The organism is Streptomyces sp. NPDC014995, from assembly GCF_043080745.1.
Lineage (GTDB): Bacteria > Actinomycetota > Actinomycetes > Streptomycetales > Streptomycetaceae > Streptomyces.
The window spans coordinates 111,781-166,297 of the sequence record NZ_JBIBVX010000013.1; the positions used below are offsets into that span (position 1 = coordinate 111,781).

Annotated in this window: 57 protein-coding genes, 3 pseudogenes and 1 riboswitch (2 of these 61 running past the window's edge); of the genes and pseudogenes, 27 read left to right on the forward strand and 33 right to left on the reverse strand. The window is 73.2% G+C overall.

Annotated features, from left to right (window positions below; genetic code table 11):
* Positions 1-389: the 3' end of an RNA polymerase sigma-70 factor gene (locus ACF1A1_RS25595; RefSeq protein ID WP_392003051.1), read on the forward strand. Its footprint begins 493 nt before the window's first position; only the last 389 of its 882 coding nucleotides appear in the window; its start codon lies off the left edge, out of view; its stop codon occupies positions 387-389.
* Positions 390-558: 169 nt separating this feature from the next.
* On the forward strand, positions 559-1,320 hold the full coding sequence (locus tag ACF1A1_RS25600; protein WP_392003052.1) for a GntR family transcriptional regulator: 762 nt from the start codon (positions 559-561) through the stop codon (positions 1,318-1,320).
* A 156-nt stretch (positions 1,321-1,476) separates the two neighbouring features.
* On the opposite strand, the gene ACF1A1_RS25605 is transcribed toward ACF1A1_RS25600, so the two are convergent.
* The 3 genes from ACF1A1_RS25605 to ACF1A1_RS25615 form a co-directional block, all read right to left on the reverse strand.
* Positions 1,477-2,649 carry an ROK family transcriptional regulator gene (locus ACF1A1_RS25605; protein WP_392003054.1) on the reverse strand — a complete coding sequence of 391 codons (1,173 nt, stop codon included), beginning with the start codon at positions 2,647-2,649 and terminating at the stop codon, positions 1,477-1,479.
* Positions 2,650-2,742: 93 nt separating this feature from the next.
* Positions 2,743-3,405, reverse strand: a complete 663-nt coding sequence (locus tag ACF1A1_RS25610) for a response regulator (protein ID WP_392003055.1) — start codon at positions 3,403-3,405, stop codon at positions 2,743-2,745.
* Between the two features lie 14 nt (positions 3,406-3,419).
* A complete protein-coding gene (locus ACF1A1_RS25615) occupies positions 3,420-4,574 on the reverse strand; it encodes a sensor histidine kinase (protein WP_392003056.1) in 1,155 nt (384 codons plus the stop codon).
* A 108-nt stretch (positions 4,575-4,682) separates the two neighbouring features.
* Between ACF1A1_RS25615 and ACF1A1_RS25620 the strand changes: the two genes are divergently transcribed.
* The 3 genes from ACF1A1_RS25620 (at position 4,683) to ACF1A1_RS25630 (ending at position 6,855) form a co-directional block, all read left to right on the forward strand.
* A complete protein-coding gene (locus ACF1A1_RS25620; RefSeq protein WP_392003058.1) occupies positions 4,683-5,603 on the forward strand; it encodes an ABC transporter ATP-binding protein in 921 nt (306 codons plus the stop codon).
* Positions 5,604-5,605: 2 nt separating this feature from the next.
* Positions 5,606-6,328: an ABC transporter permease gene (locus tag ACF1A1_RS25625; protein WP_392003060.1), complete on the forward strand. Its 723-nt coding sequence runs from the start codon at positions 5,606-5,608 to the stop codon at positions 6,326-6,328.
* Positions 6,329-6,411: 83 nt separating this feature from the next.
* On the forward strand, positions 6,412-6,855 hold the full coding sequence (locus ACF1A1_RS25630) for a hypothetical protein (RefSeq protein WP_392003061.1): 444 nt from the start codon (positions 6,412-6,414) through the stop codon (positions 6,853-6,855).
* Here ACF1A1_RS25630 and mug read toward each other — a convergent pair.
* The 8 genes from mug to ACF1A1_RS25670 form a co-directional block, all read right to left on the reverse strand.
* Positions 6,833-7,408 carry a G/U mismatch-specific DNA glycosylase gene (mug, locus tag ACF1A1_RS25635; RefSeq protein WP_392003353.1) on the reverse strand — a complete coding sequence of 192 codons (576 nt, stop codon included), beginning with the start codon at positions 7,406-7,408 and terminating at the stop codon, positions 6,833-6,835. The genes ACF1A1_RS25630 and mug overlap by 23 nt on opposite strands.
* On the reverse strand, positions 7,405-8,847 hold the full coding sequence (purB, locus tag ACF1A1_RS25640) for an adenylosuccinate lyase (RefSeq protein ID WP_392003063.1): 1,443 nt from the start codon (positions 8,845-8,847) through the stop codon (positions 7,405-7,407). The genes mug and purB overlap by 4 nt, the downstream gene beginning before the upstream one ends.
* A 73-nt stretch (positions 8,848-8,920) precedes the next feature.
* Positions 8,921-9,262, reverse strand: coding sequence for a DUF4326 domain-containing protein (locus ACF1A1_RS25645; protein WP_392003065.1), 342 nt, complete (start codon positions 9,260-9,262; stop codon positions 8,921-8,923).
* Between the two features lie 48 nt (positions 9,263-9,310).
* Positions 9,311-10,096: an SGNH/GDSL hydrolase family protein gene (locus ACF1A1_RS25650; RefSeq protein ID WP_392003067.1), complete on the reverse strand. Its 786-nt coding sequence runs from the start codon at positions 10,094-10,096 to the stop codon at positions 9,311-9,313.
* 66 nt (positions 10,097-10,162) lie between these two features.
* Positions 10,163-11,176: a hemolysin family protein gene (locus tag ACF1A1_RS25655; protein ID WP_392003068.1), complete on the reverse strand. Its 1,014-nt coding sequence runs from the start codon at positions 11,174-11,176 to the stop codon at positions 10,163-10,165.
* A complete protein-coding gene (locus tag ACF1A1_RS25660; RefSeq protein WP_392003069.1) occupies positions 11,173-12,504 on the reverse strand; it encodes a hemolysin family protein in 1,332 nt (443 codons plus the stop codon). Before ACF1A1_RS25660 ends, ACF1A1_RS25655 begins: the two co-directional genes overlap by 4 nt.
* 178 nt (positions 12,505-12,682) lie before the next feature.
* Positions 12,683-13,003: a GNAT family N-acetyltransferase gene (locus tag ACF1A1_RS25665; protein ID WP_392003071.1), complete on the reverse strand. Its 321-nt coding sequence runs from the start codon at positions 13,001-13,003 to the stop codon at positions 12,683-12,685.
* On the reverse strand, positions 12,943-13,362 hold the full coding sequence (locus ACF1A1_RS25670; RefSeq protein WP_392003072.1) for a GNAT family N-acetyltransferase: 420 nt from the start codon (positions 13,360-13,362) through the stop codon (positions 12,943-12,945). The genes ACF1A1_RS25665 and ACF1A1_RS25670 overlap by 61 nt, the downstream gene beginning before the upstream one ends.
* A gap of 156 nt (positions 13,363-13,518) precedes the next feature.
* Between ACF1A1_RS25670 and ACF1A1_RS25675 the strand changes: the two are divergent.
* From ACF1A1_RS25675 to ACF1A1_RS25690, 4 genes and pseudogenes are all read left to right on the forward strand, one after another.
* Positions 13,519-13,769, forward strand: a pseudogene (locus ACF1A1_RS25675) (transposase family protein); the annotation flags it as partial.
* An 80-nt stretch (positions 13,770-13,849) separates the two neighbouring features.
* Complete coding sequence (locus ACF1A1_RS25680) at positions 13,850-14,863, forward strand: RNA polymerase subunit sigma-70 (RefSeq protein WP_392003073.1); 1,014 nt, start codon at positions 13,850-13,852, stop codon at positions 14,861-14,863.
* A 5-nt stretch (positions 14,864-14,868) separates the two neighbouring features.
* Positions 14,869-15,114 (forward strand): hypothetical protein, encoded by a 246-nt coding sequence (locus ACF1A1_RS25685; protein WP_392003075.1) that lies wholly within the window; start codon positions 14,869-14,871, stop codon positions 15,112-15,114.
* 45 nt (positions 15,115-15,159) lie between these two features.
* Entirely contained in the window at positions 15,160-15,615 is a 456-nt protein-coding gene (locus tag ACF1A1_RS25690) for a DUF6069 family protein (RefSeq protein ID WP_392003077.1), read from the forward strand.
* A gap of 222 nt (positions 15,616-15,837) precedes the next feature.
* Here the strand turns inward: ACF1A1_RS25690 and ACF1A1_RS25695 are convergent.
* The 3 genes and pseudogenes from ACF1A1_RS25695 to ACF1A1_RS25705 form a co-directional block, all read right to left on the reverse strand.
* Positions 15,838-16,011, reverse strand: a pseudogene (locus ACF1A1_RS25695) (TerD family protein); the annotation flags it as partial.
* 154 nt (positions 16,012-16,165) lie between these two features.
* Positions 16,166-18,733: an ABC transporter permease gene (locus ACF1A1_RS25700; RefSeq protein ID WP_392003078.1), complete on the reverse strand. Its 2,568-nt coding sequence runs from the start codon at positions 18,731-18,733 to the stop codon at positions 16,166-16,168.
* Between the two features lie 3 nt (positions 18,734-18,736).
* A complete protein-coding gene (locus ACF1A1_RS25705; protein ID WP_392003079.1) occupies positions 18,737-19,543 on the reverse strand; it encodes an ABC transporter ATP-binding protein in 807 nt (268 codons plus the stop codon).
* A 138-nt stretch (positions 19,544-19,681) separates the two neighbouring features.
* Between ACF1A1_RS25705 and ACF1A1_RS25710 the strand changes: the two genes are divergently transcribed.
* On the forward strand, positions 19,682-19,924 hold the full coding sequence (locus tag ACF1A1_RS25710; RefSeq protein ID WP_392003080.1) for a toxin-antitoxin system HicB family antitoxin: 243 nt from the start codon (positions 19,682-19,684) through the stop codon (positions 19,922-19,924).
* Between the two features lie 4 nt (positions 19,925-19,928).
* On the forward strand, positions 19,929-20,303 hold the full coding sequence (locus ACF1A1_RS25715; protein ID WP_392003081.1) for a fic family toxin-antitoxin system, toxin component: 375 nt from the start codon (positions 19,929-19,931) through the stop codon (positions 20,301-20,303).
* A gap of 35 nt (positions 20,304-20,338) precedes the next feature.
* On the opposite strand, the gene ACF1A1_RS25720 is transcribed toward ACF1A1_RS25715, so the two are convergent.
* Positions 20,339-21,046, reverse strand: a complete 708-nt coding sequence (locus tag ACF1A1_RS25720; RefSeq protein WP_392003083.1) for a class I SAM-dependent methyltransferase — start codon at positions 21,044-21,046, stop codon at positions 20,339-20,341.
* Between the two features lie 68 nt (positions 21,047-21,114).
* The gene (locus ACF1A1_RS25725; protein ID WP_392003084.1) at positions 21,115-21,801 is read right to left on the reverse strand and encodes an esterase/lipase family protein; all 687 of its coding nucleotides are present in this window, start codon (positions 21,799-21,801) and stop codon (positions 21,115-21,117) included.
* Between the two features lie 114 nt (positions 21,802-21,915).
* Between ACF1A1_RS25725 and ACF1A1_RS25730 the strand changes: the two genes are divergently transcribed.
* Positions 21,916-24,126, forward strand: a complete 2,211-nt coding sequence (locus ACF1A1_RS25730) for a LuxR C-terminal-related transcriptional regulator (RefSeq protein WP_392003086.1) — start codon at positions 21,916-21,918, stop codon at positions 24,124-24,126.
* Here the strand turns inward: ACF1A1_RS25730 and bioD are convergent.
* From bioD to bioB, 3 genes are read right to left on the reverse strand one after another with little or no spacing between them, the layout of a single operon-like run.
* Positions 24,123-24,842 (reverse strand): dethiobiotin synthase, encoded by a 720-nt coding sequence (gene bioD / locus ACF1A1_RS25735; RefSeq protein ID WP_392003354.1) that lies wholly within the window; start codon positions 24,840-24,842, stop codon positions 24,123-24,125. The two genes, ACF1A1_RS25730 and bioD, sit on opposite strands and share 4 nt — an antisense overlap.
* A gap of 2 nt (positions 24,843-24,844) precedes the next feature.
* On the reverse strand, positions 24,845-26,125 hold the full coding sequence (locus ACF1A1_RS25740; protein ID WP_392003087.1) for an adenosylmethionine--8-amino-7-oxononanoate transaminase: 1,281 nt from the start codon (positions 26,123-26,125) through the stop codon (positions 24,845-24,847).
* Positions 26,118-27,311, reverse strand: a complete 1,194-nt coding sequence (bioB, locus tag ACF1A1_RS25745; protein ID WP_392003088.1) for a biotin synthase BioB — start codon at positions 27,309-27,311, stop codon at positions 26,118-26,120. The genes ACF1A1_RS25740 and bioB overlap by 8 nt, the downstream gene beginning before the upstream one ends.
* 148 nt (positions 27,312-27,459) lie before the next feature.
* Here bioB and ACF1A1_RS25750 point away from each other — a divergent pair, with 148 nt between their 5' ends.
* Positions 27,460-28,587 (forward strand): 8-amino-7-oxononanoate synthase, encoded by a 1,128-nt coding sequence (locus ACF1A1_RS25750; protein ID WP_392003090.1) that lies wholly within the window; start codon positions 27,460-27,462, stop codon positions 28,585-28,587.
* A 94-nt stretch (positions 28,588-28,681) separates the two neighbouring features.
* Here ACF1A1_RS25750 and ACF1A1_RS25755 read toward each other — a convergent pair whose 3' ends face one another.
* A complete protein-coding gene (locus tag ACF1A1_RS25755; RefSeq protein WP_392003092.1) occupies positions 28,682-28,924 on the reverse strand; it encodes a DUF397 domain-containing protein in 243 nt (80 codons plus the stop codon).
* A complete protein-coding gene (locus ACF1A1_RS25760; protein WP_392003093.1) occupies positions 28,921-29,796 on the reverse strand; it encodes a helix-turn-helix domain-containing protein in 876 nt (291 codons plus the stop codon). Before ACF1A1_RS25760 ends, ACF1A1_RS25755 begins: the two co-directional genes overlap by 4 nt.
* A 213-nt stretch (positions 29,797-30,009) precedes the next feature.
* Here ACF1A1_RS25760 and ACF1A1_RS25765 point away from each other — a divergent pair, with 213 nt between their 5' ends.
* Entirely contained in the window at positions 30,010-30,477 is a 468-nt protein-coding gene (locus ACF1A1_RS25765) for an ATP-binding protein (protein WP_392003095.1), read from the forward strand.
* 576 nt (positions 30,478-31,053) lie between these two features.
* On the opposite strand, the gene ACF1A1_RS25770 is transcribed toward ACF1A1_RS25765, so the two are convergent.
* From ACF1A1_RS25770 to ACF1A1_RS25780, 3 genes are all read right to left on the reverse strand, one after another.
* Positions 31,054-31,527, reverse strand: coding sequence for a C40 family peptidase (locus tag ACF1A1_RS25770; RefSeq protein ID WP_392003097.1), 474 nt, complete (start codon positions 31,525-31,527; stop codon positions 31,054-31,056).
* A gap of 3 nt (positions 31,528-31,530) precedes the next feature.
* Positions 31,531-31,710: riboswitch (cyclic di-AMP (ydaO/yuaA leader) on the reverse strand.
* Between the two features lie 371 nt (positions 31,711-32,081).
* Complete coding sequence (locus ACF1A1_RS25775; RefSeq protein ID WP_392003099.1) at positions 32,082-32,390, reverse strand: hypothetical protein; 309 nt, start codon at positions 32,388-32,390, stop codon at positions 32,082-32,084.
* A gap of 7 nt (positions 32,391-32,397) precedes the next feature.
* On the reverse strand, positions 32,398-33,033 hold the full coding sequence (locus ACF1A1_RS25780) for an ATP-dependent Clp protease proteolytic subunit (protein ID WP_392003100.1): 636 nt from the start codon (positions 33,031-33,033) through the stop codon (positions 32,398-32,400).
* 64 nt (positions 33,034-33,097) lie between these two features.
* Here ACF1A1_RS25780 and ACF1A1_RS25785 point away from each other — a divergent pair, with 64 nt between their 5' ends.
* Positions 33,098-33,376 (forward strand): type II toxin-antitoxin system Phd/YefM family antitoxin, encoded by a 279-nt coding sequence (locus tag ACF1A1_RS25785; protein ID WP_392003102.1) that lies wholly within the window; start codon positions 33,098-33,100, stop codon positions 33,374-33,376.
* A 122-nt stretch (positions 33,377-33,498) separates the two neighbouring features.
* Here ACF1A1_RS25785 and ACF1A1_RS25790 read toward each other — a convergent pair whose 3' ends face one another.
* Positions 33,499-34,512: an ABC transporter permease gene (locus tag ACF1A1_RS25790; RefSeq protein ID WP_392003104.1), complete on the reverse strand. Its 1,014-nt coding sequence runs from the start codon at positions 34,510-34,512 to the stop codon at positions 33,499-33,501.
* Positions 34,513-34,790: 278 nt separating this feature from the next.
* Between ACF1A1_RS25790 and ACF1A1_RS25795 the strand changes: the two genes are divergently transcribed.
* From ACF1A1_RS25795 to ACF1A1_RS25830, 8 genes are all read left to right on the forward strand, one after another.
* Entirely contained in the window at positions 34,791-35,438 is a 648-nt protein-coding gene (locus ACF1A1_RS25795) for a TetR/AcrR family transcriptional regulator (RefSeq protein WP_392003106.1), read from the forward strand.
* A gap of 116 nt (positions 35,439-35,554) precedes the next feature.
* Positions 35,555-35,857 (forward strand): urease subunit gamma, encoded by a 303-nt coding sequence (locus tag ACF1A1_RS25800; protein WP_356577191.1) that lies wholly within the window; start codon positions 35,555-35,557, stop codon positions 35,855-35,857.
* An 11-nt stretch (positions 35,858-35,868) separates the two neighbouring features.
* Positions 35,869-36,180: an urease subunit beta gene (locus ACF1A1_RS25805; protein WP_392003108.1), complete on the forward strand. Its 312-nt coding sequence runs from the start codon at positions 35,869-35,871 to the stop codon at positions 36,178-36,180.
* Complete coding sequence (locus tag ACF1A1_RS25810) at positions 36,173-37,894, forward strand: urease subunit alpha (RefSeq protein ID WP_392003110.1); 1,722 nt, start codon at positions 36,173-36,175, stop codon at positions 37,892-37,894. The genes ACF1A1_RS25805 and ACF1A1_RS25810 overlap by 8 nt, the downstream gene beginning before the upstream one ends.
* Positions 37,894-38,568 carry an urease accessory protein UreF gene (locus tag ACF1A1_RS25815; RefSeq protein WP_392003112.1) on the forward strand — a complete coding sequence of 225 codons (675 nt, stop codon included), beginning with the start codon at positions 37,894-37,896 and terminating at the stop codon, positions 38,566-38,568. The genes ACF1A1_RS25810 and ACF1A1_RS25815 overlap by 1 nt, the downstream gene beginning before the upstream one ends.
* Positions 38,569-38,715: 147 nt before the next feature.
* Positions 38,716-39,393 (forward strand): urease accessory protein UreG, encoded by a 678-nt coding sequence (gene ureG, locus ACF1A1_RS25820; RefSeq protein ID WP_392003113.1) that lies wholly within the window; start codon positions 38,716-38,718, stop codon positions 39,391-39,393.
* A gap of 1 nt (position 39,394) precedes the next feature.
* Complete coding sequence (locus tag ACF1A1_RS25825; protein ID WP_392003115.1) at positions 39,395-40,150, forward strand: urease accessory protein UreD; 756 nt, start codon at positions 39,395-39,397, stop codon at positions 40,148-40,150.
* 140 nt (positions 40,151-40,290) lie between these two features.
* On the forward strand, positions 40,291-41,889 hold the full coding sequence (locus tag ACF1A1_RS25830; protein WP_392003117.1) for an alpha/beta hydrolase: 1,599 nt from the start codon (positions 40,291-40,293) through the stop codon (positions 41,887-41,889).
* 82 nt (positions 41,890-41,971) lie between these two features.
* On the opposite strand, the gene ACF1A1_RS25835 is transcribed toward ACF1A1_RS25830, so the two are convergent.
* The 6 genes and pseudogenes from ACF1A1_RS25835 to ACF1A1_RS25860 all read right to left on the reverse strand — a co-directional run bounded on the left by ACF1A1_RS25835 (position 41,972) and on the right by ACF1A1_RS25860 (position 49,486).
* Positions 41,972-42,706, reverse strand: a complete 735-nt coding sequence (locus ACF1A1_RS25835; protein ID WP_392003119.1) for a lysophospholipid acyltransferase family protein — start codon at positions 42,704-42,706, stop codon at positions 41,972-41,974.
* A 147-nt stretch (positions 42,707-42,853) separates the two neighbouring features.
* Positions 42,854-43,649 (reverse strand): annotated as a pseudogene (locus ACF1A1_RS25840) (SpoIIE family protein phosphatase).
* A gap of 82 nt (positions 43,650-43,731) precedes the next feature.
* On the reverse strand, positions 43,732-46,194 hold the full coding sequence (locus tag ACF1A1_RS25845) for a SpoIIE family protein phosphatase (protein WP_392003120.1): 2,463 nt from the start codon (positions 46,192-46,194) through the stop codon (positions 43,732-43,734).
* A 626-nt stretch (positions 46,195-46,820) separates the two neighbouring features.
* The gene (gene rocD, locus ACF1A1_RS25850; RefSeq protein WP_392003121.1) at positions 46,821-48,047 is read right to left on the reverse strand and encodes an ornithine--oxo-acid transaminase; all 1,227 of its coding nucleotides are present in this window, start codon (positions 48,045-48,047) and stop codon (positions 46,821-46,823) included.
* Positions 48,044-48,856 carry a dimethylargininase gene (ddaH, locus tag ACF1A1_RS25855; protein WP_392003122.1) on the reverse strand — a complete coding sequence of 271 codons (813 nt, stop codon included), beginning with the start codon at positions 48,854-48,856 and terminating at the stop codon, positions 48,044-48,046. The genes rocD and ddaH overlap by 4 nt, the downstream gene beginning before the upstream one ends.
* 126 nt (positions 48,857-48,982) lie before the next feature.
* Positions 48,983-49,486 (reverse strand): Lrp/AsnC family transcriptional regulator, encoded by a 504-nt coding sequence (locus tag ACF1A1_RS25860; RefSeq protein WP_392003124.1) that lies wholly within the window; start codon positions 49,484-49,486, stop codon positions 48,983-48,985.
* 76 nt (positions 49,487-49,562) lie between these two features.
* On the opposite strand from ACF1A1_RS25860, the gene ACF1A1_RS25865 reads away from it, so the two are divergent.
* Genes ACF1A1_RS25865 through ACF1A1_RS25880 form a run of 4 tightly spaced genes read left to right on the forward strand, consistent with a single transcriptional unit; the run spans position 49,563 to position 53,600 of the window.
* A complete protein-coding gene (locus ACF1A1_RS25865) occupies positions 49,563-50,312 on the forward strand; it encodes a LytR/AlgR family response regulator transcription factor (protein ID WP_392003126.1) in 750 nt (249 codons plus the stop codon).
* Positions 50,309-50,677, forward strand: coding sequence for a hypothetical protein (locus ACF1A1_RS25870; protein ID WP_392003128.1), 369 nt, complete (start codon positions 50,309-50,311; stop codon positions 50,675-50,677). The genes ACF1A1_RS25865 and ACF1A1_RS25870 overlap by 4 nt, the downstream gene beginning before the upstream one ends.
* Positions 50,674-52,398, forward strand: coding sequence for a cation acetate symporter (locus ACF1A1_RS25875; RefSeq protein WP_392003129.1), 1,725 nt, complete (start codon positions 50,674-50,676; stop codon positions 52,396-52,398). Before ACF1A1_RS25870 ends, ACF1A1_RS25875 begins: the two co-directional genes overlap by 4 nt.
* Entirely contained in the window at positions 52,395-53,600 is a 1,206-nt protein-coding gene (locus tag ACF1A1_RS25880; RefSeq protein ID WP_392003131.1) for a sensor histidine kinase, read from the forward strand. The genes ACF1A1_RS25875 and ACF1A1_RS25880 overlap by 4 nt, the downstream gene beginning before the upstream one ends.
* A 132-nt stretch (positions 53,601-53,732) precedes the next feature.
* Here ACF1A1_RS25880 and ACF1A1_RS25885 read toward each other — a convergent pair whose 3' ends face one another.
* Together ACF1A1_RS25885 and ACF1A1_RS25890 are read right to left on the reverse strand one after the other, a co-directional pair.
* On the reverse strand, positions 53,733-53,903 hold the full coding sequence (locus tag ACF1A1_RS25885; protein WP_392003133.1) for a hypothetical protein: 171 nt from the start codon (positions 53,901-53,903) through the stop codon (positions 53,733-53,735).
* Positions 53,904-54,076: 173 nt separating this feature from the next.
* Positions 54,077-54,517 carry the 3' portion of a cytochrome c oxidase assembly protein gene (locus ACF1A1_RS25890; protein ID WP_392003134.1) on the reverse strand. The gene runs 510 nt beyond the window's last position, so the window shows 441 of its 951 coding nt (coding positions 511-951); its start codon lies beyond the right edge, outside the window — the gene reads right to left on this strand; it ends in the stop codon at positions 54,077-54,079.

Here is a 54,517-nt window from a genome sequence, read left to right on the forward strand (position 1 = left end):
AACGGCGGCCCCGCTACGAGGTCGACCCCGTGCAGCGCCGCGAGCTCACCGAGCGGTTCCTCGCCGCCGCCGCGGACGGAGACCTGGAGGGCCTGATGGCGCTGCTCGCGCCGGACGCGCGTCTCGTCGGCGACAGCGGCGGCAAGGCGAAGGCGCCGCTGCGGGTGGTGGAGAGCGCCGACCGCGTCGGCCGGTTCCTCATCGGCGCGGCCCGCAAGGGCATCCCGGACCTGTCCTTCCGCTTCCTGGAGATCAACGGCGGCCTCGCCGCGCTGGCCCTGTCCGGGGACAAGCCGGACACCGTCTTCCAGCTCGACGTCGCCGAGGGCCGCATCCAGGCCGTGTACGTCATCCGCAACCCCGACAAGCTGCGCGCACTGGCCGCCTGACGGCGCGTCCGGCCGCCCCGGCCCCCGTCCCCACGACGGGGGCTTTGCCCTGGCGGATTGGTCTTGACCAAGGATGGGGGCCGCCCTATGGTCGGCAGACAAGTGCAACAACCTTTAATAAACAAGGGCGCGAAAACGCCGCAGTACCACGGCGATTGCGGAGGACAGGGTGGGGACCACGCAACTGGAATCGGTACCGGAACCGAAGTACTGGCATCTCAAGACCGTGCTCAGCGAGGCACTCGACTCGGAGTTCACGGTCGGCGAGATCCTGCCGAACGAGCGCGAGCTCGCCGCCCGCTTCGGCGTCGCGCGCGCCACGCTCCGGCAGGCGCTGGAGCAGCTCGAGCTGGAGGGCCGACTCCAGCGCCGCCGCGGCGTCGGCACCACCGTCGCGCCGCCCCGCGTGGGCGTCGACGTGGGCAGCGAACGACAGACCTGGCCCGGCGCGGCCGGTGACACGTGGCAACCCGTCGACTGCACGGTCGCGGCCCCGCCGGCGGGAGTCGCCGACACCCTGGGCGCCGACCGCGACCGACCCGTGCACATCGTGCGCCGCTCGCGGGTGTCCCACGGCCGGCCCGTCGCCGCGGAACTCCTCTACGTGCCGCAGTCGTCGGTGCCCGATCTCACCGCGATCGACGCCCCGTCCGGGCCGGCACGGGCGCGTGCGGTGCTGCGCGAACTCCAGCGCCTGACGCTGGAGGGTCAGGACCGTGCCGTGGAGCTCGGCTCGGCCCGCGCGGACGACGCGAAGGAACTCGACCGGCTGCCCGGCGCCCCGGTCCTCGTCGTCACCACCCGCTTCTTCGCCGGGCGACGCACCGTGGCGCTCTCCGTCGCCACCTACCGCGCGGACACCTGCCGGCTGACGTTCGGCGCGTCCGGCGGCGTGGAGATCCACCACGGCCCGGAACGGCAGGCGTCCTGAGGCGGACACAGCAGGCGTCCTGACGCCGGAACAACGGGCGTCCTGACGGCCGACACCCTCGTCCGGCCCGTACGGCAGACTCCCTGAACGGTCTGCACCGGGCCACCGAGCGCACCGCCCGTCGCGCCCCGGAACTCCTCCGGGGCGCGACGCGTCTCACGGACGACCCGCCGCGGCGCGGCCCGTCACCGTCCCCTCCACGGCGAAGAGCTGCTCCTCGACATGGTCGAGGGCGAGCCGCAGGGCCCCCGTCGCCACAGCCGCCTCCCCGAGCAGCGACAGAACCACCCTCGGCGGCCGCAGACAGTACCGCGCCAACTCCCGCCGCAGCGGCTCCAGTACGCCGTCCAGTCCGGCCGCCCAGCCACCGACGACAACCAGCTCGGGGTCGAGGGCGAGGACCAGCGCAGCCACATCGTGGACGAGCCGCTGGAGGAAGCGGTCCACGGCCGCCCGGGCCCGCTGGTCGCCCTCGCGGGCCTGCGCGAAGACCTCGGCGACCGCCTGCTCGTCCAGCGGGTGCAGCGGCTCGTCCGTCGTGGACAGCAGCGTCTCCGGGGTCACCTCCCGCCCCAGCAGATGCAGCGCGCCGATCTCACCGGCCGCCCCGCCGTACCCCCGGTGCAGCCGCCCCCCGATCAGCGAACCGGCGCCCGGGCTCAGTCCCGCCAGCACGAACACCACATCGTCGGACTCGATGGCGGAGCCCTTCCAGTGCTCGGCCACGGCCGCCGCGTTGGCGTCGTTCTCCACCAGCACCGGGCACCTGAAGGAGCGGCTCAGCCGCTCGCCCAGCCGCAGCCCCGTCCACTGGGGCAGCGCGGTGCCCAGCCGTACCGTCCCGTCGGCCTCGACGATCCCGGGCGTGCCGACGCCCACGGCCCGCAGGGAACCGCGCGGGACGCCCGCCCGGCGCAGCAACTCGGCGACCGCGGTGCGCAGTCGCTCCAGCCGCTCGTCGGCGGGTGCCTTCTCGTCGACCTCCCTGGCCTGCGCGCCCAGCACCCGCCCGTCCAGGTCGGACAGGAGCGCGGCCACCCGGTGCGCCCCGATCTCCAGCCCCAGCAGATGGCCGGCCTCCGCGCGGAACCGGAACCGCCGCGCCGGCCGCCCCTGCCGCCGCGCGGCGCCCTCCTCGGCCGCCTTCTCGACGACGAGACCGGCGCCGATGAGATCCTCGACGACCCCCTCGACGGTCGGCCGGGACAGACCGGTCACCCGGGTGATCTCCGTCAGCGTCGCGCAGTCGGCGGCACGCAGCGCGTGCAGCACCACCGCGGAGTTGATCCTTCGCAGCAGCGAGGGATCCCCGCCGGTCAGCCGCCCCAACGTCCGTCCTCCCAGCTCGTGCGCGTGTTGGGCGGATCGTACTCGGCGCGGCGGACCCCGGCGAGTGCGGAATCCCCACTGGGGCGCGCCGGCTCAGTCCGTCCCCGCGAACCCCGACTCGTACGCCGTGATCACCGCCTGTGTGCGGTCCCGGGCCCCGAGCTTCGACAGCACCGCGCTCACATGCGACTTGACCGTCTCCGCCCCGACGACCAGCCGCGCGGCGATCTCCGCGTTGGACAGTCCCCGGGCCATCAGCCGCAGCACCTCGGACTCCCGCTCGGTCAGCCGGGCCCGCTCCAGCACGTCCCTGGCCGCCAGGTTGCCGCGCCCGTCGCCGTACTCGGCGGCGAGCCGCCGCACCGACGCCGGGAACAGCAGCGACTCGCCCTCGGCGACCAGCCGCACCGCGTGCACGATCTCGGCCGGCCGGGCCCGCTTCAGCAGAAACCCGTCCGCCCCGGCCCGCAGCGCCTCGTACACGTACTCGTCGTTCTCGAAGGTCGTCACCACGAGGATCTTCGGCGGCTCCGGCACCGTCCGCAGCACCGCCCGCGTGGCCTCGATGCCGTCCATGAGCGGCATGCGTACGTCCATGGCCACCACGTCGGGCCGCAACCGCCGCACCAGCGGGATCACCGCCGCGCCGTCGGCCGCCTCCCCGACCACCTCGATGTCGGGCTGCGCCTCCAGCACGGCCCGCAGACCCGCGCGGACCAGGGATTCGTCGTCGACGAGGAGTACGGTCACCGGCATCAGGCCAGCGTAGATCAGCGCAGCGGCAGCTCCGCCCGCACCTGCCAGTCGCCCTCGTGCGGACCGGTGTGCGCGTGACCGCCGAGGAGGGCCGCGCGCTCGCGTATCCCGCGCAGGCCGCTTCCGCGGCCGGGCCCGCGTATGCCGGCGGTGAGCGGATTGCGGACCTCGAGGGCGAGGGTGTCGCCGGCGACCTCGATGCGGACCCGGACCGGAACGGCCCCCGCGTGCCGCAGCACGTTGGTCAGCGACTCCTGGAGGATGCGGTAGCCCTCGCGGGAGACCGGGCCGGGCACGGTGGCCACGGGCCCGGTGAGCTCGGCCTCGACCTTCGCCCCGGAGGCGCGGGCGGACTCCAGCAGCCGGTCGGCGTTCGTGAGCGTCGGCCGACTGCCGACCGGACGCTCCGACTCGCGCAGGATGCCGAGGACGCGCTCCAGGTCCTCCAGGGCCGCCCTGCCCGTCTCCTCGATCGCGTCCAGGGCCCGATCGGTGAACGCGGGATCGCCCGCGGCCCGTGCGGCGCCCGCCTGGACGACGGCGACCGTCAGCGCGTGACCGATCGAGTCGTGCAGCTCCCGCGCGATGCGGTTGCGCTCCAAAAGCTGCTCGGTGCGCTCCTCCAGGGCGGCGAGCCGCTCCGTGGCGGACGGGCCCAGCAGCCGCCGGGCGACGGCCGTGACCAGCTCGCCCAGGCCGACGACGAGTCCGTACAGCGCGAGCAGCGGCAGCGGCACCAGGAGAGCCGACCACCCAGGCTGTGCCACCTCGGCGAGGCCGGGAATGTCGTCGGTCACGCGCCCGCACGCGATCTCGGCCAGTTCGAACGCGAGGATCGGCAGCCAGACGGAGCCGACCGCGGCCACCGCCCCCAGAGCCATGCGCACTTCCAGCCACAGCACCACGCGCAGCCGGTCCCGCCAGGCCGTCGCCGGAGCCACGGAGAACCCCGGATCCCGCTCGTCGGGCGTCAGCAGCAGCTGCGCCTGCACCCCCTCGCCCCTGCGCACCGCCGGAATCAGCCCGACCGGGATCATCATGAGCAGGGGCACCCACGGGCGCGTCGGGGCGATGAACATCCACACGCTCACGACCAGCACCGGCACCCACAGGTGCAGCAGTCGTGTGTACGTCGTCCCCCGCAGCAGCGGGCGCAGCAAGCGGCCCATGCGGACATCGTGGCAGGCGCCACTGACAACCGGCCTCCCCCGGGCGGGGGAGACGAACTCCTCCGGCGGGGGAGGACCGGATCCCGGCCGGCCGCCAGAGTGGTCGCCATGACCAGCATCGACATCCACCACCTCACCAAGGAGTACGGCACCCGGCGGGCCGTGGACCGGCTCACCTTCCGCGTCCTGCCCGGCCGCGTCACCGGCTTCCTCGGCCCGAACGGCGCCGGCAAGTCCACCACCCTGCGCCTCGTCCTCGGCCTCGACCGGCCGACCTCGGGAACCGCCACGATCGGCGGCCGTCCCTACGCCACGCTGCCCGACCCCCTGCGCCACGTCGGCGCCCTGCTCGACGCCCAGGCCCCGCACGGCTCCCGCACCGGCCGCGACCACCTGCGCGTCCTCGCCGCGAGCAACCGCGTCCCCGTCCGCCGGGTCGACGAGGTGCTGGAGGAGACCGGGCTCGCCCCTGCCGCGCGCCGCCGGGTGACGACGTACTCCCTGGGCATGCGCCAGCGGCTGGGCATCGCGGCGGCGCTGCTCGGCGACCCCGAGGTGGTGCTGCTCGACGAGCCGTCCAACGGCCTGGACCCCGAAGGCATCGTCTGGATCCGCGCGTTGCTGCGCCGGCTCGCCGCGCAGGGACGCACCGTGCTGGTCTCCAGCCACCTCATGAACGAGACCGCCTCCTTCGCCGACCACCTCGTCGTCCTCGGCCGGGGCCGCCTGCTGGCCGACACCCCGATGCGGGAGTTCATCGACGCGCGCGTACGGCCCCGCGTACGGATCCGCACCAGCGACCCCACCGCGCTCGGAACCGCCCTCGCCCGCCACGGCCACGACGCCGTCGCCCACGCCGACGGGCACTGGAGCGTGGACCACGCGCGCGTGGACGACATCGGCCGCCTCGCGTCCGAGGCCGGTGTCCCGCTGCTCGAACTGACCGCCGAGGAAGGCACGCTGGAGCAGGCCTACCTCGATCTGACCGCCACCGAGGCCGAGTTCACGGCTCAGCCGCAGGAGGCCTGACCATGGCGTTCCAGCCCGCTCTCCACGCCGAGTGGCTCAAGATCCGTACGCTGCGGTCGCAGGTCGGCGGCCTGGCGGCGGTCCTGCTCGCCACCGTCGCCTTCTCCGCGCCGGTCGCCGCCGGCACGGGTGGCGACGACTCCGACCCGCTCTTCTCCGTCTTCTTCGGCGTCACCTTCGGCCAGATCGCGGCGATCGCGTTCGGGACGACGGCCGTGGCGGCCGAGTTCCAGGGCGGCGCGCTGCGGGTGTCACTGGCCGCGGTGCCGCGCCGCGGCCTCTGGTTCGCCGCCAAGCTGACGGCGATCGCGCTGCCCGTCCTCGCCGTCGGTCTGGCCACGGGCTTCGTGACCCTGGCGGTGGGCGGTGCGGTGCTGGGCGACAGGGCCGACGGGTTCACCACGGCCGAGGGCGTACGGGCCGCCGTCGGCTGCGGCATCCACCTCACGCTGATGGCCCTGCTCGCCGCCGGTCTGACGGCCGTCCTGCGCAGCGGAGTGGCCGCGCTCGGCCTGCTCATCCCGTTCCTGCTGATCGTGTCCTTCGTGGTCGGCGACCTGTCCGGCAGCCTCGCCGACTTCCTGCCCGACCGGGCCGGCCAAGTGGTGCTCCACGGACGGTGGGAGGGCGCCCTGGGACCGTGGACCGGCCTCGCGGTGACCGCCGTGTGGACGGCGGCGGCGCTCACGGCGGGGACGTGGCGGGTGCGGCGCGGGGACGCCTGAGCCCGCCGGTGCGCTGACGCCCCGCCACTTGCCCGTGGCCGTGGCCTCACTGATTGTCAGTGGCGGCCGCTTTACTGGATCGCATGGACATCGCGCGCTGTCTCGCCACCATCGACCTGCTGTGCGCCCGGGACTTCCCCGCAGAGCACGGCAGGACCGACGTGGGCACGGGAGGACCCGGCTATCTCGTCGCCGAGTTACAGACCAGCGGCGACTTCTGGGAGGACGACGGGACGGAGCGGGAGAGGACGGAGGAGCAGTACGAGGCCGACCGGGACGGACTGACGGAGCGGCTGACCGACCGCTGGGGCCCACCGCACCACATCAGCCTGGCGAGCGCGCTGGAGCGCTCCATGGACGGCGAGGACATACCCGAGCCCTGGGCCTCCCTCAGCGCGCACGTGCCCGACGTCCACCTGTGGCAGTCACCGGACAGCGCACGCTGGATAGCCCTCGGAGTCTCCCAGTGGGGCGCGGAGCTGCCGTTCCAGCTCCTCGCCGTCGTCACCGAGACGGATCCGCCGTAGCGGGCGGCGGCATCTCCGCCGCGACCCGCAGCCGCGCGTACTCCTCCGCCATGGTCGCCGCCGTCCAATGGGCGTTCAGCCCACTGGGATTGGGCAGCACCCACACGCGCGTGTCCCCGATGACCCGCTCCTGCGGACCCACCCGCGCGGTGCGGTCGTCGAAGGCGGCCCGGTAGGCGGTGACGCCCACCACCGCCAGCCAGCGCGGCTTCAGCCGGACCACCTTCTCGGCCAGCAGGCGCCCGCCCTCGCGGTACTCCCGCGCCGTCAGTTCGTCGGCCCGGGCGGTCGCCCGCGCGACCACGTTCGTGATGCCGAGCCCGTACGCCAGCAGCTCCCGCTGCTCCGCCGGCTTCATCAGCCTCGGTGTGAAACCGGACAGGTGCAGGACCGGCCAGAAGCGGTTGCCCGGGCGGGCGAAGTGGTGGCCGGTCGCCGCCGTCATCAACCCCGGGTTGATGCCGCAGAACAGCACACGCAGACCGCCCGCGACCACGTCCGGGACGAGACGGTCGCGGGCGGCCTCCAGTTGCGCCTGGGTGAAGCGGGTCAGAGGATCGCTCCCGGGGTGTAGCCCGCGGCCTCCGGGCGCTGCTTCACGATCTCCTCGATCCGGCCGACGACGATGGCCACCTGGTCGGCGGCGGCGCCGGTGAAGGACAGCTTGTCGGCCATCAGCGCGTCGAGCCGCGCCCGGTCCAGGGGGATGCGCTCGTCGGCGGCGAGCTTGTCCAGCAGCTCGTTGCGCTCGGCGCCCTGCTCGCGCATCGCCAGCGCTGAGGCGACGGCGTTCTCCTTGATCGCCTCGTGCGCGACCTCGCGGCCGACGCCCGCGCGCACCGCGCCCATCAGCACCTTGGTGGTGGCGAGGAACGGCAGGTAGCGGTCCAGCTCACGCGAGACGACCGCGGGGAAGGCGCCGAACTCGTCGAGCACCGTCAGGAACGTCTCCAGCAGGCCGTCCAGGGCGAAGAACGCGTCGGGGAGGGCGACCCGGCGCACCACCGAGCAGGACACGTCGCCCTCGTTCCACTGGTCGCCCGCCAGCTCGCCGGTCATCGACGCGTAGCCGCGCAGGACGACCATCAGACCGTTGACGCGCTCGCAGGAGCGGGTGTTCATCTTGTGCGGCATCGCCGAGGAGCCGACCTGACCCGGCTTGAACCCCTCGGTGACCAGCTCGTGCCCGGCCATCAGCCGGATCGTCTTCGCCAGCGACGACGGCGCCGCCGCCACCTGCACCAGCGCGGTGACGACCTCGTAGTCCAGCGAGCGCGGGTAGACCTGGCCGACCGAGGTGAACGCCTGGGAGAAGCCGAGGTGGTCGGCGATCCGCTGCTCCAGGTCGGCCAGCTTCGCGGCGTCCCCGCCGAGCAGGTCGAGCATGTCCTGCGCGGTGCCGACCGGGCCCTTGATGCCCCGCAGCGGGTAGCGGTCGAGCAGCTCCTCGACCCGGCCGTACGCCACGAGCAGCTCGTCGGCCGCGGTCGCGAAACGCTTGCCGAGGGTGGTGGCCTGGGCGGCCACGTTGTGCGAACGGCCGGCCATGACCAGCTCGGCGTACTCGGCGGCCAGCTTGCCCAGCCGGGCCAGGACGGCCACCGTGCGGTCGCGCATCAGCTCCAGGGAGAGGCGGATCTGGAGCTGCTCGACGTTCTCCGTGAGGTCGCGGGAGGTCATGCCCTTGTGCACGTGCTCGTGCCCGGCGAGGTCGTTGAACTCCTCGATCCGGGCCTTCACGTCGTGCCGCGTGACCTTTTCGCGCTCGGCGATCGAGGCCAGGTCGACCTGGTCGAGGACACGCTCGTAGTCGGCGATCGCCGCGTCCGGCACCTCGATCCCGAGGTCCTTCTGCGCCCGCAGCACGGCGAGCCAGAGCTGACGCTCCAGCTTCACCTTCTGCTCGGGCGACCAGAGCGTGGCGAGCTCGGCGGAGGCGTAGCGTCCGGCGAGGACGTTCGGGATGCGGGGCTTGGCGGGAGCGGAAGTCACGTGTACGGATTCTACTGGCGGTTCGTGCAGGCCAGCGCCATGACCCCGTTCGGCGGAACGTACGAGACCTGCGTCACGGCCCGGCTTCGGCGAGCTCGGCCAGGACGTCCGCGTGGCACAGCTCGGGCGCGCACCAGCAGGCCAGGGTCTTCCCCCGCAGCCCGGGCACCAGCTCCAGCAGTTCCGGCCGCTCCAGCAGACGGGCCCGGTACCTCGCCATCACCTCGGCGCGGGTGCCGTCCCGCTTCTTCGCCGGGGTGTCGGGGGCGAAGGGGTTGGAGAGCGGGTGCCCCGGGAGGTCCCAGCCTCCCAGGGTCCACCGGCGGCCGACGTACACGACGTCCTCGGGGGCGTCCCGCAGCCGGGGACCGAACTCGTGGATCCGGCCCCGGAGGCTGATCACCCGCGTGGTCATCGCGCACCCGCTCCGTAACACCTGCGTAGAGCGCCTGCTCGAGAGCGCCTACTCCAGGTTCTCGTACCGCAGCAGCTCGGGCCGCTTGGGGGGCAGGCCGTCGCCGGACGAGCGGCCGGTCAGCCGTCGTGCGATCCACGGCAGCAGGTGCTGCCGGGCGAACCGGGCGTCCGCCACGCGCCGGGTGAGCCAGCCGGGCGGCGGCGTCGCCGGCATCGGTGTGTGCCACTCGGTGTCCTCGGGGTCGTAGCCGAGGCCCTGCCAGACCGCCTCGGCGACCCGGCGGTGGCCCTCGGCCGTCAGGTGCAGCCGGTCCACGTCCCACAGCCGCGGGTCGCCCAGGGACGGGGCGCCGTACAGGTCGACGACCAGGGCGCCGTGCCGGGCGGCGAGGTCGTCGACGCAGGCGAACAGCTCCTCCATGCGCGGCCGGAACCGCTCCAGGACCGGGCCCCGGCGGCCGGGACTGCGCATCAGCACCAGCTGCTTGCAGGACGGGGCGAGCCGCTCCACGGCCTCGGTCAGCAGGCCCCGCACGCGCCCCATGTCGCACTTGGGGCGCAGCGTGTCGTTGAGTCCGCCGACCAGGGTGATCACATCGGCGCCCATCGCGGCCGCCACGTCCACCTGTTCCTCGACGATCTGCGCGATCAGCTTGCCCCGCACCGCGAGGTTGGCGTACCGGAAGCCGGGCGTGTGGGCGGCCATCCGGCCCGCCAGGAGGTCCGCCCAGCCCCGGTAGGTGCCGTCGGGCATCAGGTCCGACATGCCCTCGGTGAAGGAGTCGCCGACCGCGACCAGGCTGGAGTACGGGGGTGTGGTGTTCGTCTGCATGGCGTCAGCGATGGTAACCCGTTCACATACCCGCCGGTCGGTCGACCTCCCTGCCCCCGCCTCGGGTCAGGCCCGCTGCCCGAACAGCTCCCGCAGCACGTCCTCCATGGTCACCAGCCCCGCCAGCCGCCCGTCGGCCCCGAGCACGGCCGCCAGGTGCGTACGGCTGCCGCGCATGGCCGTGAGGACGTCGTCCAGGGGCGTCGTCTCCCGCACGCGCGCGATGGGCCGCAGGTCCCGCAGCCGGAACGGCACGTCCCGCGGGGAGGCGTCCAGCGCGTCCTTCACATGCAGGTAGCCCACGATCCGGCGTCCCTCGTCGACCACGGGGAACCGGGAGAACCCGGACTCGCCCGCGAGCCGCTCCAACTCGTCGGGCGTGACGCCCACGCGCGCGTAGACGACACGTTCCAGCGGCAGGACGACGTCCCGCACCGGGCGGCGGCCCAGCTCCAACGCGTCGTGCAGCCGCTCCTGGGCACGGTCGTCGAGGAGGCCCGCCTCACCGGCGTCCTTGACGATCTGCGCCAGCTCCGAGTCCGAGAAGGTGGCCGTGACCTCGTTCTTGGTCGGGATCCGCAGCAGCCTCAGCAGACCGTTCGCGAAGGCGTTGATCGCGAAGATCACCGGGCGCAGCGCCCGGGAGAGCGCCACCAGCGGCGGTCCGAGCAGCAGGGCGCTGCGCACCGGCTCCGCGAGCGCGATGTTCTTCGGCACCATCTCGCCCAGCAGCATGTGCAGATACGTCGCCAGGGTCAGCGCGATCACGAACGACACCGCGTGGCCCGCGCCCTCGGGCACGCCGATCGTGTGGAACGCCGGCTCCAGCAGGTGCGCGATCGCCGGTTCCGCGACCACACCGAGGATCAGGGTGCACAGCGTGATGCCGAGCTGCGCGGCCGCCATCAGCGCCGACACGTGCTCCAGACCCCACAGCACACTCCTGGCCCGCCGGTCGCCCCGCTCGGCGTACGGCTCGATCTGGGAGCGGCGTACCGAGATCAGCGCGAACTCCGCGCCGACGAAGAAGGCGTTGACGACCAGGGTCGCGAAGCCGATCAGCAACTGGACGGCGGTCACGTGCCGACCTCCTGTTCCAACGGGGCCGGCGGGGCGTGCAGCAGCACGCGCGCGGCCCTGCGGCCGGACGCGTCGACCACGCGCATGCGCCAGCCGGCGACCTCGATGGTGTCACCGACGGCAGGGATGCGGCCCAGCTCGGTGGCGATCAGGCCGGCGAGCGTCTCGTACGGGCCGTCGGGCGAGTGCAGGCCCACGCGTGCGAGCTGGTCGGTACGGGCGGCGCCGTCGGCCGAGTACAGGACGCGGCCGTCGTCGTCCGTGCCCGCGGGGGCGAGGTCGGGTGTCTCGTGCGGGTCGTGCTCGTCGCGGACCTCGCCGACGACCTCCTCGACGATGTCCTCGAGGGTCGCCACGCCCGCCGTGCCGCCGTACTCGTCGATGACCACGGCCATCGTCCGCTTCCCGGACAGCCGGTCCAGGAGGCGGTCCACGGTCAGGGACTCGGGCACCAGCAGCGGTTCGCGCATGATCTCGGCGACGGACACGCGCGTGCGGCGGTGTGCGGGGACCGCCAGGACGTCCTTGATGTGGGCGGTGCCGACCACCGTGTCCAGGTTGCCCCGGTAGACGGGGAAGCGGGACAGGCCGGTCGCCCGGGTCGCGTTCGCCACGTCCTCGCAGGTCGCCTGGGCTTCCAGGGCGACGACCTGGACGCGCGGGGTCATCACGTTCTCCGCGGTCAGGTCGGCCAGGTTCAGCGTGCGCACGAACAGCTCGGCGGTGTCCGCCTCGAGGGCGCCCTGCTTGGCGGAGTGCCGGGCCAGCGCCGCCAGTTCCTGGGGGCTGCGGGCGGAGGCCAGCTCCTCGGCGGGCTCCAGGCCGAGCCGGCGCACGACACGGTTCGCGGTGTTGTTCAGGTGGGTGATGAAGGGGCGGAAGGCGGCGCTGAACCAGCGCTGCGCGTTGCCCACCCGCTTCGCCACGGCCAGGGGGGCGGAGATCGCCCAGTTCTTCGGCACCAGCTCGCCGACCACCATCAGGAACACGGTCGACAGGGCCGTGCCGAGCACCAGCGCGACCGAACTCGCCGCGGTGCGCGACAGGCCGATCGACTCCAGCGGACCGGAGATCAGCTTGGCGATCGAGGGCTCGGCGAGCATGCCCACCACCAGGTTGGTGACGGTGATGCCGAGCTGGGCGCCGGAGAGCTGGAAGGTGAGGTTGCGGACGGCCTTGAGGGCGCCGGCCGCGCCGGTCTCGCCGCGCTCCGCGGCCCGCTCCAGTTCACCGCGCTCCACGGTCGTCAGCGAGAACTCGGCCGCGACGAAGGCGCCGCACGCGAGTGACAGCAGGATCGCCACCAGCAGCAGGAGGACTTCCGTCATCGTGTCACCTCCGTCCCATGGTCGGACAGGGCAGGGAGGATCGCGCGATGTCGCGTACTGGGAGGCTCGCCCATGGGCGGACTCTCACACCTTTCATGGACCGGTAGGAGGACCGTACTGTCGGTACGGTCCTCCTAGGGTAAAGGGTCAGCAAAGCGGGTGGTGCGGTCGGCGGGGCTCAGCCGGTGAACGGCTTCACCCAGCGCCGCCGACGCTCGTTCGGCGAGTACCCCGCCGCGCGCCACACATGGTGCGCCGTCTCGTTGTGTGTCAGCACCATCGCGTCCCCCCGCCGCCCGCCCAGCCGGACGAACCTCTCCTCCGCGGCGGCCGGCAGCGCCGAACCGATCCCCTGGCGGCGGCGCTGCTCCGGACGCACGGCGAGCCGGTACGGATGGCAGCGCCACCCGTCGAATCGTGGCCGCTCACAAACATCGCCTACAGCGGTTTGACCCAGCGTCGCCAGTGGTCCTCGCGATGGTAGCCAGTGGCGGCCCATGCGTGGTGGGCCTGTTCGTTGGCTTCCAGGACCATGGCGTCGACGCGTCGTCCGCCGAGGGCGGCGAAGCGTTGTTCGGCTGCTTCCAGCAGGGCGGTGGCGATGCCTTGGCGGCGGTGGTCGGGGTGTACGGCCAGTCGGTAGGCGGAGCATCGCCATCCGTCGAAGCCGGCTATGACGGTTCCGGTGAGGAGGCCGTCGCGCTCTGCGAGGAGCAGGGCTTCGGGGTCTCGTGTGATGAGTCGGGCCACTCCGTCGTGGTCGTCGCTGATGCTCGTTCCTTCCGCGGCGTCGCGCCAGAACTGCAGCACGGCATCGATGTCGGAGAGGGTGGCGCAGCGGATGTGGAGATCGCTCATGGGGGGAGCCAAGCAGAGCGCCGGTCCGTCTGGCGAGCGGTTTCCGTGGCATGCGTCGTGCGACTACTCGGGCGGCGCCGACCGCCCGGGTGGCCGAGGTCGAGCTGTTTCGCTGCGTGCGGGGGCACGGGCAGCGGGAGCGGTCGGACCAGGCGAGACCTGCACCAGGCGATGACCAGGATCCAGCCGCCGGCCGACGTCATCCTCGGCGGCACGCTGATCCCGATCGACCGCGCGCACGATCGGAAGCCGTACTGCCCGGGAAAACACCGACGGCACGGGATGAACGCGCAGGTGATCGCGGATGCGGCCGGACGCCTCGTCCGGCGTCGGCGGCACTTCCCGGTCCGGCACACGACCTGACTGCTGGGCGGACCCACGGCATCGTCGCCGCGTTGCCCGACGCCGACGCGACCCGAGTGATGAGTTCTCGCGCCCGCACCCGTCACACCTACGACGGGACACGACGAGGCGGAAGGATGACGTGATGAGTGCGGACACGCGGCTGGAGGAGCCGGGCGGGAGCGGTCCGGGCGCGAGCAGGCTGGCCGAGGTCGACGAGCCGGCGTTCTCGGGACTGGCGGAGCGGCACCGGCGGGAGCTGCACGTGCACTGCTACCGGATGCTCGGGTCGTTCGAGGACGCCGAGGACACCGTGCAGGAGACGTTCCTGCGTGCCTGGCGGCGGCGGGAGACCTTCGAGGGGCGGTCGACGTTCCGGGCCTGGCTGTACCGGATCGCCACCAACGCCTGCCTGGACCTGCTCGCCAAGTGCCGCCCGGAGCCCGCGACCGGCGGCGAGGTGCCGTGGCTTCAGCCCTACCCGGACCGGCTGCTCGACGAGCTGCCCGCGGGCGAAGCGGACGAGCCGGAGACCGTCGCCGTCGCGCGGGAGACGATCGAGCTGGCGTACCTGGTCGCGGTCCAGCACCTCGCGCCGCGCCCGCGGGCCGTGCTGATCCTGCGGGACGTGCTCGGCTGGCCGGCGAAGGACGTCGCGGAGGCTCTCGGGGACTCCGTCAACTCCGTGAACAGCGCGCTGCAGCGGGCCCGCGCCGGCATGCGGGAGCACCTGCCCGCCGAGCGGCAGGACTGGACCGGCGGCGAACAGGACGCCGGGACGCGCGAGCTGGTGCGCCGCTTCACCGACGCCAGCGTGGCCACGGACATCCCCAGGATCGCCGCACTGCTGCGGGACGACGTCCGCTGCTCGATGCCGCCCACGCCGGGCCTGTACGTCGGCCGCGACGCGGTGGTGAACGACTGGGCCGAGAGCGGCTTCGAAGGCATGCGGGGCCTGCGCGCCGTCCCCACCTCCGTGAACCGGCAGCCCGCCGTCGCCTTCTACCAATGGCGGAAGCGGGAGGGCGCGTACCTGCCGCTGACGATCGACGTCCTGCGCGTCACCGGCGGGGCGATCACCGAGATCATCACCTTCCACCACGACCGGTTCCCGCGGCTCGGGCTGCCGGAGCACCTGCCGGCGGACGGCTCGGAGTAGTCCCGGTGTGGACGCTCGCGCTGCTCGGTGGCGCGCGTGTCGCGGTGGTCGCGGCGCAGTGGTGCGACGCGTTCGCCGTCGTCACCCGCGGGCGGGTGCAGCTGGAGCCGCACGACGGCGGGCTGGGGCCGGTCCTCGGACGCGACGCCGGGTTCTGGCTCCGCGGCACCGGCGTCCGCGCCCTGTGGAACCCCGGCCGTCGCACGGCGGGGGTGCGCATCGTCCCGCCCGGGGCCAGGACCGTCACATGACCGTCAACACCCCGTACGCCCGTAACCGAATGGTGGAGGAACGACATGAACGGCATGCATGACCCCGGGGTCGTCGCAGGCCCGGCATCGGGCCGGACCAGTCACACCCACCGACTCCGCGGGCTCGTCGGCACCGGCTTCATCGCCACCCTCGCGGCGATGACGGCCACCACCCTCGCCGCGGCGCTCGCCCAGGCCGTGGGCGTCGACTTCGAGGTCCCCGATGGTGGCGAGACGATCCCGTTGTCCGGGTTCGCCGTGGTGACCGGCTTCTTCTCGGTCGTGGGCATCGTCATTGCCGTCGCTCTTCTTCGGTGGAGCGCCCGCCCCGCCGGGCGATTCGTGTGGACGACAGTGTCGCTGACCGCGATCTCGTTGGTCCCGCCCCTCCTCTCCGGGGCGAACACCGCCACCACCACCGCCCTCCTCGGGCTGCACCTCGTCCCCGCTGCGGTGATGATCCCCACCCTGGCGCGGAGCCTGCGCACCCGGACCGATTGACGATCCCGCAGCGGGACAACGCGCGGCGCAAGGGCGTGCGCGAGCGCACTGCCGTGGCCCCCGGTGCTGCCACCCTCCATTCCGGGTTCGAGCCGGTTGATCGCCGCTGTGATCACGTCGGTCCAAGGCCGGCTGCGGTCGAGGCGGAGACAGCGGCGGCGGGCTGCACCGCGTCGCCGGGCCTGAGCCAGAGGGCGCGCAGACCTCCCCCGGAACCGTTGTTCAGCCGGCGATGTCGGCCCCGTATCCGCGGGCGAGGGCGCCGAGGCCGCGGCCGTAGCCCTGACCGACGGCGCGCAGCCGCCGGACCGGCCCCCTGCGGTAGATCTCCGCGAGCGACATGGTGCGTTCGGTGGTGGCGGCGTCCAGGGCGGCCCGGGCGAGAGGTGCCCCGCTGAGCAGCGCGTCGTAGCCGAGTCCCTCGTCCCTGCGGCACTCGGCGTGCCACTCCTCGGCGGGCGCCGGGTCGATCCGACCGGCTCCGAAGCGGAACGGGCGTGACATGGAACTCTCCTCACCGCACAGCGGTCCGAGCTGAGCCGCGGTTGCGTCATTCGTGCGCGATGGCCGCCAGCACGTTCATGCGGGAGGCGCGCAGCGCCGGCAGGAGGGCCGCCACGACGCCGATCACCGCGGAGCCGACGACGACGGCGACGATCGTGCCCCACGGGATCGCCAGCGCCTTCATGCCCTGCAGGGCCAGCACCTGCTGGGTGCACACGCCCCACACCAGGCCCAGCGCGAGCCCCAGGACGGCGCCGAACACCGCGATCACCACCGACTCCAGCCGGATCATCCGGCGCAGCTGCCGCCGTGCCAGCCCGATCGCCCGCAGCAGCCCGATCTCCCGGGTCCGCTCCACCACGGACAGGGCCAGGGTGTTGACCACGCCGAGCACCGCGATGACGATCGCCAGCCCCAGCAGCGCGTACACCAGGTACAGCAGCACGGCGATCTGGTCGTGGACCAGCTCCTTGTAGTCGGCCTGGTCGCGCACCTGCACCTGCGGATACGGCTCGAGCGCCCGCTCCAGCCGGGGCCGCAGCTCGTCGGCGTCCGTGCCGCGGTCGGCGTTGACGTACAGCACCGAGTCCTGGCCGCCGGGCACGTACTCCTCGACGGCCGCGATGCCGAGGAACAGGCCGCCCCGCATGCCGAAGCCCTCGGCGGCGTCCTGGTCGGTGAGCGCGCCGACTCTCAGCGAGACGGTCCGGTCGCCGGGGAACTCGACGGGGAGCACGCTGCCGACGCGCACGCCGTGGTCCTCGGCGAAGTCCACGTCCATGCCGATCGCGCCGTCGGCCAGCGCGGCCGCCGCGTCGCCCCGCGCGTACGTCACCTGCGCGACCTCGTCGATCCGCTCGTCGTACCCGGCGGCCGTCGTCTCGACCCGCTCACCGTCCGGCAGCCGTACGGCGACCGGCGCGAACCGCTGCCGTACGACGACCCCCACGCCGCCGGTGGCGTGGACCCGGTCGGTGACCTCCTGGGAGAAGGGGGTGAAGTTGGTGTTCTGGATGACGAAGTCGGCACCGAGGGTCTCGTCGATCTGCCGGTCGAAGGACTCGGACATCGAGGCGCTCGCCACCGACATGCCGCCCACCAGGGCGAGACCCACCATGAGCGCGGCGGCGGTGGCGCCGGTGCGGCGCGGGTTGCGCAGGGCGTTGCGCTGGCTCATCCGGCCGATCGAGCCGAACAGCGCGGGGAAGGCCGCGCCGAGCACCCGGATCACCGGACGCACCAGCAACGGCCCCGCGATGACGGTGGCGACGAGCGTGAGGACGACGCCCAGGCCCAGCAGGGAGGCCGCGGACGCCGTCCGCGACGCCGTCACGCAGCCGGCGAGCGCGGCGGCTCCGAGGGCGCCGACGACCGCCCCGACCACCGCGCGCACCTTCAGCGGCCGTCCCACCCCGGCGATGTCCGCGTCCGCCAGGGCCGCCATGGGCGACACGGTCGCCGCGCGCCGGGCCGGAAGGTAGGCGGCCACGAAGGTGACGCCGACGCCGACCACGTACGCCGACACCGGGGTAGCCCAGCCGACGACCATCTCCGTGGTCTTCAGGTTCATGCCGAACGCGCTCATCAGCCGGATCAGTCCGGCCGCCAGGCCGATGCCGGCGGCGAGGCCCAGCGTCGAGCCGACCAGGCCCAGCAGCACCGCCTCGGTGAGCACCGAGCGCCGTACCTGGCGGCGGTCCGCGCCGAGGGCGCGCAGCAGCCCCAGCTCCCGGGTGCGCTGGGCGATCAGCATCGAGAAGGTGTTGACGATCAGGAACACGCCCACCAGCACGGCGATCCCGGCGAAGCCGAGCATCACGTACTTGATGACGTCGAGGAAACCGCCCAGATTCTCCGCCGCCGACTTCGCCTGCTCGTCGGCCGTCCTCACCTCGTAGGGGCCGGAGCCGATCGCGGCGGCGACGCGGCGCTCGAGTTCCGCGTCGGTGACCCCCTCCGCCGCGTCGACGGAGATGCTCGTGGCCCGCTCCGCCGAGCCCAGCAGCCGCGTCGCGGCGACCCCGGGGTCGAGGAAGACCAGCGCCGCGCCCGGGTTGGTGGTCTTGAAGGTGGCGATGCCGACGATCCTGACCTTGAACGAACCCGGCTGGGCCAGCACCGTCAGCGAGTCGCCGATCTCCACGTCCTTCTTGCCGGCGGTGTCGGCGTCGAGCAGGGCCTCACCGGCACCGCTCGGGGCGTGGCCGGAGGTCAGCTCCACGGGGCTGCGGTCGGTGACGTACCAGTCGGCGGCGATGGTGGGCGCGCCGGTGGTCGGCCCGACGGACTCGTTCTCGGCGTCGACGACCGTGATGTTCTCGACGCCGACGTCGGCGTGGGCCGAGGCCACCCCGTCGACGCGGGCCACCCGGTCGGCGAGGGCGGCCGGTACGGTCCGGACCGCGCCGGTGGGCACCGAGGCGTTCAGATCGTCCTCCGGTTCGACCGTCACGTCGGCCGACGTGGACGCGAAGAGGCGGTCGAAGGTGCGTGTCACCGTGTCGGAGAAGATCAGGCTGCCCGCGACGAACGCCACCGACAGCACCACCGCCAGGGCCGACAGCAGCAGCCGGCCCTTGTGCGCGAGGAAGCTCCGCAGTGTCGCCTTCAGCACGGCTCAGCCCTCGTCCGCGGCGCCGCCGGCCTGGGCGCGGATCACGTCGAAACGCTTCATGCGTTCCAGTACCGCCTCCGCCGTCGGCCGCTCCATCTCGTCCACGATCCGCCCGTCCGCGAGGAAGAGCACCAGGTCGGAGTGGGCGGCGGCGCCCGGGTCGTGGGTGACCATGACGACGGTCTGGCCCAGGCTGTCCACGGCCTCCCGCAGGAAGGCGAGGACCTCCAGGCCTGCTCGCGAGTCCAGGTTGCCGGTCGGCTCGTCGGCGAAGATCAGCTCCGGGCGGGAGGCGAGCGCCCGGGCGCAGGCCACACGCTGCTGCTGGCCACCGGAGAGCTGCGACGGCCGGTGCTTGAGACGGTCCCGCAGCCCGAGCGTGTCGATCACCTGGTCCAGCCACTTCGGGTCGGGCCGCCGGCCCGCGATGTCCATCGGCAGGGTGATGTTCTCGGCCGCGTTCAGCGTCGGGATGAGGTTGAACGACTGGAACATGAACCCGATCCGGTCGCGGCGCAGCCGGGTCAGCTCCCGGTCCTTCAGCCCCGTGATCTCGGTGTCGCCGAGCCACACCTGTCCGGCCGAGACGGTGTCGAGCCCCGCCAGGCAGTGCATCAGCGTGGACTTCCCGGAGCCCGAGGGCCCCATGACCGCGGTGAAGCGTCGCCGCAGGATGTCCACGTCCACCGAGTCCAGGGCGAGCACGGAGGTCTCACCCGAGCCGTACGCCTTGGTCAGCCCACGGGCGCGGGCCGCCACGTCGTCGGCCGGGGCCAGGCCCGGGGCGTGCTGCGCAGCAGGTGTGGACAAGGTGTCTCCCTCGCTCGCGTGGGCGTGCCGGACGTACCTGTCCGGCCGAGGGTAGTGTGACCGGGCGCACACCCGGTATCCCTTTTCGACACGAGGCCGCCCTTGCCGCTGCTAGCGGCCCGGCGCTAGCGTCGAGGTATGGCGAAGACCCAGCTGAACGTACGCGTCGACGAGGGCACGGCCCGCGCCGCCCGCGAGCGCGCCACCGCGCGCGGCATGAGCGTCAACCGCTACATCGAAGAGCTGGTCAGACAGGACACCGGGGAGGCGGGCCACACCTTCGTGGAGGCCGCCGCCGACTTCATGAAGCAGTACGAGACCGTCTTCGCCGAGGAGTTCGGCACGGCCCGCGAGGGCGGCACCCGCGAAGGTCGCCGCTGAGCCCTTGAACAACCTCAGCATCGACCTCGCCTGGCTCCTGATGCTCGCCGAACAGAAGACACCGGGAGACCCCCAGGTCACCGACTGGGGAGCCCTGGTGGCCGCCGTGGCGCGCCATCAAGCCGAGATCTTCGACGTCCCCGTCTACGACAGCCCGCACGCCCGGGCCGCCTCGCTGCTCCAGCTCCTCCTGCACGTTCCCGCGCTGGAACGCTCGAACGCCCTCTTCGCCTGCTCCGTCGCCTACGCCTACCTCGTGGCCAGCGGGGCGAAGGTCGTCACCTCACCGGAGCAGGTCCGCGACCTGGCCCGCCTCGTCAAGAGCGGCGAGGCGTCGGTCCACGACATCGCGGAGGAACTGCGCCAGTGGAGCCGGTGAGGCCGGTGGGCCGGACCAGCGCGGCGGAGTGAGGCTCAGGGCTCGTCGTCGGCCGGCTGCCAGGCCGTCCCCAGCACCCAGTAGGACACCGGCAGCCTCGGTCCCCTCTCCGGCAGCACCAGCCGCCGGTAGGGACCGAGTTCGAACCCGGCGTCGCGCAGCGCCCCGACCGGGTCGCGGGAGAGGTGGCAGCCCCCGGCGAGGTGCGGCCACACCGTCCGGTCCAGCGCCCGCTGGGTGAAGGCCATCGCCGGCCCGCCGCCCACGCCGTGCTCCAGGAACCGCAGTTCGCCCCCGGGCCGCAGCACCCGCCGCAGCTCGGCGAGGGCCCGCGGCACGTCCCGCACACTGCACAGCACCAGCGAGCACACCGCCGCGTCGAAGGCCTCGCTCTTGACCGGCAGCGCCTCCGCCGCACCCGGGACGACGTCGACGGGCACCTCGGCACGCAGCGCCGCATCCCGCGCCAGCCCGCGCATCACCCGCTCCGGCTCGATGGCGACCACCTCCGAGACCGTCCCCGGGTAGTGCGCGAAGTTCAGGCCGTTGCCCGCGCCGATCTCGACGACCCGGCCGGAGAGCCCGGCCAGCAGCCGGCCGCGCAGCCCGGCCATCCCCGCACGGGTCTCCGCGGCCACACTGAGCCGGGCGTAGCAACGGGCGAACAACGGATGGTGCACGCAATCACCGCGCACCTTGCCGGAACCGGTCGGACTGATCCGACGGACACGACGCAGCGGCATGGCGACCTCCCGGGCAGGACGGGCCTACCGGGATTCTCCCCCGCGCGGGCCCGTCGCACCCCCGGTCGTCACCGGACGAAGTCGCGCACCTGCTCGTAGATCCCGCGGTCGTTGTTCATGTCGGTGTGCGAGACACAGCCGACACCGACGTTCGTGGCCCCGCTCAGCAGCGCCGAGGAGTCCGGGTTGATCGCCTCGTCGCAGTTCGACCAGTAACTCGCGTACGCGACGCCGCCCGGCGTCTCGTCACCGGAGTTGAGCGCGGTGAGGAACGCGCTGCCCGGCCGCATCTCGGTGCACGAGGCGTACAGCCACCCGCACAACGAGGCGACCGACGTGCCGTGGTTGGTGCCGGCGACCGAGACGAAGTCGTCCACGTACGCCGTCCCGCCGAGGTTCTTGAGGTAGTAACGGGAGCTGAGCGCGCCCATGGAGTGCACGACGAGGTCCACCTTGCCGGCGCCGGTGCGCGCGAGCACGTTCTGGATCTCGGTGGCCAGCTGCCGGGCGGTGGTGACGTTCGACTGGGACCAGCTGTACGACCACGCGTCCAGCTCGGTGGCGGTGTAGCCGTCGGCCCGGAAGTTCGCGACCCAGTCGGTCCAGCTGCTCGACGAACTGCTGAGGCCGTGGACGAAGACGACCGGGTCGTGGGTCGCCGCGTGGGCCGGGGGAGCGGAGAGGGAGAGTGCCAGAAGGAGCGGTGCGACCACGGCCGGGAGGGCCGCGGCGATGCGACGCTTGTGGCGCTGCATGATGCCTCCTGAAACGGGTGGGGTCCCAGGAGTGTCCGGTGGGGTCTACGCGCGCCGCATCGGTGAAATCGCCGGTCTTTACGGTTCAAGTAACCCATCGGTAACGTCACTTGTGTGGTGACTCCGGTGAACCCCCCACCCCTTGGCCGCACTTCGCCACCGCCGCCGCCGAACCCATGGCCGCGCCCCGCCCCCGCGCTCCCCGAACCCGTCCGGATACGGGTGCTGCGCCTGGTGTACGGCGATCCGCGCGCGGCGGCCGAACTCGCGGCACGGCTGACCGAACGCCAGGCGGCCGGACTCGACCCACTGCCCGCCGAACCCGCCCACCTGGCCCCCGCGTTGCTCGCCGCCCGCCGCCGCGCCGTACGGGCACTGCCGGACGACACGCGGCTGCTGCTCCTGCTCGCCGCCGCCGACCAGTACCCGGTCGCCACCCACGCCTTCCTGCGGGCCGTCGCCGCCGCCCGCCTCGACACCCGCCCCCTGGAGGCCGCCGAGGCCGCCGGCCTGGCCCACGCCACCGCCGGCGGCGTCGGCTTCGTCGACCCCTGGACCCGGATCGCCGCCTACGAGAGCGCCGGCCCGGCCGACCGGCGCGACGTCCACCGGCTGCTCGCCCGCGTCATGCACGACACGGGCGAGGCACCCCGGCGGTCCTGGCACCGGGGAGCGGGTGCCCTCGGCCCCAGCGGCCGGCTCGCGGCGGAGCTGACGGCGGCCGCCGCACAGGCCCGGGACGCCGGGGACCCGGCCCTTGCCGCCGCCCTCGCCGAACGCGCCGCGGCCCTCACCCCGGACCCCCGCGCACAGTCCCGGCTCCTCGCCCAGGCCACCACCGACGCCTGGAACTCCGGCGACGGAAACCGCGCCCGCCTCCTCGCCGCCCGCACCCCCACCGAGGCCCCCGACGGCGTCCTCGCCCTGCGGGCGGGGCACGCGGGGGAGGCGTTCGACGCGCTGCTGGAGGGGGCCGTACGGGCGGCGGCCGCGCGGAGCGGACCCGCCGGAACGACCGAGGAGAACGCCCGCCACCTCCTCGCCCGGGCCGCCGAGGCCGCCGTCTACACGGGCGACCTGCGCCGCTGCCGCGAGGCCGTCCGCGTCGCCGGCCGGCTCGGCATCGCGCCGCCGGGCGTGCTCGGCGGGCTCGCGGCGGCCGTCGACGGGCGGTACGAGGACGCGCGGGACCTGCTGGAGGCGACCGCCGGCCGGTGCGGGCCGGGCGGCGACCCCACCCTCCTCGTCCACGCGGCCGTCGCCGCCCTGATGCTCGGCGACCACACCCGTGCCGCCACCGCCACCGTCCGGGCGGCCACCGCCGCCCGCACCCGGGGCGTCACCCCCGTCGTGTCCCAGGCCATGGAGTTCCGCGCCTACGCCGACTTCTGGACCGGCCGCACCCGGGCGGCCGAGGCCGCCGCCCTGGACGCCCTGCGCCAGGCGTACGCCACCGGGCAGGACAACGGCGCCTGCCATCTGCAGGCCGCCCTCGCGATGTTCGCGGCGCTCACCGGCGACGCCGCCCTGTGCCGCGAGCGGGCCGCCGCCGCCCGCTCCCACGCCCTCGCCCACGGGCTGGGCCTGCCCGCCGCACTCGCGCAGTGGGCGCTCGCCCTCCTCGACCTCGGTCACGGCCGCCACGACGCCGCCGCGGCCCGGCTGCGCGCCCTCGCCGGCTTCGGCCCCGGCCACGGCCACCGGGCCATCCGCCACCTGGCCACCCCGCACTACGTCGAGGCCGCCGTCCGCACGGACGACACCCGGGTCGCGCGCGCCGCCCACGCCGACTACGACCGCTGGGCCCGCGCCGTCGGCAGCCCCGACGACCTGGCCCTCAGCGCCCGCTGCCGGGCCCTGCTCACCCCGGGCGCCGACGCCGTCGACCACTACCGCACCGCGCTCGACCTGCACGCCCAGGGCACCCGCGCCTTCGAACGCGCCCACACGGAACTGCTGTTCGGTGGCGCCCTGCGCCGACTGCGCCACCGCACCGAGGCCCGCGAGCGACTGCACGGCGCGCTGGAGGCGTTCGAGGCCTTCGGCGCCCCGCACCATGCCGACCGCGCCCGTGCGGAACTGCGCGCCCTCGGCGCCCCCGCCGCCTCGCCGCGCGCCCCCGAGAGCCCGACGGCCCACCTGACCGCCCAGCAACTGCGCGTCGCCCGCATGGCGGCCGAGGGCGCCACCAACCGCGAGATCGCCGCCCGCCTCGCCCTCAGCCCGCGCACCATCGACCACCACCTGCGAGGCGTCTTCAGCCGCCTGGGCATCCGCTCCCGCATCGAACTGGTGCGGCTGCTCGGGGAGGGGGACGGCGGTTAGGCCGGCACCGCCCTCGCGCGAAACGCCCCCGCCTCCCACGTCCCGTCCAGCCGCGGCGCCAGCCAACCCGGCGCCTGGGCACGGAAGTCGGCCGGAGCGAGCGACCCGGCGCCGTCGGGCAGCGCCCCCAGCAGCGGGGCGCCGGCGACGTCCGGCAGGTCGGTGACGTTGCACCGCATCGCCAGATCGGGGGAGCCGGGCCAGCTGCCGATCACCACCCCGAGCAACTCCACGCCGCGTGAGCGCAGTTCACGGGCGGTCAGTTCGGTGGTGTTCAGCGTGCCCAGGCCCGCCGAGGCGACCACCAGCACCGGCGCCCGCAGCAGCTCCGCCGCGTCGGCCAGCGTCCCGCCCGCCTCGTCGAAGCGGACGAGCAGCCCGCCCGCGCCCTCGACGAGGACCAGGTCGTGCTCGGCGGCCAGCTTGACGGCGGCCTCGGCGACCTCACGCGGGCGCACCGGTTCCCGACCGGCCCGCCGGGCCGCGGTGGCCGGGGCCAACGGGTCGGGATAGCGGGCGATTTCGGCCGTCGTGACCGCACCCGCAAGCCGCGCGACCTCGTCGGCGTCCCCGCGCTCGTCCGGCCGTACGCCGGTCTGGGCGGCCTTCAGCACGGCCACCGAGCGGCCGGCCCCGAGCGCCGACGCGGCGAGCGCCGCGGTCGTGACGGTCTTGCCGACCTCCGTTCCCGTCCCCGTGATCACCAGGATCGGCATGCTCATCCCTCCCGCGCCGCCGCGCACACCGCGCGCGCGATCCGTGCCACGTCCGCGTCGCCGGTGACGTACGGCGGCATCGTGTAGACGAGGTCGCGGAACGGCCGCAGCCACACGCCCTCCCGCACGGCGGCGTCCGTGGCGGCCTTCATGTCCACCGCGTGGTCCAGCTGGACGACCCCGATGGCGCCGAGCACCCGCACGTCCCGAACGCCCGGCACCTCACGGGCGGGAGCCAGCCCCTCCCGCAGTCCCGCCTCGATCCGTTTGACCTCCGTGAGCCAGTCCTGCCCGAGCAGGAGCTCGATCGAGGCGCAGGCGACGGCCGCCGCCAGCGGGTTGCCCATGAAGGTCGGCCCGTGCGCGAGGACCGGGACCTCGCCCCGCGAGATTCCGTCGGCCACCCGCGACGTGCACAGGGTCGCCGCCATCGTCAGGTAGCCGCCGGTCAGCGCCTTGCCGACGCACATCACGTCCGGCGTCACCGCCGCGTGCCCGGCCGCGAACAGCGCGCCCGTGCGGCCGAACCCGGTCGCGATCTCGTCGAACACCAGCAGCACGTCGTGCGCGTCGCACGCCTCGCGCAGCACCCGCAGATACGCCGGCGAGTGGAACCGCATCCCGCCCGCGCCCTGCACCACCGGCTCGACGATCACCGCCGCCAGCTCGTCGGCGTGCTGTTCGATCGCGGCGCGCAGCCGCTCCGCGTACGCCTCCTCGTAGTCGGCGGGGGGCGGGTCCACGAAGACCTGGCGGGGCAGGACCCCGGTCCACAGGTCGTGCATCCCGCCCTCGGGGTCGCACACCGACATCGGCTGCCAGGTGTCGCCGTGGTAGCCGCCGCGCCAGGTCAGCAGCCGCCGCTTGCCGGGACGGCCCAGCGAGCGCCAGTACTGGAGGCACATCTTGACCGCGACCTCGACCGACACCGAGCCCGAGTCGGCGAGGAACACGTGCTCCAGACCGTCGGGCGACATGTCGACGAGGAGCTTCGCCAGCCGTACGGCGGGCTCGTGGGTGAGCCCGCCGAACATGACGTGGCTCATCCGTCCGAGCTGCTCGCGCGCGGCCTCGTTCAGCACCGGGTGGTTGTAGCCGTGGATCGCCGACCACCAGGACGACATGCCGTCGACCAGCTCACCCGAACCGTCCGCCGGCCGCAGCCGCACCCCGCTCGCCGACTCCACGACGAGCGGCTCGACCCGGCCGGGCATCGGACCGTACGGGTGCCACACGTGCCGCCGGTCGAGGTCCAGCAGTTCGGACACGCCCAGCTCAGGCATTGGGCGCGAGATCCGTCCCGGCACCCCGGCGGCGTACGGCGACCAGGTCCGTACGCGGCTCGCCGGTGGGCGCGACCGCGGCGGAACCACAGACACCGCCCCCCTCGTGCGACCCGCATCCCGCGCTCTCGTGGGACCCGCATCCCGCGCTCTCGTGGGACCCGCATCCCGCGCCGGCGGCGGTCCGGTGCTCCGGCAGCGTCACCCGGTCCGCGCCCTCCACCTCGAAACCGGCGTCCGCGATCATCTCCAGGTCGGCCTTGCCCGCCTGGCCCTCGCTGGTGAGGTAGTCACCGAGGAAGATCGAGTTGGCCAGGTGCAGCGCGAGCGGCTGCATCGTGCGCAGATGGACCTCACGTCCGCCCGCGATGCGCACCTCCACGTCCGGGCACACGAACCGCGCCATCGCCAGGATCCGCAGGCACCGCTGCGGAGTGAGGTTCCACTCCTTGGCCAGCGGGGTGCCCTCGAACGGGATCAGGAAGTTGACCGGAACCGAGTCGGGGTCCAGCGCGCGCAGCGCGAAGACCACGTCGACCAGATCCTCGTCGCTCTCGCCCATGCCCGCGATCAGACCCGAGCAGGCGGACAACCCCGCCGCGTGCGCCTTCTGGACCGTGTCCACCCGGTCGGCGTACGTGTGCGTGGTCGTGATGTCCGCGTACGTCCCCTCGGACGTGTTCAGGTTGTGGTTGTAGGCGTCGGCGCCCGCCTCGCGCAGCCGCTCCGCCTGGCCGTCGGAGAGCAGACCGAGGCAGGCGCACACCTCGACACCCTCGTTCTGCTCCTTGATCGTCTTGATGGTCTCGGAGACCCGGTCCACGTCCCGGTCGGTCGGGCCGCGCCCGCTCGCCACCAGGCACACCCGCTTCGCGCCGCCGGCCAGCCCCGCGGCCGCCGCCTGGGAGGCCTCGTCGGGCTTGAGCCAGGTGTACTTGAGGATCCCGGCCGTGGAGCCCAGCCGCTGGGAGCAGTAGGAGCAGTCCTCGGGGCACAGCCCCGACTTGAGGTTGACGAGGTAGTTGAGCTTCACCCGTCGCCCGAACCAGTGGCGGCGCACCTTCCCGGCCGCGGCCACCACATCGAGCAGGTCGTCGTCGGACGTCGCGAGGACGGCCAGCGCTTCCTCGCGGGTCGGCAGCTCGCGCCGAAGCCCCTTGTCCACCAGCGTGTTCAGCAGGTCCATGAGAGCCGATCCTGTCCTACGGACCCGCTCCGGGCCAAGGTAGGGATCGCACAACACACCCGGTTCGACGTGTGGGTATTGCCACACCATGGGTGGCCGGTCGTCCCGCTAGTGTCTGTCCGCTACCTACAAAAGCCCCGGAGGACCCATGGCGTTCGGCTGGATCGACGAGCAGGCGGAGCTGCGCCGCCGCGCCGGACTCGTACGGACCCTGCGGCCCCGCCCGGCCGACTCGCCGCTCCTCGACCTCGCGAGCAACGACTACCTGGGCCTGGCCCGCCACCCCGAGGTCATCGAGGGCGCGGCGCGGGCCGCCCGGACCTGGGGCGGGGGTGCGACCGGTTCCCGGCTCGTCACCGGCACCACCGCGCTGCACACCGAACTGGAGCGGGAACTCGCCGACTTCTGCGGGTTCGAGGCGGCCCTGGTCTTCTCCTCCGGCTACGCCGCCAACCTCGCCGCGGTCACCGCCCTGGCCCCGCACGGCTCCCTGATCGTCTCCGACGCGGGCAACCACGCCTCGCTCATCGACGGCTGCCGGCTGGCCCGCGGTACCACCCAGGTCGTCGCGCACGCCGACCCGGACGCGGTGGGCAAGGCGCTCGGCACGCACGACGGCCCGGCGGTGGCGGTCTCCGACACGGTCTTCTCGGTCGACGGCGACGCGGCGCCGCTGGCCGCCCTCGCCGGGGCGTGCCGGGAGCACGGCGCCGGGCTGGTCGTGGACGACGCCCACGGGCTCGGCGTCCTCGGCGACGGCGGGCGCGGCGCCCCGCACGCGGCGGGGCTGGCCGGCGCCGACGACGTCGTCGTCACGGTGACGCTGTCCAAGTCGCTCGGCGGCCAGGGCGGAGCCGTGCTCGGTCCCGCGCGCGTGATCGACCATCTGGTCAACGCGGCCCGGACGTTCATCTTCGACACGGGCCTCGCCCCGGCGGCGGCGGGCGCGGCCCTGGCGGCCCTGAGGCTGCTGCGCCGTGAGCCGCAGCGTGCGGCACGCGCGCGTGCGGTGGCGGGCGACCTGCACGCGCGGCTGACGGCCGCGGGTCTGGAAGCGGTACGTCCGGACGCCGCGGTCGTCTCCGTGCGTGCGCCGTCCCCGGAACAGGCCGTGCGCTGGGCGGCGGACTGCCGGGCGGCAGGCCTGGCCGTGGGCTGCTTCCGTCCTCCTTCCGTACCCGACGGCATCTCACGCCTGAGGCTGACCGCCCGCGCGGACCTCTCCGAGGCTCAGATCGAACGCGCTGTACTGGTGATCGACGGGGCACGACCATGAGTCGGCGTGACACGGCCGTGCACCCGGGCGACGGGTAGTCGCCTGGAAAGGGTGGAAAGCGTGGAAAAGGTGGACAGGTCGGGAAGGGCGGGGGTCAGCGGAGCGCGGCCGTGAAGCCCGTCCAGCTCTCGGGGGAGAAGAGCAGGGCGGGTCCGGCCGGGTTCTTGGAGTCCCGTACGGCGAGCAGACCGGCCCACGGTCCGGTGGCCGGGCGGGCCGTCTCGACGCAGTTGTTGGCTCCCGTGCTGTAGCTGCTGCGCAGCCACCGCAGACCCTGCGGATGATGGGGATCGTGCAGGTCGGTGCTGGAAGGTACGTTCCGAGGCAGTGCGGTCATGGTGCCTCCTTACGCGCGCCGTCAGCTGTCGCGGCGATGTAATCCACTGTGTCTTCGTGTGAAAGGGCATGCGCCCGAAGGGCGTTGAAGGCCTCGGTGTAGGCCTGGAGGTCTTCTTTCCGTTCGAGATAGAGGCTACTCGTCAAGTGGTCGAGAACAACCACATCCAGATCAGAAGTGCTCGAAAATGAGAAGATAACGAAAGGCCCGGTGACGCCTATGTGTGCCCCGGCCGTGAACGGCAGGACCTGGAGCCTCACTTGGGGCAGCCGTGCTGCCTCCACCAGCCGTTCCAGCTGCCTCGCCATGACCTCGGGACCACCCACCTCCCGCCGCAGCACCGCCTCGTCCAGCACCGCGTTCAGTTCCAGCGGCGGCTCGGCGCGCAGCACGTCCTGCCGGGCCAGCCGCACCTCCACCAGCGTGTCCAGCTGCTCCTCGTCGACGCCCTCGACGGCGGCCCGGGTCACCGCCCGCGCGTACTCGGGCGTCTGGAGCAGCCCCGGTACCACGGTCGTCTCCAGCGTGCGCATCGCACTCGCCTGCGACTCCAGGCTGATGAAGTCCCGGTAGGCGGGCGGCAGTACGCCGCGATAGGCGTGCACCCAGTGATCCCGCCCGCCGCTGTCGGCCGATCCCGCCAACGCCAGCATCAGTTCGCGCAGTTGGGGATCGGTCACGCCGTAGGCGTCGAGGAGTAACCGCACATCGGCCGGTTTCGTACTGCTGGTGCCCGTCTCGATCCGGCTCACTTTCGACTGGTGCCAGCCCACGAGCCGGGCCGCCTCACCACTGGTGAGCCCGAAGCGGGCGCGCAAGGCCCGCAGTTCGGCGCCCAGTTTTCGGCGGCGCACCGCGGGACCGTGCTGCATCGGAGTCTCCCTACTCCTTCCGAGCCGTCCAAATACGCTCTGCCGTGGCAGAGTTCACCGCATCGGGCGACAGATATATGCATATCTTGGTGGATCGCCACCCGTGACGGGCGCGGTGATGGCAGTCTGGCGACGAAGCACCAGTCCGGGACCGTACTCGAACCATCCGCACCATGTCGGACTCCGGTCCCGTGGGAAAGGGACGAGGTCGCCATGGCAGACCATCTGGAAGCATCCGTCACTCTGCCGAGCGATCCCGCCTCGGTGTCCACGGCCCGCACGTTCGTGCTGACCACGCTGGGGGAGTGGGGCCTGCCCGCCGAGACGGAGGTCGCCGACACCATCCGCCTCATCGTCTCCGAACTGGCCACCAACGCCGTACAGCACACCCTGGGGCAGTCACCCACCTTCACGGTGGACCTGGTGCTCGAACGTGACGAACGCCTGCGCCTCGGCGTCACCGACAGCCACCCGCGCTTTCCCAAACGCCTGCCGGCCGCCGTCCAGCAGGACAACGGCCGGGGCATGGTGATCATCCGCTGGCTGACCGCGGAGTGCGGCGGCAAACTCCGGGTCCGCCCCACCCGCGAGGGCGGCAAGACCGTCTTCATCGAACTGCCGTGGACGGTCCCGGTGGCACCGGTGGAACCGGTGGCCACGGCGGGCCAGCAGGAGCCGTGAACCGTGGGGGCGGGGCGACACCGTCGACCCCACTCGGCCGGCAGCCGTGCCCCGGGTCACGCGAGCCGCTTGGCGCAGGGCCGGGTCGCTCCCCTGGGTACGGAGGCGGACCAGTCCGCGGCGCAGCAGCGTGGGCGGGACCGCCTCATACGGCTTGATCGCCCTCGTACGACCTCGATCAGCCGTGTGCGGTCCGACCGACTGCCGTACTGCTTCCACCGGCTGCCCCACGGCCTTCACCGGTCGCCTCACGGCCTCCACCGGCCGCCTACGCTTCCACCGGCCGCCCACGGGCCTCCACCGGCCCGCTCATGGTCTTGACCGACCGCCTACGGCCTTCGGACCGCCTACGGCCTTCGGACCGCCTACGGCCTTCGGACCGCCTACGGCCTTCAGACCGCCTACGGCCTTCAGACCGCCTACGGCCTTCAAGGCGGAAGGCGACCGTCGGAGAGCTCCTGACGGCCCCTGGGGGCCGTCATCCCTCGGAACCTCGCCGTCGCGGACCCGTGGGGCCCGGGGAGCGAGCCCCGGGGCGGTGGCGGCGCGTCAGGGGGCCGCCACCGCCCCGGAAGATCACTTGACCCGGCCGTACCAGACGCTCTTGGTCCAGAGCTTCTGCAGCCGCACCACGTCCCCGGTCTTCGGCGAGTGCCAGATCTTGCCCTTACCGGCGTAGATCCCCACGTGGTACACGTTCGACCCCGAGTGGAAGAACACGAGGTCACCGGCCTTGCGGTTGCCCGCCGAGATGTGCTTGGTCTTGTTGTACTGCTGGGCCGCCGTACGGGGGAGCTTCTTGCCCGCCTTCTTGTACGAGTACAGCGTGAGCCCGGAGCAGTCGAACCTGTTCGGCCCCGCGGCACCGTACTTGTAGGGGGAGCCCTTCTTGGAGGCCGCGACCTGGAGCGCCTTCGTCGCGGGGGTGGCGGCCGCGGCGTCGGAGGCGACACCCGGGACCACGATCGAGCCGCCCACGGCGGCGATGGCGAAGGCCGAGGCCGTACCGGCACGGGCCATGAGCGACGGGACACGATTGAGCGCAGTCATGCGCAACCCTTCGTCAGCCGCCTGTGAAGGATGACCTGTCGGATTCGGGCTGACAAAGTTGCCCGGCCGCTGCTGCGGCTTCACCCCAAGGGCTGCTCGGCCCGGCCATGGCGTGACCGTTCCGGCGACCCGTCTTGCCTGGGTCCTCCACTCCTGCCGATGCACTTCTGTCGACCGGTCATCCGGGCGGCGGCAGGACTCGGCGTCCGCCCGGACCGCCCCGCCGCTTGTGGCGGGGGCTTGTCGTCAGTCAGGGATCTTGGCGCACCCATGTCCGAAAATCCCAACGCAACCGGGGATTTGTGGGGTTACTCACCACTCACCCGTTCGGGTGGACACCCTGATGGCCGGTCAGGTGTCAAGACGACGAAATGCCCCCGGACCAGCACAGGAACCTCTCCTTCCGGCCCGGCGGTCCCTCCTTTGCGCAACCGCTGTGGTCTGGAAAAAGCAGCCGCGGCTACTCCGAACAGGGGTACGTCTTCTGGGCCGTTTCGACTCCGGTCCGGACGTCACGCTCTCGGCGAACACGGTCCCGACGGGACACCCGTGCGTCAACTGTCGGGGAGTGGAGGCACCGTGACGCGCGCCGTGCGGCGCTCCCCGTCCAGGACGCGCAGCGCCCGCGCGAGCGTCGGCGCGTGCAGCTCGCTCTCGCCCCGCTGGTGCATCAGCGCCAGCGCGTCACGCAGCGCGGTCGCCCTGCCGACCAGCGCCTGGGCGGCCCGCAGTCCGCGGTAGGTGTCGCCGTGGTGGGCGGGGTTGATCCGGCCGACCAGGTCGACCACCTCCAGATAACGGTCGATCAGCTCGGCCTCGGCGCGGGTCAGCGCGGGCAGCGGCGGCAGCTCGGGAGGCAGCATCGGCAGGTCACCTCGCGCCCGACGCGTCGCCGGCGCCCCTGCGGCTCGGGACGATCCGGTCCGCCAGCCCGTACTCCACGGTCTCTCGCGCGTCGAGGACGCGGTCCCGCTCGATGTCCGCGCTCACCTGCTCCGGAGTGCGCCCGGTGTGCCGTACGAGCATCTCCTCCAGGCGGGCGCGGGTGCGGGTCAACTCCTCGGCCTGGATCACCAGGTCGCTGGCCTGGCCCTCGATCGGCTCGGGGAGGGCCGGCTGGCGGATGACGACGCGCGCGCCCGGCAGCACCGACCGCTTGCCCGGCGTGCCCGCGGCCAGCAGGACGGCGGCGGACGCGCCGGCCTGGCCCAGGCAGAGGGTCTCCACGTCGCACGTGATGTACCGGAGCGTGTCGTAGACGGCCGTCATCGCGCTGAACGAGCCGCCGGGGGAGTTGATGTACAGCGAGATGTCCCGGTCCGGGTCCTTGTGCTCCAGGTACATGAACTGGGCCATCACATCGTTCGCCGACGTGTCGTCGATCGGTGTCCCGAGGAGGACGATCCGCTCCTCCAGGAGCTTGGAGTACGGATCCAGCGTCCGGTGCCCGGAACTCGTGCGTTCGGTGAACTCGGGCAGGACATATCGGGCGGACGGTCGGGTCATGGGAACCCCCTCCTTCTGCGTCTGTAAAAAATGTACAGGATGTACGTGACGTTAGAATGGGGGCATGGCCTACGAGATTCCGGTGACGCAAGCCAGGGCTGAACTCGCCGACCTGATCAACCGGGTGGTGTACGGCGGTGAACGCGTCGTGGTGACACGGCACGGCAAGCCCCTCGTCGCCCTCGTCTCCGCCTCCGACCTGGAGCGTCTCGACGCCCTCGACGCCCCGGCCGAGGACCAGGTGATCAGCTCGGTCTCCGCGGTCCGCGAGGTCGCGTCCGCTCCCCGCGAACGGCAGCGGTTCGGCATCGCGGCGGAGCACCGGGGATCCACCCCCTCCTGACTCCTCCCACGGGCTCAGTCCCTCCCACGGGTTTCAGGGCGCCCCGCGAAAAGGACCGCGCACCCCCGGCCGCTACAGCGGAGGTGCGCGGTCGCCCGGGTGGCCGGCGGGCCAGCCGGTGATCAGCCGGTGAGTGCGGGCTCCCGCTCGGCGGGCCGTACGGCACTCCTGGCGCGTTCCTTCATCGCGTCACCCAGCAGCACCGTGCCGAGCCCCAGCGCGGCCCACCAGGTGAGGGTCAGGGCCGGGCCGGTCGCCGCGGCGCCGTCGAAGAACGACACCGAGCGCAGCAGCGTCGTCCCCGCGCCCGGCGGCAGCCACTGGCCGATCACGCCGACCGGCTCCGGCAGCATCTGCGGGGCCGAGGCCGCCCCGGAGAACGGATTGCCCAGGAACATCACCGTGAACGCCATCAGGCCGATGCCCGCCGTGCCGATCAGCGCGGCGCACCCGGCCACGGCCGCGCTCACCGCCAGCGTCGACAGGCCGAGCGTCGCGGCCTCCGCCCACCAGTCGCCGGTGAGCACCCCGAGCCAGCTGTGCGCGAGCGCCGCCGCGACCACGCCCACCAGGGCGGCCGCACCGACCAGCGCCAGCGCGGCGCGGATCCCGCGCAGGCCGAGCAGGGTCACCACCGAGCCCGCGACGATGCCGGCCAGCGCCAGCGGCAGCACGCTCGCGTTCAGGGCCGCGCCACGCGGGTCCTTCTCCGGAGCTGCGACGACGTCCACGGTCGGCACCTCGGTGCCCTGGGCGGCGGCCCGTTCCGCCACCGCCTGCTGCAACAGCTGGGCGACGACCGGGCTCGCGGCCGAGGCGGTGAGCAGTTCGGGGCTCCGGCCGGTGACGACCACGGCGCCGTATACTGTCCGGTCCTCGATCGCGGCGCGGGCGGCGGCCTCGTCGTCGTAGCGGTGGATCTCGAAGGCGCCCTCCTGCTGCCGGAGCCGCTTCTCCAGCTGCGCGGTCGCGGCGGCCGGGCCCGCCACACCGAGCGGCAGGTCGCGGGGCGCGGTGCGGGCGGCGGGCCAGGCGAAGGCCCACAGCGCGAGCGCCGCGAGGACGGGGACGAGGACGACGACTGCCCATGCACGCCGGGCTGGGGCCCTGGTGGAGGGGGCGGGAGCAGTGGACATGGGGATCTCCTCTGAGTCTTCCCGGCCGGACCTGTCTTCCCGGTCGGCCCGGTCTTCCCGGTGCTCCCGGGCGGTGCGGGCTGTCCGGAAGCGGGTACGGAGCCGGACTCCGGGATGGGTCCGGGATCGGGGTCCGGGATGGGCCGGGGGCGGTCCGGGACGGGTCGGGATCGATTCGGGCGATTAAAAAGAAGGATCGTTCGTTTTACCTGTGACACCACCGTGCGGCGGACGGGCGTCCCTTGTCAAGAAGGAACGTTCGTTTTAGGTTGAGGTCCATGGCACGCGTATCCCAGGCCCACCTCGACGCCCGCCGCCGGCAGATCCTCGACGCCGCCGCGCTCTGCTTCGCCCGCAACGGCTTCCACGCCACCTCGATGCAGGACGTGCTGAAGGAGGCCGACCTCTCGGCCGGGGCGGTGTACCGCTACTTCAGCGGCAAGGAGGAACTGATCACCGCGATCGTCTCGGAGGTGCTGGGCGAGGTCCGCGCGGCCTTCGAGGCGGCCGCCGCGCAGAGCCCGCCCCCGTCCCCCGACGTCCTCGTGCCCTCCGTCCTCAGCCGGACCCTCGGCCTGCGCGAGTCCCTCACCCTCGACGGCGTCCCCGCCTTCCCGCGCCTGGTCGTCCAGGTGTGGTCGGAGATCCCGCGCAACGACGAGCTGGCGGCCGTCCTGCGCGAGGGGTACGGCTCGGTGCGCGCGGCCTGGGGACGGATCGTCGAGGCCTACCAGAAGGCGGGGACCATGCGGTCGGACGTGCCGCCCGACCACGTGGCCCGCACGATGATCGCCGCGGTCCTGGGCTTCATCGCCCAGCAGTCCCTGTTCGGGCCCACCCCGGTGGAGATCCTGCGGGACGGTCTGCGCGCGTTGATGAGCGTGCCGGGCACGGAACCGGAAGCCCGGGGATCACAGCTCGGTTAACTTGCTCGAAATGCGGTCCAATTAGCCTGCCCCTCCTCTACGCCAGCCAGGGACTTTTCCCGGTGGCCGCGGCAACCGGGCCCCGCACGGTCCGGAGCGAGGATGTGAGGTGGGACGTGCAACTGACCCCGCACGAGCAGGAGAGGCTGCTGATCCATGTGGCGGCCGACGTCGCCGAGAAGCGCCGGGCCCGTGGGCTCAGGCTCAACCACCCCGAGGCCGTCGCGCTCATCACGTCGCACATCCTCGAGGGAGCCCGGGACGGCCGTACCGTCGCCGAGCTCATGTCCTCCGGGCGCAAGCTGCTCACCCGGGACGACGTGATGGAGGGCGTGCCCGAGATGATCCACGACGTCCAGGTCGAGGCGACCTTCCCGGACGGCACCAAGCTCGTCACCGTCCACGACCCGATCGTCTGAGGGGGGCCTCGATGATTCCCGGAGAGATCCTGTTCGCCGAGGACCCGATCGTCTGCAACGAGGGCCGCGAGGTCACCCGGCTCACCGTCCTCAACGCCGCCGACCGGCCCGTCCAGGTCGGCTCCCACTACCACTTCGCGGAGGCCAACCCCGGTCTGGAGTTCGACCGCGCCGCCGCCCGCGGCAAGCGGCTGAACGTCGCCGCCGGAACCGCCGTGCGCTTCGAGCCCGGGATACCCGTCGACGTCGAACTCGTCCCCCTGGCCGGCGCCCGCGTGGTGCCCGGTCTGCGCGGGGAGACCGGAGGTGCCCTCGATGCCTGAGATCTCGCGTGCCGCGTACGCCGACCTGTTCGGCCCGACCACGGGTGACCGCATCCGGCTCGCCGACACCGACCTGATCGTCGAGATCGAGGAGGACCGTTCCGGCGGTCCCGGTCTCGCCGGGGACGAGGCCGTGTTCGGCGGCGGCAAGGTCATCCGGGAGTCCATGGGGCAGGCCCGGGCCACGCGCGCGGAGGGCACGCCCGACACCGTCATCACCGGTGCCGTGATCGTGGACCACTGGGGAATCGTCAAGGCCGACATCGGCATCCGCGACGGCCGGATCACCGGCATCGGCAAGGCGGGCAACCCGGACACCATGGACGGGGTGCACCCGGACCTGGTGATCGGCCCGGAGACCGAGGTCATCGCCGGCAACGGCCGGATCGTCACCGCCGGAGCCATCGACGCGCACGTCCACTTCATCTGCCCGCAGATCGCCGACGAGGCGCTGTCGTCGGGCGTCACCACGCTGGTCGGCGGCGGCACCGGGCCGGCCGAGGGCTCCAAGGCGACGACCGTGACGCCCGGCCCGTGGCACCTGGCGCGCATGCTGGAGGCGATGGAGCAGTACCCGCTGAACATCGGGTTCCTCGGCAAGGGCAACACCGTCTCGCACGAGGCGATGCTCTCGCAGATCCGGGGCGGTGCGCTGGGCCTGAAGCTGCACGAGGACTGGGGGTCCACGCCGGCCGTCATCGACGCCTCGCTGACCGTCGCCGACCGGACCGGCATCCAGGTCGCCATCCACACCGACACCCTCAACGAGGCCGGATTCGTGGGCGACACGCTCGCCGCGATCGCCGGACGCGGCATCCACGCCTACCACACCGAGGGCGCGGGCGGCGGGCACGCGCCGGACATCATGACCGTCGTCTCCGAGCCGCACGTGCTGCCCAGCTCGACGAACCCGACGCGGCCGTTCACCGTGAACACCGCCGAGGAACACCTCGACATGCTGATGGTGTGCCACCACCTCAACCCGGCGGTACCGGAGGACCTGGCGTTCGCCGAGTCCCGGATCCGGCCGTCGACGATCGGCGCGGAGGACGTCCTGCACGACCTCGGCGCCATCTCGATCATCTCCTCCGACTCGCAGGCCATGGGCAGGGTCGGCGAGGTCGTCCTGCGGACCTGGCAGACCGCGCACGTGATGAAGCGGCGGCGGGGCGCGCTGCCCGGCGACGGGCGGGCGGACAACCACCGGGTCCGCCGCTACGTCGCCAAGTACACGATCAACCCGGCGCTCGCGCAGGGTCTGGCCCGGGAGATCGGCTCCGTCGAGACCGGCAAGCTCGCCGACCTCGTCCTGTGGGAACCGGCGTTCTTCGGCGTCAAGCCGCACCTCGTCATCAAGGGCGGACAGATCGCGTACGCGCAGATGGGCGACGCCAACGCCTCCATCCCCACCCCGCAGCCGATCCTGCCCCGCCCGATGTACGGGGCGATCGGGCGGGCGCCGGCCGCCAACTCCTTCAACTTCGTGGCGCCACTCGCGATCGAGGACGGGCTGCCGGAGCGGCTGCAACTGGGCAAGAAGTTCGTCGCCATCGAGTCCACGCGGGGTGTCACCAAGGCGGACATGCGGGAGAACGACGCCCGGCCGCGGGTCGAGGTCGACCCCGACAGCTTCGCCGTGCACATCGACGGAGAACTCGTCGAGGCGACGCCGGCGGCCGAACTGCCCATAGCCCAGCGTTACTTCCTGTTCTGATGACCGGGGCAGCGCTTCTCGTCCTGGCGGACGGCCGCTTTCCCGCCGGAGGGCACGCGCACTCCGGCGGGGCGGAGCAGGCCGTCAAGGCCGGCCGGATCACCGGTGCGGCGAGCCTGGAGGACTTCTGCCGGGGCCGGTTGCACACGGCGGGACTGGTGGCGGCGGCGCTGGCCGCGGCCGCCGCGGCCGGGTGCGACCCGGCGCGGCTCGACGCGGCGGCCGACGCCCGGACGCCGTCCCCCGCGCTGCGTGTCGCCGCGCGGAAGCTGGGGCGGCAGCTGATGCGGGCGGCTCGGGCGGCCTGGCCGAGCGCCGAACTGGACGCCGTGGCACGGGCGTTTCCCAAGGGCGCCCATCAGCCGGTGGTGTGGGGGCTCGCCGCCCGGGCGGCCGGACTCGGACCGCGGGACGCGGCGTACTGCGCGGCGTACGAGAGCGTGAGCGGGCCGGCGACAGCGGTGGTGCGGTTGCTGAGCCTCGACCCGTTCGACGCCACGGCGGTGCTGGCCCGGTTGGCGCCGGAGCTGGACCGGGTGGTCGGTCGGGCGGTGACGGCGGGGGAGGCCGTGCCGGACGCCGGCGTCGACGCGCTGCCCGCGGCCTCGGCGCCGTTGCTGGAGATCGGGGCGGAGGTGCACGCGGCGTGGCCGGTACGGCTGTTCGCCTCCTGACGCCTCACGTCCGCCCACCCGCCTGACTCGGCAGGACAAGCGGTGCCCCCATCGGGGCGCCCTCCGCCGGCTCCGCCCCCGGACCCCGGCGGGGGCTTCGCCCCCGGCACCCCGACCCACCCCTGACCCCTCCCCAAGGAGCCGCACATGCACCTCGACCACTCCCACGAGACCGCCCCGGCCCTCGGTGCCGACGCCCATCGGCCCGACGGGTCCCGGCGTGCCCTGCGGATCGGGCTCGGTGGGCCCGTGGGTTCCGGGAAGACCGCCACCGTGGCGGCGCTGTGCCGGGCGCTGCGGGACGAGTTGTCGCTCGCCGTCGTCACCAACGACATCTACACGCGCGAGGACGCCGCATTCCTCCTCCGGGAGGCCGTGCTGCCGCCCGAGCGGATCACGGCCGTGGAGACGGGCGCCTGCCCGCACACCGCGATCCGCGACGACATCTCCGCCAACCTCGAAGCCGTGGAGGACCTGGAGGACGAGGTCGGGCCGCTCGACCTCATCCTCGTCGAGTCCGGTGGGGACAATCTCACCGCCACCTTCTCCAAGGGGCTCGTGGACGCGCAGATCTTCGTCATCGACGTCGCCGGCGGGGACGACATCCCGCGCAAGGGCGGGCCGGGGGTCACCACCGCCGACCTGCTGATCGTCAACAAGACCGACCTCGCGCCGCACGTCGGCTCCGACCTCGCCCGGATGGCCGCCGACGCCAAGGCGCAGCGCGCCGAACTGCCGGTCGTCTTCCAGTCGTTGCGGAGCGAGACCGGCGTGCGGGACGTCGCCGCGTGGGTGCGGGCGCAGCTCGCGGCGTGGGCGGCGTGACATGAGCGGTGTGCACGCCACCGCGCGGATCCGGGCACGTGAGGACGGACGCGGGGGGACCTCCCTGCCCGTCCTCGACAGCGACGGCCCCCTCGCGCTGCGGCGGACCCGCGGCGGCGACGGCGGTGAGGCACGTGTCGTGCTCGTCGGGGCGATGAGCGGACCCCTCGGCGGCGACCGCTTCGCCGTCGAGGCGGCCGTCGAGAGCGGTGCCCGGCTGCGCCTGGGCTCGGCCGCCGCCACCATCGCCCTGCCGGGACAGATCAAGGACGAGGCCCGCTACGACGTACGGATCGACGTCGCCGACGGCGGTGAACTGCACTGGCTGCCCGAGCCGTTGATCTCGGCCAGGGGCAGTGACCTGTACGTCACCACCCGCGTCGACCTCGCTCCCGCCGCGCGGCTCGTGCTGCGCGAGGAGCAGGTGCTCGGGCGGGCCGGGGAGGATCCCGGGCGCCTCACCAGCCGCCTCGTCGTGCGGGTCGGCGGACGGGCCGTGCTCGACCAGGAGCTGTCCTGCGGGCCGGGCGCTCCCGGCGGCTGGGACGGGCCCGCCGTCCTCGCGGGACACCGCGCCCTCGGTCAACTGGTCGTCGTGCGCCCGGAGTTCGGCGATCACCCCGTGACCGCACGGGTCCTCGGGGACACCGTCACGCTCGTGCCGCTCGCCGGGCCCGCCGCCCTGGTCACCGCCGTCGCGCCGGACGGGCTGCGGCTGCGGCGCGTACTGGACGAGGCCCTCAACTCCCTGGCCTGATCCGTCCCTTCATCCGGTCATCGTACGAAACTCTCCGGTTATCGGATTGGCAAAGAAGGTCAACGAGGGCTGTTCTCAGCAACCTCACAGCGGCGAGGATCACCCGTACCTGACGTCAATAGGTACGGGGAGGGCCCCACTTGAGGGACATACGACCGCACAGGCGGACGGCGGCGCTCGGCTCGGCCGGCGTGCTCGTCGCCGCGACCCTGATGGCCGGGGCGCTGGCCGCCCCCACGGCGAGCGCGACCAGCGGCCGGGCGGGGCAGGACCGGGAGATGCGGGGTGCCGCGATCGCCGCGGACCGCGCGGCGAAGGCCGGGATCGACTGGCAGGACTGTCCCGCCGACTGGGGCCTGGAGAAGCCGATCCAGTGCGGCTGGGTCACCGTGCCGCTCGACTACGCCAAGCCCGACGGCAAGCAGATCAAGCTCGCCGTCGACCGCATCGGCAACACGGGGACGAAGGAGGAGCGCCAGGGCGCGCTCGTCTACAACCCCGGCGGACCCGGCGGCTCCGGCCTGCGCTTCCCGCGCCGCGTGACCACCAAGGCCCCCGTATGGGCCAACATCGCCAAGGCCTACGACTTCGTCGGCTTCGACCCGCGAGGCGTCGGCAAGTCCACGCCCATCTCCTGTGCCGACCCGCAGGAGTTCGTCAAGGCACCCAAGGCCGACCCGGTCCCGGACACGGAGGCCGACAAGCTCGCCCAGCGCAAGCTCGCCCGCGAGTACGCCGAGGGCTGCTACGAGCGCAGCGGCGAGATGCTCCCGTACATGACCACGCCGAACACGGTGCGCGACCTCGACGTCATCCGCGCCGCCCTCGGTGAGAAGAAGCTGAACTTCCTCGGCGTCTCCTACGGCACCTACATCGGAGCCGTGTACGGCACCCTCTTCCCGGGGCACGTGCGCCGCATGGTCGTCGACAGCGTGGTCAACCCCTCCCGCGAGAAGATCTGGTACGAGGCCAACCTCGACCAGGACGTCGCCTTCGAGGGCCGCTGGAAGGACTGGCAGGACTGGGTCGCCGCCAACGACGCCACCTTCCACCTCGGCACCACCCGCGCGGCCGTCCAGGCCAAGTGGCTGGAACTGCGGGCCACCGCCAAGAAGAGCCCCCTCGGCGGGGTCGTCGGCCCGGCCGAGCTGATCTCCTTCTTCCAGAGCGCGCCGTACTACGACTCGGCGTGGGTGTCCGTCGCCACCGTCTTCGGCAAGTACGTCGCCGGTGACACGCAGGCCCTGATCGACGCGGCCGCCCCCGACCTCTCGGACACCGCCGGCAACGCCGCCGCCGAGAACGGCAACGCCGTCTACACGGCCGTCGAGTGCACCGACGCCAAGTGGCCCACCAGCTGGAAGAAGTGGGACCGCGACAACACGCGGCTGCACACGGAGCACCCGTTCATGACCTGGGCCAACGCCTGGATGAACCTGCCCTGCGCGACCTGGCCGGTCAAGCAGCGGACGCCGGTGAACGTCAGGAGCCACAAGGACCTGCCGCCGGTGCTGATCGTGCAGGCCGAGCGGGACGCGGCCACCCCCTACGAGGGCGCCGTCGAACTGCACGAGCGCTTCAAGGGCTCCCGCCTGATCACCGAGAGGGATGCGGGCTCCCACGGCGTCACCGGCCTGGTCAACTCCTGCGTCAACACGCGGGTGGACGCCTACCTCCTCACCGGTGAGCTCGACACCGCGGACGTGACCTGCGCCCCGCACGCCACGCCCAAGCCGTAACCACCGCCACGGCGACGAGGGGCGGCCGGATCCCACCGGCCGCCCCTCACCCGTGTGCGCCGGGGCCCCGATCCGCCGGACCTCAACTCAGCGGCAGCCGCGGGAACCTGCGCGCCTTCTCCCTGGCCGCCTCCGCCTCCGCTTCCGCCTCCGCCTTGACCACGGCCGCGTACCGGTCGACGTACTCCTGCTCCGACAGCGTCAGGATCGCGTACATGATCTCGTCGGTGACCGCGCGCAGGACCGCCTTCTCGTTCTCCATGCCGGCGTAGCGGGAGAAGTCCAGGGGCTCGCCGAAGCGGATGACGACGGGGTGGAAGGCGGGGATCACCTTGCCGGGCGGCTGGGCCTCGAAGGTGCCGATCATCGCGCAGGGGATCACCGGTACACCGGCCTTCAGGGCCATCACCGCGACGCCGACCTTGCCCTTGTACAGGCGGCCGTCGTGCGAGCGGGTGCCCTCCGGGTAGATGCCGAGCAACTCGTCCTTGCTCAGCACGCCGAGGCCCTCGCGGATCGCGGCCTGGCCGGCCTCCTTGCCGGAGCGGTCGACGGGGATCTGCCCGGCGCTGCGGAAGAAGGCCGCGGTCAGCCGGCCCTTGATGCCGGGACCCGTGAAGTACTCGGCCTTGGCCAGGAAGGTGATGCGCCGCCTGAGGACCGCCGGCATCAGGAAGTGGTCCGAGAACGATAGGTGGTTGCCCGCGATGATCGCCGCGCCGGACGCCGGAACGTGCTCCAGCCCCTCGATCCGGGGCCGGAACAGCAGCCTCAACAGAGGGCCCAGCACCACGTATTTCAGGAGGTAGTAGAACAAGGGTCGCTCCTCAGTCCGGCGGGTCGGCGCGGCCGCCGTGTTCCGGCAGGTCAACCGGCATGGTGTGGGCTGCCAGTGTAGGCGGGGGCGGGTGCGGCCGGTACCCGGCCGCCTGACGGTGTGTTACCCACCCGGGCGGGCCTCCCCTCACAGCCGCACGATGACGAGCGCCGTGTCGTCGGTCGCGCCCCCGGGCGGCAGCAGTTCCAGCAGGACGGTGTCGGCGCGGGTCTCGGGGTCCGCGGACCGGTGGCGGGCGAGGGCGTCGGCGAGGCGGGCCAGACCGGTGTCGATGTCCTCCCGCCGCCGTTCCACCAGGCCGTCCGTGTACAGCGTGAGGATCGCGCCGCTGTCGTAGGCGGTGACGGCCTGCGGCCGCGGGAGCGGGTCGGGGCGGGCGTCGAGCGGGGGGGTCGGTGGCCCGGTCGAGGAACTCCACGCGGCCGTCGGCGTGCAGCAGCACGGGCGGGGGATGCCCGGCGCTGCTGTACGTGATGGTGTGGCGGTCGCAGTCGATGAACGTGGTGACCGCGGTGGCCGATTCGGCGCCGTCCACGACGTGTGCGTACTGCCCGAGGACGTTCAGGGCCTCGGCCGGCCCGTCGGCGACCCGGGAGGCGGCGCTGAGCGCGCTGCGCAGCTGCCCCAGCCGGTCGGGCGACTCGACGTCGTAGCGCTGGAGGGCCATCGTGTCGCGCTCGCCGGTGACCAGGACCCGCCGCAGGGAGGTCTTCAGGTTGCGCACACCGCTGGCGGAGGGGTCGTTCGGGTTGTCCGGGAAGGCCTCGAAGGGGTGACGGCCGACCATCTGCTCGCGCCGGCGGCCGGCGACGCGCAGGAACTCCTCGTTGGCGTCGGCGAACTCCAGGCCGGGAGTCAGCTGGGCCGCCGCGCCGGGCAGGGTCCGGAACACCGCCGCGTAGTCGATCGCCGTGTCCTGCATGGCCCATGCCCCATCCGACCGTGCCTCATATGCCGAGATTGCGCCATTTTCTCATTTCGGGTGACGGGGAGAGGCGGCCGTGTCACACCTCGGGGCCGGTGAGCGACTGCTCGGCCCAGATGATCTTCCCGTCGGGGACGAAACGGGTACCCCACCGCCGGCTCACCTGCGAGACCAGCAGCAGCCCCCGCCCGCCCTCGTCCGTGGCGCGCGGATGGCGCAGGTGGGGGGCGGTGGCGCCGCCGTCGTGCACCTCGCAGACCAGCGCGCGCTCATGGATCAGGCGCAGCCGGATCGGGCCGGTGGCGTAGCGGATGGCGTTGGTGACGAGTTCGCTGACCACCAGTTCGGTGGTGAACGACAGCTCCGCGAGGCCCCAGTCGGCCAGTCGGCGGCTCGCCGCCTTGCGGGCCTCGGCGACCGCGGCCGGATCGGCGGGCAGCTCCCAGTCCGCGACCCGGTCGGGGGACAGACGACGGGTGCGTGCCATCAGCAGGGCCACGTCGTCGTGCGGACGGTCCGGGACGAGGACGTCGATCACCCCCCGGCAGCGCAGGTCGAGCGTGGACGCCTGCCGCTCCAGGGCCCGGCGCAGCCGCTCGCGGCCCGTGTCGAGCGCCCACTCCTCGCCGCGGGCCAGCAGACCGTCCGTGTGCAGCGCGATGGTGCTGTCCGGCAGCAACCGCAGTACGGCCGACTCGAACGGCGGCCCGCCCGCGCCCAGGGGCGGCCCCTGCGGCAGGTCGACGAAGCTGACCGTGCCGTCGGGCAGGACGACGGCCGGGGCGGGGTGCCCGGCGGTGGCCATCGTGCACCGCCCGTCGACGGGGTCGTAGACGACGTACACGCACCCCGACCCCACGGCCGCCGCGCCCTCCGCCGCGGCCCCGGCGCCGCCCACCACGGCCTCCGGACCGGCGCCCTCCTCGCGGGCGGTGCGGGCGACCAGGTCGTCGAGGTGGGCCAGGACCTCCTCCGGCGGAAGGTCCAGGGCGGCGAGCGTACGGACGGCGGTGCGCAGCTGTCCCATGGCCGCGGCGGCGTCGATGCCGTGCCCCGGCACCTCGCCCACGACCAGGGCCACCCGTGCGCCCGACAGCGGGATCAGGTCGTACCAGTCGCCGCCGACGCCGGTCAGCACGTCGGCCGGCCGGTAGCAGGCGGCCACTTCGACGGCGCCCTGCTCGGGCAGCCGGTGGGGGAGCAGGCTGCGCTGGAGGACCAGCGCCGCGTCGCGCTCGCGGGTGTAGCGGCGGGCGTTGTCCACACAGACGGCCGCCCGCGAGACCAGGTCCTCGGCCAGGACGACGTCGTCCTCGTCGAAGGGCTCCTGCGTGGGGTGGCGCAGGAACGTGGTGACGCCCAGGGTGGCGCCACGGGCACGGACCGGTACGACCAGCACGCTGGGGGGCCCGACATGCTCCCCGCCGACGACGGGCAGGACCGGCCGCCAGTCCTCGGCGTCCGGGCCGAGCCGCTCCGCGCGCCAGGGCCGCCCGGTGGCCAGACAGCTGACGGGGGGCGAGCCCACCGGGTAGGCGACCACGGGCGGATCGGTGTCGGCGGTGGCTTCGGGGCCCCGTGGCGACTGCTGCCCGACCCGCCGCAGCGCCACGGCCCCGCCCTGCGCCGGCTCCGTCGTGGGCTCCGCACCCCGCAGCACCGCCTCCAGCAGGTCCACGGTGACGGCGTCGGCGAAGCCGGACACCGCCACGTCGGCGAGTTCCTGAGCGGTTCGCGCGATGTCCAGGCTGCGGCCGATGCGCCGGCCGGCCCGGTCCAGCAGGGCGAGGCGCTGCCGGGCGCGGTGGCGGTCGGTGATGTCCACGACCGTGTAGTAGACGCCCATCGGGTGGCCGTGGTCGTCGTCGAGACGGGTGAACGTCAGCATGTGCGCGGTCTCCCGGTGCGGTGCCGCCCGGACCCGCCCGACGTGCTCGTAGCCGACGACGGTCTCGCCGCTCTCCAGCACGTGCCGCATCTGGACCTCGACCGCCTCCGCGTCCAGGCCCGGCTGCACGTCCGCGAACCGCAGGCCCAGCCGACGCTCGGGCGGGCCGCCGCCGAACCGGGCCAGGGCGGCGTTCGACCACACGAAGCGCAGGTCGGTGTCGACGACCGCGATGCCGATCGGGGAGTCGCCCACCATCTGCTCCAGCACGGTACGACTCATGGCCCAGCCGGGGGCGTCACCCCTCTCGTTCAGCAGCACCAGCCAGCGCGAGGGGCCGCCGGGCTCGTCCGCCGAGGTGATCCGGGCCATGACCGGGATCGGCTGCCCGTCCCTGCGGCGGGCGGACAGCAGCCCTGCCCACCCGCCGTCCCGGCGGCACTGTTCGAGCACGTCCGGGACCCGCGCGGCGTCGCCGTGGGCGAGCAGCCCGGCCAGGTCCTTCCCGACCGCCTCGGCGGCCGGATACCCGAGCAGCCGCTCGGCGTCCCTGGTCCAGCTGGTCACCACCCCCCGCCCGTCGAGCAGCAGGGGCGCGGCATCCGCCACGTCGAACCGCCGGCGGGCAGCGCCGTCCTCGTCCTGTGTGCCCACGGTCGACCTCTCTGTCGCTGAGAGTGGTCTACCACCACTTGCCTCCATCTTCACCCTGCCGCATCCACGATGTGCGCGACGCGACTCCCTCCAGGGGCACCGAAGGCTTGGCGGGGCGCCGGTACGGATCCTCGCGAGGCCGCTCGGCGGGGGATCGCGGTGGCTTGGTGCGGGGCCGGTACGGATCCCCGCGAGGCCGCCCGGCGGAGGAACGCGGGGTCGGTGTCCGCTGCCGCGTCGGACGGATTCGGGCGGCGCCGCCCGGGCGGCGGGGGCGAGGAAGTGGACCGTCTCCCGGAACGGCGCCCCGACGCCCTGGGTCTCCGGGGGCACCGAAGGCTTGGCGTGGCGCCGGTACGGACCCTTGCGAGGCCGCCCCGCGGAGGAACGCGGTGGCTTGGTGCGGGGCCGGTACGGATCCCCGCGAGGCCGCCCGGCGGAGGAGCCCGGTGGGTGTCCGCCGCCGCGCCGGGCGGGTTCGGGCGGCGCCGCCCGGGTGCCGGGGCGGGATCCCGGACGTCCTCCGGAACGGCGCCCCCGACGCCCGGGTGCCGGAAGGCGAGGAACCGGACGTCCCCGGAACGGCGCCCCCGACGCCCCGGGCGGCGGGGAGGCGGCTCGCCCCCTCAGCCCCCGTGCCCCAGCACCTTCTCCAGCGCGCCCAGCGCCGACCCCAGCTCCTCCGCGGTGATCGTCAACGGGGGTGCCAGCCGGATCGTCGAGCCGTGGGTGTCCTTCACCAGGACGCCCTCCGCCAGCAACCGCTCCCCGATCTCCCGCCCGGTGCCGACCGCCGGGTCCACGTCGACCCCCGCCCACAGTCCGCGAGAGCGGAAGCCGACGACGCCCCTGCCGACCAGCCCGGTCAGCCCGTCCCGCAGGGCGACGCCCAGCTCGGCCGCCCGTCGCTGGAACTCGCCCGTCTCCAGCAGCTCCACCACCGCCGTGCCGACCGCCGCCGCCAGCGGGTTCCCGCCGAACGTCGACCCGTGCTCGCCCGGCCGCAGCACCGACAGCACCTCCCGCCGGGCGACGACCGCCGACACCGGCACGATGCCGCCGCCCAGGGCCTTCCCCAGCAGCAGCACGTCGGGCACGACCCCCTCGTGCTCCACGGCCAGCGTGCGGCCCGTGCGGCCCAGGCCCGACTGGATCTCGTCCGCGACGAAGAGGCAGCCCCGGCGGCGGGTCAGCTCACGCACGCCCGCCAGATAGCCGTCGTCGGGAATCACGACGCCCGCCTCGCCCTGGATCGGCTCGATCAGCACCGCGGCCGTCGTCTCGTCGACCGCCGCCTCCAGTGCCGCCAGGTCGTTGTACGGCACGATCCGGAAGCCCGGCGTGAACGGACCGAATCCCTGCCGCGCCGTCTCGTCCGTCGAGAAGCTCACGATCGTCGTCGTTCGGCCGTGGAAGTTGTCCGCCGCCACCACGATCGTCGCCCGGTCGGCCGGGACGCCCTTCACCTCGTACGCCCACTTGCGGGCCACCTTGACGCCGCTCTCCACCGCCTCGGCGCCGGTGTTCATCGGCAGCACCATGTCCAGGCCCGTCAGCTCCGCGAGCCGCTCGGCGAACTCGGCGAGGCGGTCGTTGTGGAAGGCGCGGGAGGTGAGGGTCAGACGGTCCAGCTGGCGGTGGGCGGCCTCGATCAGCGCCGGATGCCGGTGGCCGAAGTTGAGGGCGGAGTAGCCGGCCAGCATGTCGAGGTAGCGGCGGCCCTCGACGTCCTCCACCCAGGTGCCCTCGGCGCGTGCGACGACCACGGGCAGCGGATGGTAGTTGTGCGCGAGGACGGGCTCCTCGGCCCGGATCAGGTCGGCGGAGGTACGCGTACGAGCGGGTGCGGTCATGAACGGATCTCCTGGGTGCAGCACTTGATGCCCCCGCCGGCCTTCTGGAACTCGGACAGGTCGACGGGGACGGGGACATAGCCGCGGTCGGCCAGGCGTGCGGCGAGCGCCTCCGCCCGGGGGGCGATGAAGACGTGACGGCCGTCGGAGACGGAGTTGAGCCCGAACGCCAGCGCGTCCTCGCGGGTCGCCAGGACCGCGTCCGGGTACAGACGCGCCAGCACCTCCCGGCTGCCCGGCGAGAACGCCTCCGGGTAGTACGAGACGTTCTCGTCGTCCAGGACGAACAGCGCCGTGTCGAGGTGGTAGAAGTGCGGGTCCACCAGCGTCAGGCTGATCACCGGGTGGCCGAAGAACTCCTGCACCTCGCGGTGCGCCTCCCGGCTGGTACGGAACCCGGTGCCGGCCAGCACGTACCGGCCCGTCCACACCAGGTCGCCCTCGCCCTCGCACACGGACTCGGGACGGTGGACGTCGTAGCCCGCCGCCTTGAACCAGGTGTCGTAGTGCACGGACTCGGGGCGCCGCTGCGGCGCGTGGAAGAGGGAGCCGAAGACACGGCCGTCCACGACGACCGCGGAGTTCGCGGCGAAGACCATGTCGGGGAGGCCGGGGGCCGGCTCGACGGCGTCGACGGTATGGCCGTGGGCGCGGTAGGCGCGGATCAGCGCCTGCCACTGCTCCCGCGCGAGGTCGACGTCGACGGGGGTGTCGGGATGCATCCAGGGATTGATCGCGTACTGAACGGCGAAGTGTCTGGGTTCACAGACCAGGAAGCGCCGGGAGTGCGGCACACGGCTGACGGGCACAGAGGGGTTCCTCCGCTTTTCCTGCGGTGTCGACTTGGGGTTGACATCACGGTAGAAAGCGACCGGTACGCCCGACAAGAAACCTTCGCTGCGTGTTCACGCAGGATCGCTGCGTAGTTTCGCCGCTCAGCGCACGTCTGCTGCGTCGTCCGGTGCCGCGTGGGTGGCGCCGGCCTCCGGACTCTCCGGCAGCAGGTGCGAGAGCACCATCACGCTGATCGTCTTCCGGATGAACGGCTCGACCCGGATCCGCTCCAGCACCTCCTCGAAGTGCTCCACGTCGCGCGCCCGCACGTGCAGCAGCGCGTCCGCGCCGCCCGTCACCGTCATCGCCGCGGTGATCTCCGGATGGTTGCGCACCACCTCCGCGAGCCGCCGCGGCGGCGCCGCGCCCTCGCAGTACACCTCCACGTACGCCTCCGTACGCCAGCCCAGCGCCGCCGGCTTCACCGTGGCCGTGAACCCGGTGATCACCCCGCTGTCCCGCAGCCGGTCCACCCGGCGCTTGACCGCCGTCGCCGACAGACCGATCGACGAGCCGATCTCGGCGAAGCTGGTCCTGGCGTTCGCCATCAGCGCGGTGAGGATCTTCCGGTCGAGTTCGTCGAACGGCGGCGGCGTGCTGTGCATGGCGGCACTGTATCCAGCGGGTTCGTCCCCGTCCGGCGATGTCCAGCCGCCCGGATCGCCCCTACACTCCACCTTCATGCTGCGCGCCCTCGCCGTCGACGACGAACGCCCCTCGCTGGAGGAGCTGCTCTACCTGCTCACCGCGGATCCCCGGATCGGCAGCGTGGAGGGCGCCGGTGACGCGACCGAGGCACTGCGCCGGATCAACCGCGCCCTGGAGTCCGGCCCCGAAGGCCCGGAGGCCATCGACGTCGTCTTCCTCGACATCCAGATGCCCGGCCTCGACGGCCTCGACCTGGCCCGGCTGCTCACCGGCTTCGCCCGCCCGCCGCTGGTCGTCTTCGTCACCGCCCACGAGGACTTCGCCGTCCAGGCCTTCGACCTCAAGGCCGTCGACTACGTCCTCAAACCCGTCCGCAAGGAACGCCTCGCCGAGGCGGTCCGCCGCGCCGCCGAACTGCGCGGCACGGCGCCCCGCATCCCGGTCCACGAGCCCGACCCGGACCAGATACCCGTCGAACTCGGCGGGGTGACCCGGTTCGTCGCCGTCGACGACATCACCCACGTCGAGGCCCAGGGCGACTACGCCCGGCTGCACACCGACCGCGGCAGCCACCTCGTACGGATCCCGCTCTCCACCCTGGAGGAGCGCTGGCGGGCCCGCGGCTTCGTCCGCATCCACCGCCGCCACCTCGTCGCCCTGCGCCACATAGGCGAGCTCCGCCTCGACGCGGGCACGGTCAGCGTCCTGGTCGGCGGCGAGGAACTCCAGGTCAGCCGCCGCCACGCCCGCGAACTGCGGGACCTGCTGATGAGGAGGCCGTGACGGTGCCGCACCAGGACCCCGCCGAGCGCCGCGTCGTCGTCACCGGCCCGCCCCGCCGCACCCGCCGCACCTCCGGCTACTACCGCCCGCGCACCGAGATCGACGAGCAGACCACCCTCGGCCACACCTACGTCCGCTCCCTCATGCGCACCCAGCTGCGCGCCGCCCTCACCGTCTTCGCCGTCCTGGCGCTCCTCATCGGCCCGCTGCCCCTGCTCTTCGCGGCGATGCCCGACGCCCACCGCCTGGAATGGGCCGTCCTCGGCTTCGGCCTCTACGCCCCGCTGGTCCTGCTCGCCCGCTGGTACGTCCGCCGCGCCGAACGCAACGAACGCGACCTCGTGCGCCTGGTCGAGGACCGATGAACTCCACGTTCGCCGTCCCCGCCGTCGCCCTCGTCGTCGTGGCGACCGTCCTCGTCGGCGCCTTCGGCCTGCGCATCTCCCGCACCACCTCCGACTTCTACGTCGCCTCCCGCACCGTCGGCCCCCGTCTCAACGCGGCCGCGATCAGCGGCGAGTACCTCTCGGCCGCCTCCTTCCTCGGCATCGCCGGCCTGGTCCTCGTCCAGGGTCCGGACATGCTCTGGTACCCGGTCGGCTACACCGCCGGATACCTGGTCCTGCTCCTGTTCGTCGCCGCTCCGCTGCGCCGCTCCGGCGCCTACACCCTCCCCGACTTCGCCGAGGCCCGTCTCGCCTCCCAGGCGGTACGACGGCTCGCCGGCGCCTTCGTCGTCGGCGTCGGCTGGCTCTACCTGCTGCCCCAGCTCCAGGGCGCCGGACTGACGCTGACCGTCCTCACCGGCGCCCCCGACACCCTCGGCGGACTCATCGTCGCCGTCGTCGTCACCGCGACCGTCGCCGCGGGCGGCATGCGCAGCATCACCTTCGTGCAGGCCTTCCAGTACTGGCTCAAACTCACCGCGCTCCTCGTCCCCGCCCTCTTCCTCATCCTCGCCTGGCAGGGCGACGGCGCGCCCCAGCAGGCGTTCCGGGAACCACCCGCCTTCCGCGAACAGCGCTCCGTCCGCGTCGACCACACCCTCGACCTCACACTGGACCGGCCCCTGACCGTGACCGTGACCGGCACGGTCGACGGCCGCCCGCACGAGGACGCCGAACTCCGCATCCCGGCCGGCACCCACCGCATCGACCGGGGCACCCGCCTCACCTTCCCGCAGGGCAGCGCCGTCCCCACCGCCGACCGCGGCAGCAACGGCGGCATGTCCACCTCCCTCGCCTCCGGCCGCGACGAACGCCCCCTGTACGCCACGTACGGGCTGATCCTCGCGACCTTCCTCGGCACCATGGGACTGCCGCACGTCGTCGTCCGCTTCTACACCAGCCCGCACGGCGTCGCCGCCCGCCGCACCACCGTCGCCGTCCTCGCCCTCATCGGCGGCTTCTACCTCCTCCCGCCCGTCTACGGCGCCCTCGGCCGCCTGTACGCCCCCGAGCTCGCCCTCACCGGCGACGCCGACGCCGCCGTCCTGCTCCTGCCCGACCGCGTGATCGGCGGCCTCGGCGGCGACCTGCTCGGCGCGCTGGTCGCCGGCGGCGCCTTCGCCGCGTTCCTGTCCACCGCGTCCGGGCTGACCATGGCCGTGGCGGGCGTGCTCACCCAGGACGTCCTGCCCTCGCGCGGCGTACGCCACTTCCGGCTCGGCACCGGCCTCGCGATGGTCGTGCCGCTCGCGGCGAGCGTGCTGGTGGGCGGGCTGCCGGTGGCCGACGCGGTGGGCCTCGCCTTCGCCGTGTCCGCGTCCTCCTTCTGCCCGCTGCTCGTCCTCGGCATCTGGTGGCGGCGCCTCACCCCGCCGGGCGCGGCCGCCGGGATGCTGGTGGGCGGCGGCTCCGCGTTCGTCGCGGTCGCCGCGACCATGGCGGGCCTGCCCGTGACGGGCACCGCGCACGCCCTGCTCGCCTGGCCCGCCCTGTGGTCCGTACCGCTGGGCTTCCTCACCATGGTCCTGGTGTCCCTGGCCACCCCGGGCCGGGTCCCGGCCGGGACGGCGGCGATCCTGGCGCGCTTCCACCTGCCGGAGGAACTGCGTGCCGAGGAACTGCGGGAGGTCAAGGCATGAGCGGCTTCCTGGCGGGCCTGTGCATCGCGATCCTCCCCTTCCTCGCCGTCGGCTTCTGGCTCGGCCGGCGCACCGCCCGCCCCGAGAACCGCGGCGGCCTCGGCACCCCCGTCGAGCACGCCACCTTCCAGACCCTGCACACCGCCTCCCTCGCGGCGCCCCCGCTGCGGGCCGGCCTGACGGAGGAGACGGCCCGCAAGTCGGCCCGCAGGCTGCGCACCCTCCTCGGCACGGACGCCCTGTGCCTGACCGACCGGCGAGAGGTCCTGGTCTGGGACGGGGTCGGCGCCCACCACCGCACCGAGATCATGGCCCGCCTGTCCGGCCCGCTGGAGACCGGCCGGGGCGAGGCCTTCCCGCTGACCTGCGGCGCCCCCGACTGCCCCGTCCGCTGGGCCGTGGTGGCCCCGCTCACCGTCGACGACCGTGTGCACGGCGCCCTCGTCGCCTGCGCGCCCCGCGAGTCCGCCGTCCTCGTCCGCGCCGCGGGGGAGGTGGCCCGCTGGGTGAGCGTCCAACTGGAGCTGGCCGACCTCGACCAGTCCCGCACCCGCCTCATCGAGGCCGAGATCAAGGCGCTGCGCGCCCAGATCTCCCCGCACTTCATCTTCAACTCGCTCGCGGTGATCGCGTCGTTCGTCCGCACCGACCCCGAACGCGCCCGTGAACTGCTCCTGGAGTTCGCCGACTTCACCCGCTACTCGTTCCGCCGGCACGGCGACTTCACCACGCTCGCCGACGAACTCCACGCCATCGACCACTACCTGGCGCTCGTCCGCGCCCGCTTCGGCGACCGCCTCTCCGTCACCCTGCAGATCGCCCCCGAGGTCCTCCCGGTCGCCCTGCCCTTCCTCTGCCTCCAGCCCCTGGTGGAGAACGCCGTCAAGCACGGACTGGAGGGCAAGGCCGACAAGTGCCACATCCAGATCACCGCCCAGGACACCGGCGCGGAGGCCCTCGTCGTCATCGAGGACGACGGCGCCGGCATGGACCCGGTCCTGCTGCGCCGCATCCTGGCGGGCGAGGTCAGCCCCTCCGGCGGCATCGGCCTGTCCAACGTCGACGACCGGCTCCGCCAGGTGTACGGCGACGACTACGGCCTCGTCATCGAGACCGCCCTCGGGGCGGGCATGAAGATCACCGCCCGGCTGCCGAAGTACCAGCCGGGGGTGCACTCGGCGGCGCGACTCAGGCCCGAGTAGACCTCGGGCCGCCGGGACCCAGGCCGTGCGGGCCTCAGGTCGTGGAGCCCCCGGGCCGTGCAGGCGTTGGGCCATGCGGATCTGGGGGCCGTGCGGATCTGGGAGCCGTGCGGATCTCAGGCCGTGCGGATCTCAGGTCGTGCGCATCATGACCAGCGTGAGTGTGATCAGCCCGAGCACGACCCAGCCGAACCACAGCCAGCCGTTGCTGCCGAGCGCCACCGTGTAGGCCGTCACCACCACGAGTCCGCCGAGGGTGAGCACCCCCATGGTCTTCGTGGAACCGTCCGTGGAACCGGGCATCGCGACACCCTCCTCCGGCACACCCTCCTCAGGGCGCGTCCCCCTCCATGGTGCCCCCGTTCTGCCTCCGCACGGCGCGGACGACGGAACACGTTGCGGACTGCCCGGCTCCGCCGCCGGTCCACGAGCCGGATGCGCACACCGTCGCGGCTCACCCGAACGGGTGAACCGACTCAGCCCCGGCGTCCGTTCAGCGAGGCCAGATAGGCGTTGTACGCCTCGAGCTCCTTGTCACCGTCCCGGTCGGCGGCCCGGTCCTCGCGCTTGGCCTGCCGCTGTTCGGAGCGGTACCACTGGAACAGCAGCGCGATCAGCACCAGGACCGACGGAATCTCACTGAACGCCCAGGCGATGCCGCCGGCCGCGTTCTGGTCGGCGAGCGCGTCGATGCCGAGGGAGGCGGGCGGGTTCCTGAACGACTCGACCATCGGCGTCGACGCCATCATCAGCGCGATACCGAAGAACGCGTGGAACGGCATGCCCGCGAACAGCTCCAGCATCCGGATCAGGTACCCCGGCCGGTGCGGCCCGGGGTCCACGCCGATGATCGGCCAGAAGAACACGACACCGACGGCGAGGAAGTGCACCATCATCGCGACGTGCCCCGTCCTGGA

Coding starts and splice junctions, on each gene's coding strand:
- ACF1A1_RS25875 (WP_392003129.1), top strand. CDS start 50,674: ATGAACTCCACGTTCGCCGTCCCCGCCGTCGCCCTCGTCGTCGTGGCG.
- ACF1A1_RS25645 (WP_392003065.1), bottom strand. CDS start 9,262: ATGACCACGCGGGTGATCAGCCTCCGGGGCCGGATCCACGAGTTCGGT.
- ACF1A1_RS25760 (WP_392003093.1), bottom strand. CDS start 29,796: ATGCAGCACGGTCCCGCGGTGCGCCGCCGAAAACTGGGCGCCGAACTG.
- ACF1A1_RS25750 (WP_392003090.1), top strand. CDS start 27,460: ATGGCGTTCGGCTGGATCGACGAGCAGGCGGAGCTGCGCCGCCGCGCC.
- ACF1A1_RS25775 (WP_392003099.1), bottom strand. CDS start 32,390: ATGCTGCCTCCCGAGCTGCCGCCGCTGCCCGCGCTGACCCGCGCCGAG.
- ACF1A1_RS25805 (WP_392003108.1), top strand. CDS start 35,869: ATGATTCCCGGAGAGATCCTGTTCGCCGAGGACCCGATCGTCTGCAAC.
- ACF1A1_RS25770 (WP_392003097.1), bottom strand. CDS start 31,527: ATGACTGCGCTCAATCGTGTCCCGTCGCTCATGGCCCGTGCCGGTACG.
- ACF1A1_RS25660 (WP_392003069.1), bottom strand. CDS start 12,504: ATGACGGAAGTCCTCCTGCTGCTGGTGGCGATCCTGCTGTCACTCGCG.
- ACF1A1_RS25865 (WP_392003126.1), top strand. CDS start 49,563: ATGCTGCGCGCCCTCGCCGTCGACGACGAACGCCCCTCGCTGGAGGAG.
- ACF1A1_RS25710 (WP_392003080.1), top strand. CDS start 19,682: ATGGCGAAGACCCAGCTGAACGTACGCGTCGACGAGGGCACGGCCCGC.
- ureG (WP_392003113.1), top strand. CDS start 38,716: ATGCACCTCGACCACTCCCACGAGACCGCCCCGGCCCTCGGTGCCGAC.
- ACF1A1_RS25880 (WP_392003131.1), top strand. CDS start 52,395: ATGAGCGGCTTCCTGGCGGGCCTGTGCATCGCGATCCTCCCCTTCCTC.
- ACF1A1_RS25780 (WP_392003100.1), bottom strand. CDS start 33,033: ATGACCCGACCGTCCGCCCGATATGTCCTGCCCGAGTTCACCGAACGC.
- bioB (WP_392003088.1), bottom strand. CDS start 27,311: ATGGACCTGCTGAACACGCTGGTGGACAAGGGGCTTCGGCGCGAGCTG.
- ACF1A1_RS25885 (WP_392003133.1), bottom strand. CDS start 53,903: ATGCCCGGTTCCACGGACGGTTCCACGAAGACCATGGGGGTGCTCACC.
- ACF1A1_RS25620 (WP_392003058.1), top strand. CDS start 4,683: ATGACCAGCATCGACATCCACCACCTCACCAAGGAGTACGGCACCCGG.
- ACF1A1_RS25790 (WP_392003104.1), bottom strand. CDS start 34,512: ATGTCCACTGCTCCCGCCCCCTCCACCAGGGCCCCAGCCCGGCGTGCA.
- ACF1A1_RS25720 (WP_392003083.1), bottom strand. CDS start 21,046: ATGCCGCTGCGTCGTGTCCGTCGGATCAGTCCGACCGGTTCCGGCAAG.
- ACF1A1_RS25860 (WP_392003124.1), bottom strand. CDS start 49,486: ATGCACAGCACGCCGCCGCCGTTCGACGAACTCGACCGGAAGATCCTC.
- bioD (WP_392003354.1), bottom strand. CDS start 24,842: ATGCCGATCCTGGTGATCACGGGGACGGGAACGGAGGTCGGCAAGACC.
- ACF1A1_RS25630 (WP_392003061.1), top strand. CDS start 6,412: ATGGACATCGCGCGCTGTCTCGCCACCATCGACCTGCTGTGCGCCCGG.
- ACF1A1_RS25795 (WP_392003106.1), top strand. CDS start 34,791: ATGGCACGCGTATCCCAGGCCCACCTCGACGCCCGCCGCCGGCAGATC.
- ACF1A1_RS25610 (WP_392003055.1), bottom strand. CDS start 3,405: ATGCCGGTGACCGTACTCCTCGTCGACGACGAATCCCTGGTCCGCGCG.
- ACF1A1_RS25815 (WP_392003112.1), top strand. CDS start 37,894: ATGACCGGGGCAGCGCTTCTCGTCCTGGCGGACGGCCGCTTTCCCGCC.
- ACF1A1_RS25810 (WP_392003110.1), top strand. CDS start 36,173: ATGCCTGAGATCTCGCGTGCCGCGTACGCCGACCTGTTCGGCCCGACC.
- ACF1A1_RS25665 (WP_392003071.1), bottom strand. CDS start 13,003: ATGGGCCGCCACTGGCTACCATCGCGAGGACCACTGGCGACGCTGGGT.
- ACF1A1_RS25670 (WP_392003072.1), bottom strand. CDS start 13,362: ATGAGCGATCTCCACATCCGCTGCGCCACCCTCTCCGACATCGATGCC.
- ACF1A1_RS25785 (WP_392003102.1), top strand. CDS start 33,098: ATGGCCTACGAGATTCCGGTGACGCAAGCCAGGGCTGAACTCGCCGAC.
- ACF1A1_RS25825 (WP_392003115.1), top strand. CDS start 39,395: ATGAGCGGTGTGCACGCCACCGCGCGGATCCGGGCACGTGAGGACGGA.
- ACF1A1_RS25755 (WP_392003092.1), bottom strand. CDS start 28,924: ATGACCGCACTGCCTCGGAACGTACCTTCCAGCACCGACCTGCACGAT.
- ACF1A1_RS25625 (WP_392003060.1), top strand. CDS start 5,606: ATGGCGTTCCAGCCCGCTCTCCACGCCGAGTGGCTCAAGATCCGTACG.
- ACF1A1_RS25690 (WP_392003077.1), top strand. CDS start 15,160: ATGAACGGCATGCATGACCCCGGGGTCGTCGCAGGCCCGGCATCGGGC.
- ACF1A1_RS25765 (WP_392003095.1), top strand. CDS start 30,010: ATGGCAGACCATCTGGAAGCATCCGTCACTCTGCCGAGCGATCCCGCC.
- ACF1A1_RS25650 (WP_392003067.1), bottom strand. CDS start 10,096: ATGCAGACGAACACCACACCCCCGTACTCCAGCCTGGTCGCGGTCGGC.
- ACF1A1_RS25725 (WP_392003084.1), bottom strand. CDS start 21,801: ATGCAGCGCCACAAGCGTCGCATCGCCGCGGCCCTCCCGGCCGTGGTC.
- rocD (WP_392003121.1), bottom strand. CDS start 48,047: ATGACCGCACCCGCTCGTACGCGTACCTCCGCCGACCTGATCCGGGCC.
- ACF1A1_RS25680 (WP_392003073.1), top strand. CDS start 13,850: ATGAGTGCGGACACGCGGCTGGAGGAGCCGGGCGGGAGCGGTCCGGGC.
- ACF1A1_RS25740 (WP_392003087.1), bottom strand. CDS start 26,125: ATGCCTGAGCTGGGCGTGTCCGAACTGCTGGACCTCGACCGGCGGCAC.
- ACF1A1_RS25615 (WP_392003056.1), bottom strand. CDS start 4,574: ATGGGCCGCTTGCTGCGCCCGCTGCTGCGGGGGACGACGTACACACGA.